Source organism: Imbroritus primus, assembly GCF_964332355.1.
Classification (GTDB): Bacteria; Pseudomonadota; Gammaproteobacteria; order Burkholderiales; family Burkholderiaceae; genus Imbroritus; species Imbroritus primus.
Genome location: NZ_OZ201293.1, coordinates 2895975 through 2951526, shown reverse-complemented (window position 1 = coordinate 2951526; position 55552 = coordinate 2895975). Strand labels below are relative to the sequence as shown.

The following is a 55552-nucleotide window of genomic DNA, read 5'->3' as shown; positions in this document are numbered from 1 at the left end:
GTGGTCGCGTTTGGCCGTGCCGACCTCGAAAAAGTTGATGTGCTGCGTGCGGCCCGGCGTTTTGCTCGAAAAGGCGAGCCGTTTCTGGTTGCACAGGATGTTGATGGCTGTCGATTTGCCGGCATTCGAGCGGCCGGCGAAGGCCACTTCTGGCACCGCGGTGGCGGGGAGGTCGCGCAGATGATTAACAGTGGTAAAGAAGCGGGCCTGATGAAGAAGCGACATGCGGAGCCATGAAAAGTGAGCGTGGCGGGACTGCCCGGAAGCGGTCTGGTCCCGTTGGGGAGGCACCTGCACCCCGGACGGGTAGGCTGGTGGCCTGCGCAGAGGATCAGGCGCGGCCTGGCAGCCTCAAAATGACAAGTTTTTTATTGTACAATACCGCGGTTAACGGATTCCCGTCCCCGCAGGCTGCGCGTGCCTTCCCGCGAACGCCCCGCCCATGTTTCATGCGTTGAGGGGCGGCGGTGCAAGGTTGGGATGTTTCCCCGGCACGCGAGGGAATCCGGTCATGGTCGGGCGAGTGCGCCGGGCGCATCGTTCGCGGTGCGCCTGCACGAGATCCCCATGGCAGCAGAATCCAAAACAATTCAGACAAGGTGTGTGCGAATGAACCGCATTGCGAAACTCCTCGCTGTCGCTGCAATGTCCCTCGCGGCGACTGTCCATGCTGCCGATCCGGCTGCCGCCAAGGCCGATCCGGCCAAGGGCGAAACCCTCTATGGCCAGGGCGCGGCTGATCGCAATGTCCCGGCATGCGCGAGCTGCCACGGCGCCAACGGCAACAGCCCGGCTGGCGCGAACCCGAGCCTGGCCGGCCAGAACGCCGCCTACCTGCATAAGCAACTGGTGAATTTCGCTGCGGGCAAGGATCGCCAGAACGCCATCATGACGCCGTATGCCAAGGCCCTGAGCGATCAGGAAATGCGTGATATCGCAGCCTACCTCGAAAAGCAGAAGCCGAAGCTGAACTCGGCGAAAAATCCGAAGACCGTCGAACTCGGCCAGAAGATTTTCCGTGGCGGCATTGCGGCCAAGGGCGTGCCGGCGTGCGCGGCTTGCCATGGCGCGACTGGCGCGGGCATTCCGAACCAGTATCCGCGCATCGGCGGCCAGTGGGCTGAGTACACGGAAGCACAGCTGGTGGCCTTCCGTAGCGGTGCCCGCCACAACAACGTGCCGATGGCGCAGATTGCCGCCAAGATGTCCGATGCGGAAATCAAGGCAGTGTCGGACTACATCGCGGGCGTGCGTTGATGGCATGACGCCCCGTCCGGGTGGCGCCGGACATCGGTGTGCCTGAACAGGCGCTCCGGCTGCGAAACAAACGCAACCAAACGCCCCGACCAGTATCAAAGAGGGTGGCTACGCGTCCACCCTCTTTTTTTGTTTTAGGTATCCCCATGTCGGTCTCCACTTCGGGCCTGCACCTGAAGACTTCCCACCGCGTCCTGCGGGAACTGGTTGAACTGCTGTCGTCGATGCGTTTCGCCATCGCGTTGCTGACGATCATTTCCATTGCCAGCATCGTCGGCACGGTGCTCAAGCAGAACGAACCGTACAACAACTACGTTAACCAGTTCGGGCCTTTCTGGGCCGAGCTGTTTCATGCGCTGTCGCTGCAGCGGGTCTACAGCGCGTGGTGGTTCCTGCTGATCCTCGCTTTCCTGGTTATCTCCACGTCGCTTTGCCTGCTGCGCAACACGCCCAAGATGGTGCGCGACATGCGTGCCTGGAAAGAGAACATTCGCGAGGGCAGCCTGCGGGCCTTCGGCCATCGCCATGAATTCGACGCGCCCCTGAACCGCACGGCCGCGCTGGAGCGTGTGCAGGCACTGCTGGCCAACCGTGGTTTCCGCATGCGTACCGTGGCGCATCCGAACGGCACGCTGATCGCCGCCAAGGCCGGGGCGACCAACAAGATCGGCTACATCCTGGCGCACAGCGCCATCGTCGTGATCTGTATCGGTGGGCTGCTCGATGGCGACATGCTGATCCGCATGCAGATGTGGCTCGGTGATAAAGAACCGGTGCGCGGCAACGCGGTGATTGCCGAGATCCCCGCCAAGCACCGCTTGTCGACGCAGAATCCAGGATTTCGCGGCAATGCCTTCGTGCCGGAAGGCGGCACGGTGTCGACGGCGATCCTGAATATCGCCGATGGCGCGCTGGTCCAGGACCTGCCGTTCTCCATCACGCTGAAGAAATTCCGCGTCGACTATTACTCCACCGGCATGCCGAAGCTGTTTGCCAGTGATGTGATCATTACCGACCATGCCACCGGCAAGACGCGTGAAGCGACCATCGAAGTGAACAAGCCGCTGATCGTCGACAACATCGCCATCTACCAGTCGAGCTTCGAGGATGGCGGTTCGCGGCTGTCGTTCGCCGGCTATCCGATGCAGGGCGGGACGGCGGCGCCGTTCAAGCTGAGCGGCAGCGTGGGCGGCAATACCGAACTCACGGGGCCGCGCGGCACCCGCTATACCGTGGAGTTCAGCGATTTTCGCCTGATCAACGTCGAAACGGTGACGGATGCATCGGGTCGGCAGGATGCGCGCGGTGTCGCCGTGCGGCCGCTCAACGAACGGATCGGTGACCGCTTTGGCGCGGCAGCGAAGGTGGACCACGACAAGAACCTGCGCAATGTCGGGCCCTCCGTGCAATACAAGCTGCGCGATGCCAACGGCCAGGCGCGCGAGTTCAGCAACTACATGCTGCCGGTTGACATGGACGGCGCGAAGGTCTTCCTGGCGGGCGTCCGCGACAATCCGGCGGACCCATTCCGCTACCTGCGCATTCCGGCCGACGAGCAGGGTTCGGTGGTTGACTGGATGCGCCTGCGCGCCGCGCTGCACCAGCCAGCCTTGCGTCTCAAGGCGGCCCAGCGCTTTGCCGCGATGTCGATGCCCGATGTCGGCCAGGAGGCCGTGCGGGCACAATTGACCGAGAGCGCACGCCGTGCGCTGGACCTGTTTGCCGGCCCGGATACCCCCGGGCCTGATGGCCGTGCGCTCGGCGGCTTTACCAGCGTCGCTGCCTTCCTGGAGCAGTCGGTTCCGCCGGCGGAGCAGCAGAAGGCGGCCGACGTCCTGCTGAAGATCCTGAACGGCACCATGTGGGAATTGTGGGCGCTCGCGCGCGCCGAAGCCGGCGCGCCGGCGCCGGTGCAGAATGAACATAGCGGCACGTTCATGCAACAGGCCATCAATGCCCTGTCCGATGCGTCGATCTACGGCGCGCCGGTATTCCTGCAGCTCACCGAGTTCGAAAAGGTCGAGGCAAGTGTCTTCCAGCTCACGCGTGCGCCCGGCAAGAACATCGTGTATCTTGGGTGCCTGCTGCTGACGCTGGGCGTGTTCGCCATGTTCTATATCCGCGAGCGCCGGCTCTGGGTGTGGGTGAAAGACCGCGATGGCGATGGCTCGACCGTGCTGATGGCGATGTCGACCCCGCGCAAGACGCTGGATTTCGAGGACGAGTTCGCCCGCATGCGAACCGATGTGCAGCACGCGGCCGGGTCCGTGCCCGCGGCTGACGATGTCAAGCAAGACAAGTGAGTTCCCCATGTCATCATCTGAACTGAACCATCCCGGTACGCCGTATCTGCAGGCCTCCTATTTCCGTCGGCTGAACTGGATCGACTGGCTGTATGCCGTGGCGTTGTGCGCGGGCGTGGCCTTTGCGTTCCACCGCTATGCGGACTACATGGACGTGTACGAGAAAGCCATCCTTGTCCTGAGCGCCCCGACCTTTGCCTGGCTGGGCTGGCACTGGAAGCCGGTGCGCTGGGTCATGGCGCTGCTGGCAGTGCTGTCGCTCTACGGGATCCACCTGTACGACGGCCAGTTGGCGCGGGCTGAGCAGGTCTTCTTCCTGAAATACTTCCTGTCGAGCCAGTCGGCCATCCTGTGGATGAGCGCCCTGTTCGGCTTTTCCACGCTGTTCTACTGGATTGGCCTCGCGGCGCGCGCGGAGTCGGGCTACAGCATCGCCAGCAAGTTCTGCTGGGCGGGCGTGGTGCTCGGTTTCACCGGCATGCTGGTGCGCTGGTACGAGTCCTACCTGGTCGGCGTCGATGTCGGGCATATTCCGATCTCGAACCTGTACGAAGTCTTCATTCTGTTTTGCCTGATCACGGCGCTGTTCTACCTGTATTACGAGCAACGCTACGCCACGCGCGCATTGGGACCGTTCGTGATGCTGATCGTCAGCGCCGCCGTGGGCTTTCTGCTGTGGTACATGGTGACCCGCGACGCGCACCAGATCCAGCCGCTGGTACCGGCGCTGCAAAGCTGGTGGATGAAGATCCACGTGCCCGCCAACTTCATCGGCTATGGCACCTTCGCACTCGCCGCGATGGTGGGGTGCGCCTACCTGCTCAAGCAAAAAGGCATCCTGGCGAATCGTCTTCCGTCGCTGGAGCTGCTTGATGATGTGATGTACAAGTCAATCGCGGTCGGCTTTGCATTTTTCACCATCGCCACCATCCTCGGCGCACTCTGGGCAGCCGAAGCCTGGGGCGGTTACTGGAGCTGGGATCCGAAGGAAACCTGGGCCTTGATCGTCTGGCTCAACTACGCTGCCTGGCTGCATATGCGGCTCATGAAGGGGCTGCGCGGGGTGGTTTCCGCATGGTGGGCGGTAGTTGGCCTACTGGTCACGACCTTTGCCTTCCTTGGCGTGAACATGTTCCTGTCCGGCTTGCATAGCTACGGCGAACTGTAAAAAAATGCCCGCTGATGCGGGCATTTTTATTGGCGCCCGCAGTCCAACCGGATACCGGCGCCATGATCGTGGCGCCGCCATCAGAATCAGGAGGATGCGCAGATGATCAGCAAACGTGTGATGGGCCAGCTTGCCGGCGCGGCCGGGGCGCTTGTTCTGGCGGGATGTGCCGGGTGGCCGGGCGGTCCGTCTTCCGATACCACCCGTCCGCGCAGCGACATTCCCGGCGGTGCGGCGGTACGGATCAGCCAGGGTACGCTGGTCGATGCACGCGGCATGACGCTCTATACCTTCGATCGCGACGTGCGCGGCAGCGGTAAGAGCGCCTGCAACGGGCAGTGCGCCGCCAACTGGCCGCCGTTGCCTGCCGCGGCGGGCATTCCGCCGGGCGATTTCAGTATCGTGTCACGTGATGACCGCAGTCTGCAACTGGCCTACAAGGGCAAGCCGCTCTACCGCTGGGCCAAGGACAGCCGTCCGGGCGAGCGTTCCGGCGATGGCGTCAATGGTGCGTGGCGGGTGGCGCGTCCCTGAGCGGGTGTATCGCATCAGGATGCTGCGACTTGCCGGGAGACGATGTGATGTGGATCAAGACAGATGACAAGCCGTGGGGCGACGACATTCCCGCCTCCGAGATTACGCCGCGTGTAGTGTTCGAGCGGCGCCGTAGCTTGCTGGCGATGGCGGCCGCCGGCGCCGCCGGCGCCACGCTGACGCCATGGTTCGCACGCCAGGCGCTCGCGGCCCAGCAGCCGCACGGCGCGAAGCTGGCGGCGCGCGCCAATCCGGCCTACACCACGCTGGAAAAACGCACGCCTTACGAGGACGTGACAACTTACAACAACTTCTACGAGTTCGGCACCGACAAGGGCGATCCAGCGCGGCACGCGAGCACGCTGCAAACAAATCCCTGGACCGTCAGGGTTGAAGGCATGGTACGCCAGCCGCGCACCTATGACCTCGACGCGCTGCTCAAGCTCATGCCGCTCGAGGAACGTGTGTATCGCATGCGCTGCGTTGAGGGCTGGTCGATGGTCATCCCGTGGGTCGGCTATTCGCTGGCCGAGCTGCTGCGGCGCGTTGAACCGCTCGGTTCCGCCAAGTATGTCGAGTTCACAACGCTGGCCGACCGCAAGCAGATGCCGGGCGTATCGAGCCCGGTGCTGGACTGGCCCTATGTCGAGGGTTTGCGTCTGGACGAGGCCATGCATCCACTCACCTTGCTGACCTTCGGCCTGTATGGTGAAGTCCTGCCCAACCAGAATGGCGCGCCGGTACGGATCGTGGTGCCATGGAAATATGGTTTCAAGAGCGCCAAGTCGATCGTCCGCATCCGTCTGGTCGAAAAACAGCCGCTGACGGCGTGGAACCGCGCCGCGCCGCGCGAATATGGCTTCTATTCCAACGTCAATCCGGCTGTCGATCATCCGCGCTGGAGCCAGGCGACCGAGCGCCGCATCGGCGAAGGCAGTCGCGGCGGGTTTGCCGGCCTGTTCGCCCCGAAGCAGAAGACCTTGCCGTTCAACGGTTATGAGCAGCAGGTCGCAAGCCTGTATGCCGGCATGGACCTGAAGAAATTCTATTGATGCGCGCCATGCCTGCTTCATTGTTGGCTCCTGCCTTGTCGCCCGCCGCGCTGCGCCGGCTCAAGGCGCTGGTATGGCTGCTGGCCTTGCTGCCGCTGGCGCGACTGGTGTGGCTGGGGGCGCACGACGGCTTCGGTGCGAACCCGCTCGAGTTCGTCACGCGCTCGACCGGCACATGGGCGCTTGTGCTGCTGTGTGTGACGCTAGCCATCACGCCGCTACGCCACTGGAGCGGCGCGCACTGGCTGGTGCGGTTGCGACGGCTGCTCGGATTGTTTGCCTTTTTCTATGCGTGCCTGCACATGCTGCTGTGGTTCGTGGTCGACCAGGGGCTCGATCCGTCAGCCATGCTTGCCGACGTGATCAAGCGTCCCTTCATCACGGCCGGGTTCACGGCCTTTGCGCTGATGGCGATCCTCGCTGTGACATCGCCGCATGCCGTAGTACGGCGGCTTGGCGGGCGTCGCTGGCAAATGCTCCACCGCCTCGTCTACGTCGTGGCGGTCTTGGCGATCCTGCATTATTGGTGGCACAAGGCCGGCAAGAATGACTTTGGCGAAGTGACGATCTACGCCGCTGTCGTGGCCGTGCTGCTGGGGGCGCGCATGGTGCGCGCGTGGCGGCGGCGCGTGCAGACCGCAAAGCCGGCAGGCAAGACGCAAGATGGTGCTGGTGACAGCACGGGCGGCGAAGCGGTACGAATGATGCCGGCAGACCGGGGGGCATCATCGTCTGATGCATGACGCGGGCGTGTGCTGCTGAAGCGCGTCCCGGAGGGCTCCCTTGAGGTACGCACATACCGGGGACGCGTTCGATGGTGCGGCGGCGGCACAGCCCGCTGCCGCCTGGGGTTCAGAGCGTCAACAATCGCTCGCCGACGAACAGGTCGGCTACGCGTTCGCGTGCCCGCACTTCGTGCATGGTGCTGCCATCCACCATGATCTCGGCGGCGCGCGGCCGGGTATTGTAGTTCGAACTCATGACGAAGCCGTAGGCGCCTGCCGAGAGGATGGCGAGCAGGTCTCCCTCGCGCACGGCAAGCATCCGGTCGCGGCCGAGCCAGTCGCCGGACTCGCACACCGGGCCGACCACATCCCACACCGTGGCAGGCGTATCGCGGCGCTCCACGACCGGCGTGATGCCATGGTAGGCCTCATACATCGCCGGGCGGGCCAGGTCGTTCATGGCGGCATCGACGATGCAGAAATTCTTGGCAGCGCCCGGCTTGAGGAATTCCACGCGCGTCAGCAGCACGCCGGCGTTACCGACCAGTGAACGGCCCGGCTCGAACAGGACCTCGCGATGGCCATGGCCGCGTGCGGCAATATGGTCGAGCAGGGTGGTGGCGAACACCGTGATGTCGGGCGGTGTTTCATCATCGTAGGTAATGCCCAGGCCACCGCCGACGTCGATATGCTGCAGCATGATGCCTTCCGCCTCGAGCGCTTCCACGACCTCGAGGACCTTGTCGATGGCGTCCAGATATGGCGAGACTTCGGTAATCTGCGAGCCGATATGGCAGTCGATGCCGGTGACGTCGAGATGCGGCAGCGAGGCGGCGGTCCGGTAGGTCTCCAGCACATCATCGAAGGCCACGCCAAACTTGTTCCCTTTCAGGCCGGTGGAAATGTACGGGTGGGTCTTGGCATCCACGTCCGGGTTGACGCGCAGCGACACGCGCGCGCGCCTGCCGCAGCCTGCGGCCACGTCGTTCAGGCGGTGCAGCTCGGGAATCGATTCGACGTTGAAGCACATGACATCATGCGTCAATGCCAGGCGCATTTCCTCGGCCGACTTGCCGACCCCGGAAAATACGCACTTGCGCGGATCGCCGCCGGCCGCGATGACGCGTTGCAGCTCGCCACCCGAGACCAGGTCGAAGCCGGCGCCAAGCGAGGCGAACAGTTGCAGTACGGCCAGATTGGAGTTCGCCTTCATGGCGTACTGCACACGGGCACGGCGGCCGGTGCACGCTGCGGCATACGCCTGGTAAGCCGTCGTCAGCGCGGCGCGCGAATAGACATAGGTTGGCGTGCCGAAGCGCGCGGCGATCTCGCTGAGTGGCACCTGTTCGAAATGGAGCGTGCCGTCGCGGCGGGTAATGAATGACATATCAGCGTGTTGGAGGCGTCGGGGTGGCAGGGTCGCCGGGCAGTGACTGCATGCCCGGATCCGGTACGCTCGGCGGCGTCGGCCGGGGCGGTTGCTGCGGCATCGTCAGCGGTCCGCGCACGCCGCAGCCGGCCAGCGTCAATGCTGCCAGCAGAACACACACGGAGGCGCGCATGGTGGCCGGGGCAGCCGATACAATACGGGGACGTGGCAGCATCTTGAGCGATCCTTCGGGCGGTTCGGATGGTGATCCTGACAGTTCAATGAAATCTATCTGGCCGCCTGCCGGCTTCGGCCCCGTCGTACGCGTGTGGGCCCAGTGGCAGGCGGTCTTGGAGTTTAGCATGACCCCTCTCGCCGAAAGCGACTTCCTCCGGCTCGCGCAGGCTGAAATGGACCATCTTGAGGCTGCCGTCGAGGCCGCAGCCGAGGCGGCTGACGTGGACATCGACATTCATCGCAACGGCAATGTGATGGAGTTAGAGTTCGCGGACGGCTCGAAGATCATCGTCAATAGCCAGGCACCGATGCAGGAGCTGTGGGTGGCAGCCCGCGCCGGCGGTTTCCATTTTCGCCGGACGGGCGAGGCGTGGGTCGATACGCGTGACGGCAGCGATTTCTATGCGGCGCTGTCACGCTATGTCAGTCAGCAGGCCGGCGCCGTCCTCGCCCTGAGCGGGCGCTGAGCGCTGCCGCGTACAGGTTGCCGGTTAGCCGGCATGCCATGGGGCAGGCGACCAGCGGTGCCGTGACGCGACGGTGCCTGCCGTTATGCTGCGTCAGCCGCGGAACAGATCGAGGATGCGCTGCTTTTCTTCCTCGGGCGTGGGCTGCGGCATGGCGTCGCCTTCCGGCTTGCCCGGCCAGGGATCGCCGAGGCCGACGGAGCGTACGCCACCGTTCACGTATTCCTCGAAGGTCCAGTCGCCGTTTGCCATGACCACACCTTCCGGCGGCTGACGGTCGATTTCCGGCATGCCCTTGAGCGTGGAGCCCATGTAGCTGATCCAGATCGGCAGCGCCAGGCCGCCGCCGGTTTCGCGTACGCCGAGGCTGCGCGGGGTGTCGTAACCCATCCACGCCACCGCGACGATCTTGGGTGTGTAACCCGCGAACCACGCGTCGACCGCGTCGTTGGTCGTGCCGGTCTTGCCCGCCAGGTCGTTGCGGCCGAGGCGCTGCTTGGCGCTGTTGGCGGTGCCCATGCGCACCACGTCGCGCAGCATGGTATCCATGACGAAGGCATTACGCGGGTCGAGAACCTGGACAGCATTGTCGTTGGCCCGCTGCGGGCGCGTCTCCGAGATCACCTCGCCGCGCTGGTCGACGATGCGCTGGATCAGGTACGGATTGACACGGAAGCCGCCATTGGCGAACACGGAATAGGCGCCGGCCATCTGCAGAGGCGTGACTGCGCCGGAGCCCAGCGCCATCGGCAGGTAGGCCGGGTGCTTCTGTGCCTCGAAGCCGAAGCGCGTGATGAACTCCTGGCCATACTGCGGTCCGATCGCACGCAGGATGCGCACCGACACGAGGTTCTTCGAGCGTGCGAGCGCGCGGCGCATCGTCATTGGGCCTTCGAACTTGCCATCGTAGTTCTTCGGTTCCCAGACCTGCCCGCCGGTGTCGGACGAACCGATGCTAAGCGGCGCGTCGTTGATGACAGTGGACGGCGAGAAGCCTTTTTCCAGGGCAGCCGAATAGATGAATGGCTTGAAGCTCGAACCCGGCTGGCGCCATGCCTGCGTCACGTTGTTGAACTTGCTGCGGTTGAAATCGAATCCGCCGACCATCGCCCGGATCGAGCCGTCATCGGTGTTCAGGGCGACGAAGGCGGCAGACACGCCCGGCAATTGGGTGATCGACCATTCGCCCTTGCTGTCCGGCATCACGCGGATCACCGCGCCAGGGCGGATCTGGACCTTCGGCTGGGCCTTGGCGGACAGGCCGGAGGCGGCGAAGCGCAGGCCGGCGCCGGTCATTTCAATGACTTCGCCTGAGAACAGGGTGGCCCGCACCGCCTTCGGCGAGGCTTCCAGGACCACTGCGCTCTGGATGTTGCCGCTGCTCGGGTGCTCGAGCAGGGCATCGTCGATGGCCTGCTGGCGCTCGTCCGGATTCTTCGGGAACTCCACGAAGGCCTCCGGGCCGCGGTAGGCCTGCTTGCGCTCATAGTCCATCACGCCACGGCGCAGCGCGTCATAGGCTGCATCCTGATCGGCCTTGGTGATGGTGGTGTAGACGGTGAAGCCGCGCGTATAGGTTTCCTCGCGATAGCGTGAGTACATCAACTGGCGCACGATCTCCGCCACGTACTCGGCGTGCGTGTTGAACTCGCCGCCCTCGGCACGGACCTTGAGCGGTTCGTTGATGGCTGTGTCGTATTCAGCGCGCGTGATGTAACCCAACTCGAGCATGCGCAGCAGGATGTATTCCTGGCGGACCTTGGCGCGTTTCGGGTTGACCACCGGGTTGTACGCCGACGGCGCCTTCGGCAGACCGGCGAGCATCGCCGCCTCGGCCAGGGTCACGTCCTTGACGGACTTGCCGAAATACACCCGGGCCGCGCTGGCAAAGCCGTAGGCACGCTGGCCGAGGTAGATCTGGTTCATGTACAGCTCGAGGATCTGGTCCTTGGTCAGGTTCGCCTCGATCTTGTACGCCAAGAGCATCTCGTAGATCTTGCGGGTATAGGTCTTTTCGCTCGACAGGAAGAAGTTGCGCGCGACCTGCATGGTGATGGTCGACGCACCCTGCGACAGTCCACCACGGAGATTGGCCAGACCTGCCCGGATGACGCCGATGAAGTCCACGCCGCCATGCTCGTAGAAGCGGTCATCCTCGATGGCAATAATGGCGCGCTTCATGACCTCGGGAATCTCATCAATCTTGACGAAATTGCGCCGTTCTTCGCCGAATTCGCCGATCAGGATGTTGTCGGCGGTGAAGACGCGTAGCGGAATCTTGGGGCGGTAATCGGTGATGGCGTCGAGCGAAGGCAGGTTGGGCGCCGCGACCAGCAGGGCATAGCCGAGGAGCAGCGCTACGCACACGGCACCGGCTGCGAGCAGCCCGACAAGCCACACGCTCAGCCTGACCCAGAGCGGGCGGCGGGCGGGGCGGGCGGGTTTGGGGGAGGCAGTAGCCATAAAGAGGACCTTGAAAGCGTGGACCGGATTATATCGCCTGCGCCCGAGCGGCTCGGAAATGGGGCGCGACCATCCGGAGTGCAACGGAAATGATGCATTGCATCGCGTCGCACGTCTGTGACGAAAAGTAAGCAGAACGTGGGATTCTGACAACGGTTTCTGCATCCGGTTGCCAAATCGAAAAAACGGGTGTCGTCCGGATTGCCAATGTAGCCGTTATTTGTGAGAATCGACCGGCACATCAATAAGAAACTGGCGAAACGCCGGTACAAGTTCGCAGAAGAACGCAGAGGGGTGGTCATTCGTGCGACGGGGAATATGGTCCGGCTTGCTGCGGCGCGCCATGGTTGGCGTGGATATCGGGTCCGTCAGCGTCAAGGTCGTGGAGCTGTCGGTCGGTAGCGGCGGCGGTTTCCGGCTGGAAAAGTGCGCCAGCGAGCTATTGCCGCGCGGCGCCGTGGCCGAAGGCAATGTCGTCAGCATCGAGCCCGTCGCCCAGGCGATCCGCCAGGCACTTGGCAAGGCCGGCATCCGCGAAAGTCGCGCTGTCCTGGGCTTGCCTGCCACCCTCACCGAAAACCAGACCATCAGCCTGCCCGACAACCTGAGTGACGATGAAATGGTCATGCAGGTCGAAAGCGAAGCCAATCGGCTGTTTCCTCCTTCCCAGAACGTCAATTTCGATTTCGTCGTGATCGGTCCGAGCGAGACCGAGGGCGGCATCGGCGTGAACGTGACCGCTGCCGCCAGCGATCATGTCCAGACACGCGTCACGGCCGCCGAGATGGCGGGCCTGAAGCCGCTGGTCATGGATGTCGAGGAATTCGCCCTGCAGCGTACCGTCACTCACATGCTGGCGCTGCGTACGGATATCGACGAGGCCCAGGCGCGCGACCTGCCGGTGGTGGCCGTCTTCTGCCTCGGCGGCAGCCGCTCCTGGGTAGCTTTCTATCAAGGGTGGAAAGAGCTTTATCGGCAGCCTGTCGGCATCTGGGGAGACCAGCTCACCGAGGCGGTGTCCCAGACCTTCACGCTGGAGTTCCTGCAGGCGGAGGTCAAGAAGCGCAAGAACAGCCTGCCGGACGCGTACCGCGAGCAATTGCTGCGACCCGCCCTTGAGCATGTGGCTGCCGAGGTCGCCAATGCGATCCGCAATTTCATGTCGGTTTCCAGCGTGGGCCGGGTCGACGAGATCATCCTCGGCGGCGGCCATGCCTCGCTGGTCGGCCTGCAGGCCGCGGTGGAGCAGCAGATGCAGCTGCCGACCACGTTGGCCAATCCCTTCGTCAACATGGAAACTGCCGAAAAGGTCAACGCGCGCTATCTGCAGCGTGACCTGCCAGCCTATATCGTCGCCGCGGGCCTGGCACTGCGCGGCCTGCAGCAGGGGGCCGGAGCATGACGAGCAAATCGTTGCCGAGCATCAACCTGCTGCCCTATCACGGCGAGCGCAAGGCACGCCGGCGCCAGCGCGTCATGACCGGGCTGGGCGTGGCCGCCGTCGGTGGCGCCGTGGCTGTCCTGCTCGGCGGTTTCATCATTGACCGCCAGACGGCAGCGGAAACGCAGCTCAACGCCATTCTCACCGTTGAGAACGCCCGGCTCGACCGGGAAATCACCGAAGTGAACTCCCTGCGCAAGGAGATCGACGAGCTGCTGCAGCGCCAGAACGCGGTGGAAAGCCTGCAGATCAAGCGCAACCGGCCGGTGCAACTGCTCGAGGAGCTGGTGCGGCTAGCGCCGGACGGCGTGTTCTTCAAGACGCTGCGCCAGGAGGACGAGAAATTCACCATCGTCGGGGTTGCCCAGTCCAACGAGCGCGTGTCCCAGGTGCTACGCAGTCTCAGCGAGGTACCGTGGCTGGCGAACGCCGAGCTGCTGGAAACCAAGGCCATCACGATGACCAATAACCTCAAGGAGCAGCGACGCCTGTTCGAGTTTTCGCTGCGCTTCAGCTACCGGCCGGCGGATCCGCCCGCGCAGGGCGCATCCGGGGTGCCCGCCGCGCCCGACAAAGCCGGCAAGGGGGCATGACCATGGCACTTTCGCTCAATGTGTCGCTGGAAGATGCGCTCGCGCAATTCCGTGGGCTCAATCTGAACGAGCCTGAAACATGGCCGGACGTGCCGCGTTACACCATCATGGCGCTGGTGGGCGTGCTCGTGGTGGTGCTCGGCTGGCAATTCTACTGGTCCGACAAGTTTGCCGAACGCGATGCGGCGCGGGCCCGCCAGGCCATGCTGCGCCAGGATTTCCAGACCAAGACGGCACAGGTGGCCAACCTGCCGCTGCTGCGCGAACAGAAGAAAGAGGTGGAGCAGCGCGTTGCCCGTCTGGAGCGGCAACTCCCGAGTCGCACGGAGATGGATGCGCTGCTGGCCGATGTGAACCAGGCGGGGATCGCCCGTGGCTTGCAGTTCGAACTGTTCAAGCCGGAGCCCGATGTGCTGCGGCCGTACTACGCGGAAATCCCGGTGCGCGTCAAAGTCATCGGCCAGTATCACGAGATCGCGCAATTCGCTGCTGACGTCGCCGCGCTGTCGCGGATCGTCACCTTGCAGAACCTGCAGCTCACTACTACCAAGGATGGCGCCCTGGTGATGGAGTCCCAGGCCAAGGCATTCCGTGCCCTGGATGCCCAGGAGCAAGAGGCGCAGCGTAAGGCGCCGCACGCCAGGAAAGGAGCGGCAACATGAGCGCGCGGACGCTGACAGCGCTGTGCGTCCTGTGCCTGCTCGCCGCCTGCAGCAGCCGGGAGGACGAGCTGCGCACGTGGATGCAGCAGACCCGCACGGCCCCGGTGCCGCGGCCGGCGGCCTTGCCGGAGGCCAAGCCGTACGAGGCCATCGAATACAAGGCGCAAGCCAGCGTCGAGCCCTTCAGCCAGCGCAAGATTGGCGAACTGAACCGGAGTTTTTCCGAGTCGCCGGACGGCATGCGCCAGCGTGAGCCGCTGGAAGAATATCCGCTGGAGAATTTCCAGCTGCAAGGGGTCATGAGAAAGGGCGGCCAGGCGCATGCCATTGTCGTGGTCGACGGCAAGGCGCACCAGGTGCGGGTGGGGCAGCATATCGGCCAGAATTACGGCCGCATCGTGCGCATTACAGAAAACGAAGTGGCCTTGCGCGAGCTTGTCCAGGAAGGGGCGGGCGAATGGAAGGAGCGCATGAGCACACTGAAAATGCAGGAGAGCCGGTAATGCGGACGAACACGGGTGGGGGAATCCGGCGCTGGGTGGCACGCTTTGCCGTGGCCACCATGCTGCTGGGCAGCGGGGCGATGGCGCTGGCGCAAGGCAACAGCATCCAGAAAGTGACGTCGGCCAATGTGGGTGAATCGACCGTCCTGACCATCGACCTGGCGGAGGCTCCTGCGCAGCCGCCGGTCGATTTCAGCACGCAGTCGCCGGCGCGTATCGCGATCGACTTCTTTGCGACCGGGTTTCCGCAGCAGCGCGCCAATTACCAGTATGGCGGCAAGCTGTTGCGCAGCGCGAACGTGGTGCAGATCGCCGACCGTACGCGCGTGATTCTTGAGCTGATCCGCCCGGCCCGCTACCAGGCGGAGTTGAAAGGCAAGCAGTACATCGTCACTATCGACACCGCGCCGGCAACTACACCGACGTTTACCGCGCCGGTGCCGAGCGCCGCACAGCGCGCCAACCTGAGCCGGCCGTCGCTGCGCAATATCGACTTCCGTCGCGGTACGGATGGTGCGGGCCGCGTGGTGGTCGATCTGGCATCGCGCGACGTGCCGATCAATATCGCCCAGCAGGGCCGCAACATCGTCGTCGATTTTCTCGAGACGGCGTTGCCCGAAAGCCTGCGTCGTCGCTATGACGTGACCGACTTCGGCACGCCGGTCGAGGCGATGCGCGCGAGCGAGAATGGCAATGGCACACGCCTCGTCATCGAGCCGCGCGGCGCGAACTGGGAATACAACTCCTACCAGACCGATACCCAGTTCGTCGTTGAGGTCCGTCCCGTCAAGGAAGACCCGTCCAAGCTGATCAGCGGCCGGGGATACAAGGGCGAGCGCCTGTCGCTGAATTTCCAGAACATCGATATCCGGCAGCTGCTCCAGGTGTTCGCCGATTTCACCAACCTGAACATCATCACCAGCGACAGCGTGCAGGGCAATCTCACCCTGCGTCTCAACGATGTGCCGTGGGACCAGGCGCTGCAGATCGTCATGGACAGCAAGGGCCTGGCCTCGCGCCGCAACGGCAACGTGCTGCTGGTCGCGCCGCGCGCCGAACTGGCGACCAAGGAAAAACTCGAGCTCGAGTCACAGGCGCAGATCGCCGATCTTGAACCGTTGCGGACCCAGGTGTTCCAGCTCAACTACCAGCGCGCCGACGACGTGCGCAAGATGCTGGTGGGCGGCACCGGGCCGGGCGCCACGCGCGTGCTGTCCAAGCGTGGCTCACTGACGGCGGATGTGCGGACCAACCAGTTGTTCGTGTCGGACATCGCCAGCAAGCTGGAAGAGGTGCAGAATCTCTTGCAGCGTGTCGACGTATCGGTTCGCCAGGTGGTTATCGAGGCGCGTATCGTCGAGGCGGATGACCGCTTCAGCCGTAACCTGGGCGTGCGCCTGGGCTTCGCCGACCGGCGCAGCGTGGGTGGCGGCAACACTGCGGCCATCGGCAGCAACTATATTCCGCCGGACAACACTTCTGGCGTGGGTACGCTCAACAATGTGCCGTTCCTGAGCCTGCCGGCCAACGTCATCAATACCGCGCAACCGGCGGCGCTCGCGCTGAGCCTGTTCTCGAGCACGGCCAACCGCTTCCTCAATCTGGAGCTGTCGGCGCTGGAAGCCGATGGCCGTGGCAAGATCATCTCGAGCCCGCGCGTGGTCACCGCCGACAACGTCAAGGCGCTGATCGAACAAGGTACCGAACTGCCCTACCAGGCGGCCACCTCGAGCGGCGCGACTTCGGTACAGTTCCGCAAGGCCAACCTCAAGCTCGAGGTCGTGCCGCAGATCACGCCGGAAGGCAATGTCCTGCTCGACGTCGATGTCAACAAGGACAGCGTGGGCATCCGCACCGACTCGGGTTTTGCCATCGATACCAAGCACGTGAAGACTCAGGTGCTGGTCGAAAACGGCGGGACGGTGGTGATCGGTGGTATCTTCACGCAGAACGAGCGTACCGATGTGGAAAAGGTGCCCCTGCTTGGCGACATCCCCGTCCTCGGCAACCTGTTCAAGCGCACCGGCCGTACCGACGACCGCACTGAACTGCTGATCTTCCTGACGCCACGCGTGATCGCCAGCCAAGCCTCGCGCCAGTAGACGTCGTAGTCTGCGTTGGTAATCAGGGTCGGTAGTTAGCGGCGACCGTCAGTGTCGCCGCCTGGGCGGGACCGGTTCGCCGGCCCGCCCAGTTCACTTTGCGCCACTGCTCGTGTTACGCTCGGGCAATTCCGTTTTTTGCAACCCGGGTGTGATGCCATCGCGCCCCGATGTGGCGTGAGCCGTTTGAATCCGAACAACATCTTCTTCGTCGGCCTGATGGGCGCTGGCAAGACCACGGTCGGAAAGTCCGTCGCCAAGCGTCTCGGTCGTCCGTTCTTCGACTCCGATCACGAAATCGAAGCGCGTTGCGGCGTACGCATTCCGACCATCTTCGAGCTGGAAGGTGAGGATGGTTTCCGGCAGCGCGAGGCGCTCGCTATCGATGAGCTGACGCGTCGCGAAGGCATTGTTCTCGCCACGGGCGGCGGCGCCGTGCTGCGGCCAGAGAATCGCGCTCACCTGCATGAGCGTGGCGTGGTGGTATACCTGCGCGCCAATCCGTATGATCTGTGGCAACGCACGCGCCATGACCGCAATCGCCCGCTGCTGCAAACCGAGAATCCGCGTGCCAAGCTTGAGGCGCTGTATGCGCAGCGCGATCCGCTCTACCGTGAAGTCGCGCATTTCGTGATCGAGACGGGCAAGCCGAGCGTGGCGCAGCTTGTTAATATGGTACTGATGCAACTTGAAATAGGGGGCGCGATTCCGCCGGCGCCCACCGATGCCCGACACGATGATCACCCTGAACGTTGACCTGGGCGACCGCAGCTATCCGATTCATATCGGCAGCGGGTTGCTCGCCGATCCCAGCCTTCTGGCGCCCCATATCCGCGGCACGCAGGCCGTTATCGTCACCAACGAAACCGTTGGGCCGCTCTACGCTGCCCAGGTCGAGGCGGCGATCGGCAGCCTTGGCAAGAAGGTCTCGACCGTTACGCTGCCAGATGGCGAATCCTTCAAGCATTGGGAAACGCTGAACCGTATCTTCGATGCGCTGCTGCGCCAGGGCGCGGACCGCAAGACCACGCTGGTGGCCCTCGGCGGCGGCGTGGTCGGCGACATGACAGGGTTTGCCGCGGCATGCTACATGCGCGGCGTGCCATTCATCCAGATCCCGACGACGCTGCTGTCGCAGGTGGATTCCTCGGTGGGCGGCAAGACCGGCATCAATCATCCGCTCGGCAAGAACATGATCGGCGCGTTCCACCAGCCGCAGGCCGTGATCGCCGATATTGACACGCTCAAGACCCTGCCGCCGCGCGAGCTCGCCGCCGGCATGGCCGAGGTAATCAAGCACGGCGCGATCGCCGATGCGGACTACTTTGCCTGGATCGAACAGAACATCGGCGCCCTCAATGCCTGCGATCCGGAGTTGATGGCGCTGGCGGTCAAGCGCTCGTGCGAGATCAAGGCCAACGTCGTGGCGCAGGACGAGCGCGAGCAGGGCCTGCGCGCCACGCTCAACTTCGGCCATACCTTCGGTCACGCCATCGAGGCCGGCATGGGCTACGGTGAGTGGCTGCACGGCGAGGCCGTGGGCTGCGGCATGGTGATGGCAGCGTCGCTGTCCGAGCGGCTGGGCTTCATTGACGTCGAAACGCGCGCGCGCTTGGCCGCGCTGGTGCGGGCCGCGCAGCTACCGGTCGTCGCGCCGGATCTGGGCGAGGCGCGCTATATCGAACTGATGAAGGTTGACAAGAAGGCCGAGGCCGGCAGCATCAAGTTCATCCTGCTGCGCAAGCTGGGCGAAGCCTTTGTCACGACCGTGCCGGATGCCGACCTGCATGCCACGCTGCAGCGCGCCGTGATCCATCCCCCGGCCGAGCCGGACGTCGCGTAATACTGAACAGGGAGACGGGGCATGACCGATATCGAAAGCCATCTTGCCCCGTACGCGGCGCGTTCCGCGCTGTCGCGTGGCCGGGCACATGCCGAGCCGGGCTCGACTTCGCGCAGCGAGTTCCAGCGCGACCGCGACCGTATCATCCATTGCACTGCCTTCCGGCGGCTCGAGTACAAGACGCAGGTCTTCGTCAACCACGAAGGCGACCTGTTCCGCACGCGCCTTACGCACAGCCTCGAGGTCGCACAGATCGCGCGCTCGATTGCGCGCCATCTCGGCCTCAATGAAGACCTTGTCGAGGCCATCTCGCTGGCGCACGATCTGGGTCACACGCCGTTTGGCCATGCCGGGCAGGATGCGCTGAACACCTGCATGCAGCAGTACGGGGGCTTCGAGCACAACCTCCAGAGCCTGCTGGTGGTCGATGTGCTTGAGGAGCGCTACGGCGGATTCGATGGGCTGAATCTCACCTTCGAGACACGCGAGGGTATTCTCAAGCATTGCTCGCGCGTGAACGCTGCCGCGCTCGGCGAGCTTGGCCGGCGCTTCCTTGAGGGTACGCAACCATCGATGGAGGCTCAGCTCGCCAATCTTGCCGACGAGATTGCCTACAACAACCACGATATCGACGACGGCCTGCGCTCCGGCTTGCTGACCATCGAGCAGATGCAGGACGTGCCGCTCTGGGTCGAGCATCACGCCGAGGCCTTGCGCGCGTTTCCGGGGCTCAATGGCCGCCGGCTCATTAACGAAACCGTGCGACGTATGATCAATGCACTGATCGTTGACCTGATCGCCACCACGCAGGCCAATGTGGCGCGCCTCGCCCCAGCGTCCATCGACGATGTGCGCGCCACCGGGCCGCTGGTGGCATTCAGCGAAGACATGCGCAAGGAAGCCACGGCGCTCAAGCGTTTCCTGTTCCAGAACCTGTATCGCCACTACCAGGTGATGCGCATGTCGTCCAAGGCGGGCCGCATCATCACCGACCTGTTCGAACTGTTCATGGACGATCCGCGCCTGCTCCCGCAGCAGTACCAGGCGGACGGCAAGGACCAGCCCCGCCTGATCGCTCACTACATTGCCGGTATGACCGACCGCTACGCCATCCGCGAGTACCGCCGACTGTTCGAGGTGCGCGAAGGCATCTGACCGGGTGGGCGGTGTCCCGTCGCATTCCGGGTTGTACCGACCGGGCGCAAGCGTGGCCACCTGCCGACTGGTCCAGCCGTGCCGTCTGTGCGCAGCGCTGGTGGGTTTGCGGCCTATGCGCAGGCTTTTCCCGGGTTTTTCGCCCGCTTTTCGCCCGCCTCCACCACATCCCGGGAGTTCCGCCGGATGGCCGGTGGGCTTTCTCGCTACAGAACTCCAATACTGCCAGGCGAAGTGGCTACCGATCCATGGTTGGCAGATTGCAGTGCCGACGGCTCACAGATGGCCCATAAATGGGGACAGATTTGTTACCATGCTGACTTCCGAAGGAGGTTTGCATGGCCAGATTGCCGCGTTTGCAGATGGCGGGGGTGCCGGTGCACGTGTTGTTGCGGGGCAACAATCGGCAGCCAGTGTTTTTTGCCGATGGCGACTATGCGCTGTACCTCGACTGTCTGCGCATGGCGGCACGCGAGCACGACTTTGCCGTGCACGGCTTTGCCTTGCTGCCCAACCATATCCACCTGATCGGCACGCCGCGCCAGGCCGATAGCCTCAGCAAGACGATGCAGGCCGTGGGTCGGCGCTACACGCGGCAGGTCAATCTGCTAACCGGGCGTTCCGGCACCTTGTGGGAAGGGCGCTTTCGCTCGACCTTGTTCGATCCCGCCGAATACCTGCTGCCGCTGCTGTGCTACGTCGATTCGAATCCGGTGCGGGCAGGAATAGTGGCAATGCCGGAGCACTATCGCTGGAGCAGCTTCCGCCATCATGCGGGCCTGGAGTCCATTTCATGGGTGAGTGATCACTCTGATTACTGGGCGCTCGGTAACACGCCATTTGAGCGCCAGCTGCGCTACCGCGAGTACTGCGTGGAAGGGCTGTCGAGTTTGCGGCTGCAGCACCTGCGCACGCATGTGCATAGCGGCTGGCCACTGGGGGATGAGGCTTTTCTCGCGCGTCTCGCGCGTACTGCCGAGCGCCGCGTCAGTCCCTTGGCAAAGGGCCGTCCACCAAGGGCAACGACCGGATCGAATTAATCTGTCCCTATTTATTATGGTGCGCATGATGCACCAGAATGGAATGGTTATCCGACCCCATTTAAAAATTTTGCGCGCGGGAAATCGATCTCGTATAGTGCTTTTCACCCACAGAAATTGTGCGGCGCGCCATTGCGCCCTCTCTTCTGACCCCGCGCCGATGTCGCGTCGTCATGGAAGGCTCCGGTCGCGCCTCACGCAACCGGAAGACCACCGTGGACGCACATTCGCAGCAGACTTTACCCGCCGCCCAAGGCCTGTACGATCCCGCCAACGAGCATGACGCTTGCGGCGTGGGTTTTATTGCCCATATCAAGGGTCATCGCAACCACGAGATCGTCCAGCAGGGCCTGAAGATCCTCGAGAATCTCGACCACCGGGGCGCCGTCGGCGCGGATCCGCTGATGGGCGACGGTGCGGGCATCCTGCTGCAGATCCCCGATCAGCTGTTCCGCGAGGAAATGGCGGCGCAGGGCGTGAAGTTGCCGCCAGCCGGCGAATATGGCGTCGGCATGGTCTTCCTGCCCAAGGAGCACGCTTCCCGACTGGCGTGCGAACAGGAACTGGAGCGCACGGTTCGCCTCGAAGGCCAGATTATGCTGGGCTGGCGCGACGTGCCGGTCGACAAGTCCATGCCGATGTCGCCGACGGTGCGCGAAACCGAGCCGGTGATCCGCCAGATCTTCATCGGCCGCGGCCGCGACATCATGACCACCGATGCGCTCGAGCGGAAGCTGTACGTCATCCGCAAGACCGCCAGCCACGCCATTCAGGCGCTCAAGCTGAAGCACGGCAAGGAATATTTCGTGCCGTCGATGTCGGCGCGCACCATCGTCTACAAGGGTTTGCTGCTGTGCGAGCAGGTCGGCCGCTACTACCGCGACCTCGCCGATCCGCGCACGGTCTCGGCGCTCGCCCTGGTGCATCAGCGCTTCTCGACCAATACTTTCCCGGCCTGGGAACTGGCCCACCCATACCGCCTCGTGGCGCACAACGGCGAAATCAACACCGTCAAGGGCAACGTCAACTGGGTGAACGCACGGACCGGCTCGATTTCTTCGCCGGTGCTCGGTGCGGATCTCGAGAAGCTGTGGCCGCTGATCTACCCTGGCCAGTCCGACACCGCTTCGTTTGACAACTGTCTTGAACTCCTGACGATGGCGGGCTATCCGCTTGCCCACGCTGTGATGATGATGATCCCGGAGGCGTGGGAACAGCACACGCTGATGGATGACAATCGCCGCGCGTTCTACGAGTACCACGCAGCGATGATGGAGCCGTGGGATGGTCCGGCGGCGATTGCCTTTACTGATGGCCGCCAGATCGGTGCGACACTGGACCGCAATGGCCTGCGTCCGGCGCGTTACTACGTCACCGATGACGATTACGTGGTGATGGCGTCGGAAGCCGGCGTGCTGCCGTTCGCCGAGTCGAAGATCGTCAAGAAGTGGCGCCTGCAACCGGGCAAGATGTTCCTGATCGACATGGAGCAGGGCCGCATCATCGACGACAAGGAACTCAAGGACAACCTCGCCAACGCCAAGCCATACAAGAGTTGGGTCGACGCGGTGCGGATCAAGCTCGATGAACTCGAGCCGATGCCCGATGACCTGGCTGCGCAGGACCTGCTCATGCGTACGCCGGCCGCGCGCCTGCTCGACCGGCAGCAAGCTTTCGGTTTTACGCAGGAAGACATCAAGTTCCTGATGGCGCCGATGGCCATTGCCGGCGAGGAAGCCACCGGCTCGATGGGCAACGACTCGCCGCTGGCCGTGCTGTCGAACAAAAACAAGACGCTGTACCACTACTTCAAGCAGCTGTTCGCGCAGGTCACCAACCCGCCGATCGATCCGATCCGCGAGAACATGGTGATGTCGCTCGTGTCCTTCGTTGGACCCAAGCCGAACCTGCTGGACACAAACAACATCAACCCGCCGATGCGGCTCGAAGTGAGCCAGCCCGTGCTCGACTTCAAGGACATCGCCAAGATCCGCAAGATCGAGCACTACACCGGCGGCAAGTTCCGTTCGTACGAGCTGAACATCTGCTATCCGCTCGCCTGGGGCAAGGAAGGTATCGAAGCACGCCTGGCATCTCTGTGCGCCGAAGCGGTGGATGCGGTCAAGTCGGGCTACAACATCCTGATCGTGTCCGATCGCCGCGTGGGTGGCGACCAGGTTGCGATCCCGGCATTGCTGGCCACTTCCGCCGTGCACCAGCACCTGGTCGAAAAGGGCTTGCGTACCAGTACCGGCCTGGTGGTCGAAACCGGCTCGGCCCGCGAAGTGCACCACTTCGCGCTGCTCGCCGGCTATGGCGCGGAAGCCGTGCACCCGTACCTCTCGCTCGAGACGCTGGCGGAAATGTCGAAGTCGCTGCCGGGGGACCTGTCGCCGGAAAAGGCGATCAAGAACTACACCAAGGCCATCGGCAAGGGCCTGCAGAAAGTCATGTCCAAGATGGGCATCTCGACCTATATGTCGTACACCGGCGCGCAGATCTTCGAGGCCATCGGCCTGAGCCGCGAACTGGTCGACAAGTACTTCAAGGGTACTGCTTCGAATGTCGGCGGCATTGGCCTGTTCGAAGTTGCCGAGGAGGCGCTGCGCTTGCACCGCGATGCGTTCGGCAACAATCCGGTGTTGGCCTCGATGCTCGACGCCGGCGGCGAATACGCTTTCCGCATCCGCGGTGAAGACCACATGTGGACGCCGGATTCGATCGCCAAGCTGCAGCATTCGACGCGCGCGAATTCGTACCAGACATACAAGGAATACGCCAACCTGATCAACGACCAGAGCAAGCGCCACATGACGCTGCGCGGCCTGTTCGAATTCAAGCTGGATCCGGCCAAGGCGATTCCGCTCGAGGAAGTCGAGCCGGCCAAGGAAATCGTCAAGCGCTTTGCCACAGGTGCGATGTCGCTCGGCTCGATCTCGACCGAAGCGCACAGCACGCTGGCTATCGCCATGAACCGTATCGGCGGCAAGTCGAACACGGGTGAAGGTGGTGAGGACGAGCGCCGCTACCGCAACGAACTACGCGGCATTCCCATCAAGAAGGGCGATACGGTCGCAGGCATCGTTGGCAATGACGTGATCGTCAGCGACACGGAACTGCAGGATGGCGATTCGTTGCGTTCACGCATCAAGCAGGTGGCCTCGGGACGCTTCGGTGTGACGGCGGAATACCTGGTCTCGGCTGACCAGATCCAGATCAAGATGGCGCAAGGCGCCAAGCCGGGCGAAGGCGGCCAGCTGCCGGGCCACAAGGTGTCCGACTACATCGGCAAGCTGCGCTACTCGGTCCCTGGCGTGGGCCTGATCTCGCCGCCGCCGCACCATGACATTTACTCGATCGAGGATCTGGCGCAGCTGATCCATGACCTGAAGAACGTCAACCCGCGCGCCGACATTTCGGTCAAGCTGGTATCGGAAGTCGGTGTGGGTACGGTCGCTGCCGGTGTGTCGAAGGCCAAGGCCGATCACGTGGTGATTTCCGGTCACGACGGCGGCACCGGTGCGTCACCGTGGTCGTCGATCAAGCATGCCGGCACGCCGTGGGAGCTGGGTCTCGCCGAAACGCAGCAGACATTGATGCTCAACGGCCTGCGCAACCGCATCCGCGTGCAGGCAGATGGTCAGATGAAAACTGGCCGCGACGTGGTGATCGGCGCGCTGCTCGGCGCAGAGGAATTCGGTTTTGCGACCGCGCCGCTGGTGGTGGAAGGCTGCATCATGATGCGCAAGTGCCACCTGAACACCTGCCCGGTCGGCGTGGCGACGCAGGACCCGGTGCTGCGCAAGAAATTCAAGGGTCGCCCGGAACATGTGGTGAACTACTTTTTCTTCGTTGCCGAAGAGGCGCGCGAACTCATGGCGCAGCTCGGCATTCGCACCTTCGATGAACTCGTGGGCCGTGTCGACCTGCTCGACATGAAGGCTGGCGTGGAACATTGGAAGGCGCGTGGCCTCGACTTCTCGCGCATCTTCTACAACGTGCCGGTGGCGGAAGATCTGCCGCGCCTGCAGAGCGATGTGCAGGACCACGGACTGGAAAAGGCGCTTGATCACCAGTTGATCGAGAAGGCCAGGCAGGCGCTCGAGAAAGGCGAGCGGGTGTCGTTCATCCAGCCGGTCAAGAACGTCAACCGTACCGTCGGCGCGATGCTGTCGGGCGAAGTCGCCAAACGCTATGGTCATGAGGGGCTGCCGGACGACACCATCCACATCCAGTTGCAGGGCACGGCTGGCCAGTCGTTCGGTGCGTTCCTCGCGCATGGCGTGACGCTGGATCTGGTTGGCGACGCGAACGACTATGTCGGCAAGGGCCTGTCGGGCGGCCGGGTCATCGTGCGTACGCCGCACGAATTCCGCGGCGAACCGACGCAGAACATCATCGTCGGCAACACCGTGATGTATGGCGCGATTGCCGGCGAAGCGTACTTCAACGGCGTGGCCGGCGAGCGTTTCGCGGTGCGTAACTCGGGCGCCATCGCTGTGGCAGAGGGTACGGGTGATCACGGCTGCGAGTACATGACCGGTGGCACGGTAGTCGTACTTGGCGTGACGGGCCGCAACTTCGCGGCGGGTATGTCGGGCGGTATCGCCTACGTGTACGACGAGGACGGCCTGTTCGCCAAGCGCTGCAATACCGCCATGGTGTCGCTCGAGCCGGTGCTGTCGGCCGCCGAGCAGGAAAAGGCGGAAAGCATGGCCGGCTGGCACAACGTCAAGGGCGAGCCGCATCTCGATGAAGTCCTGCTGAAAGACCTGATCGAGAAGCACTTCCGTTATACCGGTTCGGAGCGTGCCAAGGCACTGCTGGCCGACTGGGCGAGCGCCCGCCGCAAGTTCGTGAAGGTGTTCCCTTCCGAGTACAAGCGCGCACTGGCGGAAATGTACGAGAAGAGCCAGGGACCAGCGAGCGAGGTGCTGGTCGCCTGATTGGGTTTGCCATTCTGCTGCGGTCCAGGTGCCGCAGCAGAATGCAGAAGCAATGCATGACCGGAGCGTCTGCGATATCACGGACCTTCCCCACAAGGAATCAAGATGGGAAAAGCAACAGGGTTTCTGGAATTTCCGCGCCAGAACGAGGGCTATGAAGCGCCTGAAAAGCGTGTGCGCCACTACAAGGAATTCGTGCTGGCGCTGGATGACCAGGCCGCCAAGCTCCAGGGCGCGCGCTGCATGGATTGCGGCATCCCGTTCTGCAACAACGGCTGTCCGGTGAACAACATCATCCCGGACTTCAATGACCTGGTGTATCGCCAGGACTGGAAGAGCGCCATCGAGGTGCTGCATTCCACCAACAACTTCCCCGAGTTCACGGGCCGTATCTGCCCGGCGCCGTGCGAAGCTGCCTGTACGCTCGGTATCAACGACGAGCCGGTGGGTATCAAGTCGATCGAGCACGCGATCATCGACAAGGCCTGGGAAGAGGGTTGGGTCGAGCCGCAGGTGCCGGCGCACAAGACCGGCAAGACGGTGGCCGTGGTCGGCTCCGGACCCGCCGGGATGGCAGCGGCGCAGCAGTTGGCGCGCGTGGGCCATGACGTGACGCTGTTCGAGAAGAACGACCGTATTGGCGGCCTGCTGCGCTACGGCATTCCCGATTTCAAGCTCGAAAAGACCCTGATCGACCGCCGCATGGCGCAGATGCAGGCCGAAGGCGTGACCTTCCGTACCGGCGTGCTGGTGGGCAGCGACAACATGCCGGCGGGCATCGTCAACGATGCGCGTGAAGTGGTTTCCGCACAGTCGCTGCTCGACCAGTTCGATGCCGTGCTGCTGACCGGTGGATCCGAAGTGCCGCGCGATCTCCCGGTGCCAGGCCGCGAACTGAAAGGCGTGCACTATGCGCTCGAATTCCTGATCCCGCAGAACAAGGAAGTGGCCGGCGACGGCAAGAACCCGATCCGCGCAGACGGCAAGCACGTCATCGTGATCGGCGGCGGCGATACGGGCTCGGATTGCGTGGGCACGTCCAATCGTCACGGCGCCGCCTCGGTGACGCAATTCGAGCTGCTGCCGCAGCCGCCCGAATCCGAGAACAAGCCGCTGGTCTGGCCGTACTGGCCGATCAAGCTGCGCACCTCGTCGTCGCACGAAGAAGGTTGCGAGCGTGACTGGTCGGTAGCGACCAAGGCGCTGACGGGCGAAAATGGCAAGGTCACCGGCTTGACGGCAGTTCGCGTCGAGTGGAAGGACGGCCGCATGCAGGAAGTTGCCGGCAGCGAGTTCACGCTGAAGGCCGACCTCGTGCTGCTGGCCATGGGCTTTACCAACCCGGTCGGCTCGGTGCTCGAGGCCTTCGGCGTCGACCGTGATGCCCGCCAGAACGCCAAGGCGGCCACGGAAGGCGAGCAGGCCTATGCCACCAACGTGCCCAAGGTATTCGCTGCCGGGGACATCCGCCGCGGCCAGTCGCTTGTGGTCTGGGCGATCCGCGAAGGCCGCCAGGCCGCGCGTACCGTCGATGCCTACCTGATGGGGCATTCCGAATTGCCGCGCTGAGGCGCCTTGACATGGCATTCCGGTCGGGTTCGCCTGGCCGGTACGCGTCAGCCCACCGGGGACTGGCGCTTCCAACGGGGCCGTCGGCCCCGTCTTTCTTTGCCCAGCCTGGATCCGCTCATGGTTTACATGGGTAATCAGCACGCCATCGTCATGCCTACAATCTCCTGACGATTGCGGCGCGTGGTGGCTTGCGCCCGCAATTGCCTTCGGGAGCGACTTGCCATGTCCGACATGCCTTGCCATGCCGTTTGTCGATTGCGCAGGTTGGCAGGTTGGTCTGTCTTCATCCACCTGCTCGCCGGGCTGTTGCTGGCAGGCGGCCTCATGCAGGGCGCCGGCGCCGAGGCGCTCGCTGTCGCGCCTCTGTTGACTGGCCCTTCGGGATATCCGGCGCGCAGCATCGATCTCGTCATCCCTTTTCCGCCGGGCGGCGCGCAGGATGTCCTGGCGCAACTGCTGGCCGAACGCCTTACTCGGCAGATGGACGTGCCCGTGACGGTGTCCAACCGGCTCGGCGCCAATGGCGCCGTGGCCAGCGAGGCCGTGGCCCGGGCTGCCGCAGATGGCCATGTGCTGTTGCTGCAGCAGGCCAGCCTCGCCCTCCAGCCGGGGCGCGAGCCGCGCGCGCCCGATCCGGCGCGCGACCTCACACCGGTGGGCCGCGTGGCGATCGCGCCCCTGTTCCTGGTGATCGACGCCCGTATTCCCGCGCACACTGTCGCCGAGTGGCTGGCGCTGCTGCGCAGCCGGCCGCAAGCCTATAGCTACGGATACGGGACAGCTGGCAGCCTGGCCTGGCTATATACCGACAGGGCGAGCCGGCAGGGTGACGTGCCGCAATTGGCCGCCAAGGGTGAGGCTGCTGTGGTGCAGGACATGCTGGCGGGCCGCATCAGTGCATGTTTCTGTGCCCTGCCCTCGGTACAGGCCCAGGTCCGCAGCGGTAAGCTGCGGGTGATAGCCGCGACCGGCGAGGCGCGTTCGGCGCTCTTGCCGGCGGTTCCCACCTTTCGCGAATCAGGCTACGACGGCTACACGGCCGAGCAGTGGCTGGGGTTGTTCGCGCCACCTCGCACCCCCCAGGCGATCGTCCAGCGCCTGGCCAGTGAGCTGCGGCGCACACTGACATCGGCCGATGTGCGCGAGCGTCTGGCCGTGGCCGGTCTGGTGCCGCTGGTGGATACGCCGCAGTCGTTCGCGGCGACATTGCACGATGATGCGAGCCGATGGCATCGAACGGCGCGACTGGGCGAAACGCCCGCGCTGGCGGAATGACGGTCGAGCTTTCCAAAAAACGCAAAATATTGTCAATTCCCACCAAGGAATGTGATGTTTCCACGCACTTGGAAACGAACAGAGCTGATCCCTTTTATAATGGCGACTCTCCCGAAATCGGTCCGCGCCCTTGTCAGATACTCCTGTTGTTGCCTTGCGCAACGTCGATTTTGCTTATCAACCCGGTGAAAGAACCATTCTTTCCGGGTTGAACATGCATTTTCCGCGCGGCAAGGTCGTGGCCGTGATGGGCGGGTCAGGCTGTGGCAAGACCACGGTATTGCGGCTGATTGGCGGCCAGGTTCGTCCGCAGCAGGGCGAGGTGCTGTTCAACGGCGACAACATTCCCGCCATGTCTACGCGTGCGCTGTACGAGGCGCGCCGCCAGATGGGCATGCTATTCCAGTTCGGCGCGCTGTTCACCGACATGTCGGTGTTCGACAATGTGGCGTTTCCGCTGCGCGAGCACACCGATCTGCCCGAGGCCATGATCCGCGACCTCGTGCTGCTCAAACTGAACGCGGTGGGGCTGCGCGGCGCACGCGACCTTCAGCCCTCGCAGATCTCCGGTGGCATGGCGCGGCGTGTGGCGCTGGCGCGGGCGATTGCGCTCGATCCGTCCCTGATCATGTACGACGAGCCGTTTGCCGGCCTCGATCCGATCTCGCTGGGGCTCACGGCCAAGCTGATCCGGCAGCTCAACGATGCACTCGGTGCGACGTCGATCATCGTCTCGCACGACGTGCATGAAACCTTTCAGATCGCCGACTACGTTTACTTCATTGCCAATGGCCGCATTGCCGCGGAAGGCGAGCCCCAAGCCCTGCGGGCGTCTTCAGATCCGTTCGTGCGGCAGTTCGTCGACGCCCAGGCCGACGGCCCGGTGCCGTTCCACTATCCCGGCGCGGGACTGGCGAACGATTTCGGCCTGACGCAAGGGGAGCGCACATGATTTCGGCGATTGGCGCCAAGGTCCGCGAGACGATCGTCGACCTTGGCCATGCGACACGGCTGTTCTTCGTCGTGCTGGGCATGAGTCCGGCGGCCCTGCGCCGTTTTCAGCTGATCGTGGACCAGATGTTCTTCGTCGGCAACCGGTCTTTCGTGATCATCGCCGTGTCTGGCCTGTTCGTTGGCTTCGTGCTGGGGTTGCAGGGGTACTACACGCTCAACCGCTATGGGTCGGAGCAGGCGCTCGGCCTGCTGGTGGCCCTGTCGCTGGTGCGCGAGCTCGGCCCCGTGGTGACCGCCTTGCTGTTCGCCGGGCGCGCCGGTACCTCGCTGACGGCGGAAATCGGACTGATGAAGGCCGGTGAGCAGTTGAGCGCCATGGAGATGATGGCGGTGAACCCGCTGCAGCGCGTGCTTGCGCCGCGGTTCTGGGCCGGCGTGCTGGCCATGCCGATCCTCGCCGCGATCTTCAGTGCGGTGGGCGTCATGGGCGGCTATATCGTCGGTGTCCAGCTGATCGGCGTCGATTCAGGCGCGTTCTGGTCGCAGATGCAGGGCGGCGTCGATGTGTTCGACGACGTGCTCAATGGTGTCTTGAAAAGCCTGGTGTTTGGCGTGGCAGTGACGTTCATCGCCGTGTACCAGGGGTATGAGGCGAAACCGACGCCCGAGGGCGTATCGCGTGCCACCACGCGTACCGTGGTGCTCAGTTCGCTGGCCGTGCTCGGCCTCGATTTTTTGCTGACCGCGTTGATGTTCAGCACCTGACGGACAACAATCATGAAGAAGAATGTGCTCGATTTCTGGGTGGGGCTGTTTGTGCTGATCGGCGCGGCGGCTCTGCTGTTTCTGGCGCTCAAGGCGGGCAACATGAGCTCCCTGTCCTTCGAGCCGACTTACCAGGTGCTCGCCCGTTTCGACAACATCGGCGGCCTCAAGCCGCGCGCGCCGGTGAAAAGCGCCGGGGTCGTGGTCGGCCGGATCGCCGAGATCCGTTTTGACGACAAGACCTACCAGGCGACCGTGGTGATGAACATCGAGAAGCGCTACAAGTTTCCCAAGGACTCGTCCGCCAAGATCCTGACTTCCGGCCTGCTTGGCGAGCAGTATGTGGGCCTCGAGGCAGGTGGCGACGAGGCCATGCTGGCCGATGGCAACCGCATCACCATGACGCAGTCGGCCGTGGTGCTCGAGAACCTGATCGGCCAGTTCCTCTATAACAAGGCTGCCGACGCGGGTGGCGAAAAAGCGGCGCCTGCTGCACCGGCTGCGCCCACGCTCACCCCGCCCGGCTTGCCGCCGCAGCCTGCCCTACCATAACAACAAGACCGTTTACTCCAGGATGCTTCCGTGAACCCTGCCGCCTTTTTCCGTCCCCGCGCGCTGGCTGCCGCTGTCATGATCGCTACGCTCTCGGCCTGTGCTACCGGGCCGAATGCCAATCCGCGCGATCCGCTTGAGCCGATGAACCGCGAAATCCACCGCATCAACGAGGATCTCGATACCGGCATCATCAAGCCGGTGGCGCAGCTCTACGCCGATTACGTGCCGTCGCCGGTGCGGACAGCGGTGGGCAATGTCTTTTCGAATTTCAGCGACATGTATTCGGCGGTCAACAATCTGCTGCAGGCCAAGCCCGGCCGTGCGGCGGAAGACACCATGCGTGTCGCGATCAATTCCGTGTTCGGCCTTGGCGGCCTGATCGATATCGCCACGCCGGCGGGCCTGCCCAAGTACAAGGAAGACTTCGGCCAGACGCTCGGCTACTGGGGCCTGCCGTCCGGCCCGTACATGGTGTTGCCGCTGCTCGGACCAAGTACGGTGCGCGATACCGCGGGCATGCTGGTGGACCTGCAGCTGGAGCCGCTCGCCTATATGGACAGCACAGCCCTGCAATACTCGCTGGCGGGGCTGTTCGTGATCGACAAGCGCTCACGCCTGCTTGGCACCACCTCGCTGCTCGAAGCGGCGGCGCTGGACAAATACAGTTTCCTGCGTGATAGCTACCTGCAGCGCCGCGAATACCTGGTGTACGACGGCAATCCGCCGCTTCCGCCGGCACCGTCTGATTCCACAAGCGATCCCGCACCGGCCGCGCCGGCTGGTGGAACGGATGTCCAGTCGAAGTAACTGACCGGATGGTGATGGATGCGCGCAGGCAATGTCTGCCATCGCAAAACGCGCGCATTTCTTTGCAACATTTTGTGAATCTCGCGTGATTTGGCGGAGGTTCGACGAACTTGCGCAGACCTGCGATCGTCCAACGCAATGTCCGGCACTGCGTGACGTGGTCGGGCAAGTGGTCTGCCCTTAACTCTGTAAAGGACTGTTCATGTTGAAGAAGCTTCTTGCTCCCCTGTTGGCATCGCTCCTGACGCTGGTCGCCGTGGGTGCCGCTGCGGCGCCGCAGGATGCCACCACGCCTGATGGCCTGGTCAAGTCCCTCGTGAATGATGTGATGACCTCGGTCAAGGCCGATAAGGATATCCAGGCCGGCAATGTGCCCAAGATCATCGCGCTGGTCGATCAGAAGATCGTGCCCTATGCCAATTTCCAGAAAACCACCCAGCTCGTGATGGGCCGTGCCTGGTCGCAAGCCACGCCGCAGCAGCAGGCGCAGATTACCGATGAGTTCAAGAAACTGCTGGTACGTACCTATGCCGGCGCGATCTCGCAGATTCGCGATCAGACCGTGCAGTACCGCCCGTTCCGCGCTGCGCCCGAGGATACCGATGTGGTCGTGCGGACCCAGGTCATCAACAACGGCGAACCGATCCAGCTCGACTACCGCCTGGAAAAGACCGCCGCCGGCTGGAAGGTCTATGACATCAACGTGCTGGGCGCTTGGCTGATCGAGGCGTATCGCAGCCAGTTCAGCCAGATGATCAGCCAGCAGGGCATCGATGGCCTGCTGAAGTTCCTGCAGGACCGCAACCGCCAGCTGGCTGCTGCCAAGTCCTGATTCCCTGCTGATCCCGGGCCCCGGCCGTGCCGGGGACTCCCTGTTTCGTTCTGGATTGCACCATGCTGACGCTCGCCGCTGCCCTGACCAATCGCAATGCCACAGAAACCCTCCAGGAAGGGCTCGCTCAATTGGCGCATGGTGATTTGTCGGTCGACTGCGGTGCCTTGACGCAGATCGACTCCGCCGCCATTGCCGTGCTGCTGGGCTGGCAGCGAGCGGCGCAGGCGCAGCAACGGCAACTCGTGATCCAGCGGCCGCCGGCGCAACTGCTCAGTCTCGCCTCGGTCTATGGTGTGGCGGAGCTGCTCGGCTTCCAGACCGCCGCGTTGGCCGCTAATGCCGCGACCGCCACCGTCGCACACTGACGCGTATTCGCCCGGTAAGTGGTCTTTTAAGCGGTTTTACGGTCACATTCTGTTGCCAATCCATGCGCCGCCAGGTGCATGGCATTCAGCAGGCCAGGGCCGCCATCCCCTATAATCTCAGGTTGTTCATCTCTTGCCCCCGTCGCATTCTGCTGGCGCATGACCATGTGTCGTGATGCCGGGACGTTTGCCGGCGCGCGGGTCCGCCCGGATTGGCCATGAAAGCCATAGAAATCAGTCACGTCCACAAATCGTACCGTAGCCTGCATGCGCTCAAGGGCGTCAGCCTGTCGGTCGAGCAGGGCGAGTTTTTTGGTCTGCTGGGCCCGAATGGCGCCGGCAAGACGACGCTGATCTCGATCCTCGCCGGACTCAATCGTGCCGACTCGGGGCGCGTCAGCGTGCTCGGGCACGATGTGGTGTCGGACTATCGCATGGCGCGCCGGCTGCTGGGCGTCGTGCCACAGGAGCTCGTGTTCGATCCGTTTTTTACGGTGCGTGAGACCCTGCGTATCCAGTCTGGCTATTTCGGTTTACGCCGGAATGACGACTGGATCGATGAGGTCATGGCGAACCTCGACCTCACCAGCAAGGCCGACGCCAACATGCGCGCCCTGTCGGGGGGCATGAAGCGGCGCGTACTGGTGGCCCAGGCGCTGGTGCACCGGCCGCCGGTGATCCTGCTCGACGAGCCAACTGCCGGGGTCGATGTGGAGTTGCGGCAGACTTTGTGGAAATTCATTTCGCGTCTCAATCGCGAGGGGCATACGATCATCCTGACCACGCACTACCTGGAAGAGGCCGAGTCGCTGTGCGGCCGCATCGCCATGCTGAAGTTTGGCGACGTGGTGGCGCTCGATACCACGCGCAACCTGCTCAAGCAGTTTGCCGGATTGCAACTGGCCCTGTCGCTGTCCGGCGCACCCTTGCCGCCAGCGCTCGAGGCACGCCGTATTCCGGGACGTCCGGCCGAGCAGGGTATTCGCCTGCGGTTGTCCGGCTACGATGAGGTCGAAGGCATTCTGGCCACATGCCGCGAGGCAGGCTGCGTTATCGAGGACCTGGAAGTGCAGAAGGCCGACCTGGAAGACGTGTTCGTGCAGATCATGCGCCGTGAAGGCGCGGTGGCTGATACTGCCATGGAGTCGGTCGCATGAAGCCGGTGGATATGAAGCCCGCGGTAGACATGAAACCCGTCATTCCCGGCGACGCTACCGGCACGGTCGGCAGCCTGGTGGGGTTCCGCACCTTGTTCTACAAGGAAATCCTGCGGTTCTGGAAGGTTGGTTTCCAGACCGTCGCCGCGCCGGTGCTGACAGCGCTGTTGTACCTGCTGATCTTCGGCCATGTGCTGGAAGACCGCGTGAAGGTCTACGACCAGATCACCTACACCGCATTCCTGGTACCCGGCCTGGTGATGATGAGTGTGCTGCAGAACGCCTTCGCCAACAGCTCGTCCTCGCTGATCCAGTCCAAGATCACCGGCAACCTCGTGTTCGTGCTGCTGCCGCCGCTGTCGCACTGGGAGATGTATGGCGCCTATGTATTGGCCGCCACGGTACGCGGCCTGGCGGTGGGCTGCGGCGTGCTGGTGGTGACCGCGTGGTTCGCGCATCTGTCGTTCGCGCATCCCGGCTGGATTCTCGTATTCGCCCTGGTGGGCGCGGGCGTGCTCGGTACACTAGGGCTGATTGCCGGCATCCTGGCCGAGAAATTCGACCAGCTCGCGGCCTTCCAGAATTTCCTGATCATGCCCGCGACCTTCCTGTCTGGCGTGTTCTATTCGATCCACTCGTTGCCGCCGTTCTGGCAAGCTGTGTCGCATGCCAACCCGTTCTTCTACATGATCGACGGGTTCCGCTACGGTTTCTTCGGCGTGTCCGACGTGCCGCCGCTGCGCAGCCTGCTGATCATGCTGGCGGCGTTCGTGACCGTGGCGGCGATCGCGCTGCATATGCTGCGTACCGGATTCAAGCTGCGTCACTGATTCTTCGTCGAGTTCATTCATCATGTTGCCTACTCCTGAAGCCGTGAAAAACTACATTGCCGCCGGCCTGCCGTGCGCGCATCTGTCCGTCGAGGGCGACGGGCAGCACTTCTTCGCCACCATCGTCAGCGAAGCGTTTGTCGGCAAGCGCCTGATCCAGCGCCATCAACTGGTCTACCAGGCGCTCGGGGACCGCATGCGCGAGGAAATCCACGCCCTGTCGATGAAGACGCTGACCCCCGAAGAGTGGGCCGGCCAGGCCGGCTGAACCTGATTGCGCCGCCCGGCTGGCGGCGCCCACCACCACCAAACGAGTCTGTATGGACAAGCTACTGATTGAAGGCAACGGTCCCCTGCATGGCGACATCCAGGTATCCGGCGCCAAGAATGCGGCACTGCCGATCCTCTGTGCGGGATTGCTGACGGCCGAGGATGTCCATCTCAGCAACGTGCCCAACCTGCAGGACGTACGCACCATGCTGCGCCTGCTGCGGCAGATGGGCGTGCGTGCCGAGCAGGAGGGCGAAAGCGTTCTCCTGAACGGCGCCGGCATCAATTCGCCGGAAGCCCCGTACGAGCTGGTGAAGACCATGCGGGCCTCGATCCTGGTATTGGGTCCGTTGCTGGCACGCTTCGGCGAGGCGCGGGTATCGCTGCCTGGCGGCTGCGCCATCGGCGCACGGCCGGTGGACCAGCACATCAAGGGCCTGCAGGCCATGGGTGCGAGCGTGACGATCGAGCACGGCTTCATCAATGCCCGCGCCGAACGGCTGAAGGGTGCGCGCATCATCACCGACATGATCACGGTCACCGGCACCGAAAACCTGCTGATGGCTGCGACGCTGGCCGAGGGCGAGACCGTGCTGGAGAACGCGGCGCGCGAGCCGGAAGTCAGCGACCTCGCCCACCTGCTGGTGAAGATGGGCGCGCACATCGAAGGTATCGGCACCGACCGTCTGGTGATCCAGGGCGTCGAGCGGCTTGGCGGGGCCAGCCACACCGTGGTCGGCGACCGCATCGAGGCCGGCACCTTCCTGTGCGCCGTGGCTGCGGCGGGCGGCGATGTCACACTGCGCGGCATCGACCCGACGATCCTCGATGCCGTGCTCGACAAGCTGCGCGAGGCCGGTGTGCAGATCGAGTCGGGCACCGACTGGATCCGCGTGCGCATGAGCGGGCGGCCACGTGCCGTCAGCTTTCGCACGTCCGAATACCCGGCGTTCCCGACCGACATGCAGGCCCAGTTCATGGCACTCAATGCCGTCGCGGAGGGTGCGGCGACGGTCACCGAGACCATCTTCGAGAATCGTTTTATGCACGTGCAGGAACTCAACCGGCTGGGCGCGAACATTGCCATCGAAGGTAACACCGCCGTGGTGACCGGCGTCCCGGCCCTGTCCGGCGCCATGGTCATGGCGACCGACCTGCGCGCCTCGGCCAGCCTGGTGATTGCTGGCCTCGTGGCCCAGGGCGAAACGCTGATCGACCGCATCTACCATCTCGATCGCGGCTACGACCGCATGGAGCACAAACTGAGCGCCGTGGGCGCCAAGATCCGCCGCATCTCCGCATGAGCGGCGTAGGACTCAATATGAATGCTTCTCCGAATTTACTGACGCTGGCGCTGTCCAAAGGACGGATTTTCACGGAAACGCTGCCGCTGCTCGCCGCGGCTGGCATTAACGTCGCCGAAGATCCCGAAACCTCGCGCAAACTCATCCTGCCGACCTCCGACCCTGGTGTGCGTGTGATCATCGTGCGTGCCTCGGATGTGCCGACTTATGTGCAGTATGGTGCAGCCGACTTCGGCGTGGCCGGCAAGGATGTGCTGATGGAGCATGGCATGAGCGGCCTGTATGCGCCGATCGACCTGAATATCGCCAAGTGCCGCATGTCGGTGGCTGTGCCGCAGGGCTTTGACTATGCCAGTGCCGTGCGCCAGGGCGCGCGGCTGCGCGTGGCGACCAAATACGTTGATACCGCGCGTGAGCACTTTGCCAAGAAAGGGGTGCATGTCGACCTGATCAAACTGTACGGCTCCATGGAACTGGGCCCGCTGGTGGGCCTGGCCGATGCCATCGTCGATCTGGTCAGTAGCGGCAACACCCTGCGTGCCAACAATCTGGTTGAAGTGGAGGAAATCGCCCAGATCTCTTCCCGACTGGTCGTCAATCAGGCTGCCCTGAAGCTGAAGCGCGAGCGGCTTGCGCCGATTCTGGAAGCCTTCGAGCGGGCCTCGGCGACCGCCTGACAGGATTTACCGATATGACTTTCAAGATCCGACAGTTCGATTCCAGCAGCGCCGACTTTGCCGTTGCGCTGCGCAAGGTGCTTGCCTTCGAGGCCAGCGAGGACGAGGCTATCGACCAAGCTGCTGCAGGCATCCTGGCGGATGTGCGCGTGCGCGGGGACAGCGCGGTGCTCGAATACACTGCGCGTTTCGACGCGGTGGAAGCCGAGTCGCTGAGCGCGCTGCAACTGCCCCAGGCCGAACTCGACGCTGCCCTGGAAGGGCTCGAGCCGAAACGGCGCGCGGCGCTGGAAGCGGCGGCGGCCCGCGTGCGCGCCTACCACGAGAAGCAGCGCATCGAATGCGGCAGCCATAGCTGGGACTACACCGAGGCCGATGGCACGGTGCTGGGCCAGAAAGTGACGCCGCTCGACCGCGTGGGCATCTATGTCCCGGGTGGCAAGGCCGCGTATCCGTCCTCGGTGCTGATGAATGCAATTCCGGCGCGTGTCGCAGGCGTGCGCGAGATCATCATGGTGGTGCCGACGCCGCGTGGCGTGCGCAATCCGCTTGTGCTGGCTGCCGCAGCCATCGCCGGGGTCGATCGTGTGTTCACGATCGGCGGGGCACAGGCCGTGGGCGCGCTGGCCTATGGCACCGAAACCATTCCGCAGGTCGACAAGATCGTCGGTCCCGGCAATGCCTATGTCGCCGCGGCCAAGCGCCGGGTGTTCGGTACCGTTGGCATCGACATGATCGCCGGCCCTTCGGAAATCCTCGTGCTGTGCGATGGCACGACCGATCCGGACTGGGTGGCGATGGACCTGTTCTCGCAGGCCGAGCACGATGAGTTGGCGCAGTCGATCCTCCTGAGTCCCGATGCAGCCTTCCTGTCGGCGGTGGAGGCCAGTATCCAGCGCCTGCTGCCAACCATGGCGCGCAAAGAGGTGATCGAGAAGTCTCTCCAGGATCGCGGCGCGCTGATCAAGGTGCGCGACATGGACGAGGCATGCACCATCGCCAATGACATCGCCCCCGAGCACCTCGAGATTTCCGCGCAGAACCCGCGTCACTGGGCCGACAAGATCCGCCACGCCGGCGCAATCTTCCTCGGCCGTTTCACCAGCGAATCGCTGGGCGACTACTGTGCCGGGCCGAACCACGTGCTGCCGACCTCGCGCACCGCGCGTTTTTCGTCGCCGCTGGGCGTCTATGACTTCATCAAGCGCTCGAGCGTCATCGAGGTGAGCGAAGCCGGGGCGCAGATGCTGGGCGAGATTGCAGCGGAACTGGCGTATGGCGAGGGGTTGCAGGCGCATGCGCGCAGCGCCGAGTATCGCTGGAAGGCGAACAACTGAGCTGCGGGGTTGCGGAGGTCCCGGGGTCGGGCAGGTGAAACCGGCTGTTGCGGGGCCAAACGTAGGGGTTTGTACCCGAACGTGGGTACAATGCAGCCGTCAACAATCATTTGTCTGCGCCATGGCGGGCCCCACCATGTCCATGGCGTGACAGCGGATGTCCGAAGGGCATCCTTTTGGGAAAAGTTATGCGAGTCGCCTCGGTCAATCGCGATACGTCGGAAACCAAGATTCACGTATCGCTCAATCTCGACGGCACGGGCCAGCAGAAGCTGGCAACCGGCGTGCCGTTCCTCGACCATATGCTGGATCAAATTGCCCGCCACGGCATGATCGATCTGGAAGTCACCGCGCACGGCGATACGCACATCGACGACCACCACACCGTGGAAGACGTCGGCATTACCCTGGGACAGGCGGTGGCCAAGGCCATCGGCGACCGCAAGGGCATCACCCGCTACGGCCACAGCTATGTGCCGCTCGACGAAGCGCTGTCGCGCGTGGTGATCGACTTCTCGGGCCGTCCCGGCCTGGAGTTCCATGTGCCGTTTACGCGTGCCCGTGTGGGCAACTTCGATGTCGACCTGACCATCGAGTTCTTCCGCGGCTTCGTGAATCACGCGGGTGTCACGCTGCACATCGACAATCTGCGCGGCATCAATGCCCACCACCAGTGCGAGACCGTGTTCAAGGCCTTTGGCCGGGCGCTGCGCATGGCGGTGGAGCGTGATGCGCGTGCGGCCAACGTGATTCCGTCGACCAAGGGCAGCCTCTGATCCTGGAGCAAGCGCTCCTGTTTCGACCCGGGCTGGCAGGATGTCCAGCAGCGTGCTGATGCTTCCATGGAAACGCTCAAGTCCTTCATCTCGCTGCTGGCGCTGATCAACCCGATCGGGGCGATTCCGTTCTTCATCAGTCTGACGCTGAGCCAGAGCGAGGCGGAGAAGCAGCACACGATCAAGATCGCCGCGATATCCGTGGCTATCGTGATTGGCGTCTCGGCGCTGGTGGGGCAGCAGATCATCGCGTTTTTCGGGATTTCGGTCGCGTCGCTGCAGGTGGGCGGGGGCATTATCATGCTGTTGATGGCGGTCAGCATGATCAATGCGCAGACCAGCCGGACGCGCGCTACGCCGGAAGAAGAAGGTGAAGCCGAAGCCAAGGCCAGCATCGCGGTGGTCCCGCTGGCGATTCCGCTGCTGACGGGGCCGGGTTCGATCAGTACCGTGGTGGTCTATGCCGGCAAGGCGGAGCATTGGTACGAATTGCTGTTCCTGTGCGGGATTGGCGCCGTGATCGGCGTCATCGTGTGGGGTGTGTTCCGGGTGGCCGAGCCGATTGCGCGCATGATCGGCCGCACGGGCATTAATATTGGCACGCGCCTGATGGGGCTGATCCTGTCGGCGCTGGCCGTGGAATTTATTGTGGACGGGTTGAAAACCCTGCTGCCGGTTCTCAAATCATGACAACCATTGCGATTGTGGATTATGGAATGGGCAACCTGCGTTCTGTTGCCCAGGCTGTGCGGGCCGCTGCGCCGGAAGCCGACGTGCGGGTCACCGCGGATGCCGCGGACCTGCGGGCGGCCGAGCGGGTGGTGCTGCCGGGCCAGGGCGCGATGCCCGACTGCATGCAGGCCCTGAACGATTCGGGCCTGCGCGAGGCGGTGCTCGAAGCAGCGCGCAGCAAGCCCATGCTTGGTGTGTGCGTGGGCGAACAGATGCTGTTCGACTGGAGCGCCGAGGCGCGCACGCCGGGTGGGCGCACGCCGGGCCTGGGTTTGCTGCCGGGGGGCGTGGTACGGTTCGACCTGGAAAACCGGCTGCAGCCCGACGGCTCGCGCTTCAAGGTGCCGCAGATGGGCTGGAACCGTGTTCGCCAGCGCCGGGCGCATGCGCTATGGGCCGGTATTCCGAACGACAGCTTTTTCTATTTCGTGCACAGTTATTACGTGCAGCCGGAAAATCCGGATGATATTGCTGGAGAAACCGACTATGGCGGCCTGTTTACCTGTGCGGTAGCACGCGATAATATTTTCGCCACACAGTTTCACCCCGAAAAGAGCGCCCGCACGGGCTTGCAGCTGTATCGCAATTTCGTGGACTGGAAGCCCTGATGAACCTGGTGTCCGGCGTGCGGCAGACCCGCACCGGGCAAGATTTGACCCTCTCACTCTTTTTACGACTATGTTGCTCATCCCGGCCATCGACCTGAAGGACGGTCAGTGTGTACGCCTCAAGCAAGGCGACATGGATCAGGCGACCGTCTTCTCCGAAGACCCGGCCGCCATGGCGCGCCACTGGGTGGAGCAAGGCGCGCGGCGCCTGCACCTGGTTGACCTGAATGGTGCGTTCGCAGGCAAGCCGCGCAATGAAGCGGCGATCAAGGCGATCATCGCCGAGGTCGGCGAAGAAATCCCAGTGCAGCTCGGCGGCGGCATTCGCGATCTGAACACCATCGAGCGCCTGCTCGACGGCGGCCTTTCGTACGTCATCATTGGCACTGCGGCCGTGAAAAATCCCGGTTTCCTGAAGGATGCCTGTACGGCGTTCGGCGGGCACATCATCGTCGGCCTCGATGCGCGCGACGGCAAGGTTGCCACGGACGGCTGGAGCAAGCTGACCGGACACGAGGTGATCGACCTGGCCCGCAAGTACGAGGATTACGGCGTGGAGTCGATCATCTATACCGACATCGGCCGCGATGGCATGCTGCAAGGCATCAACATCGACGCCACGGTGAAGCTGGCGCAGTCCATGAGCATTCCTGTCATTGCCAGCGGCGGCCTGTCGAACATGGCTGACATCGATGCACTGTGCGCGGCCGAAAAGGATGGCGTGGAAGGCGTGATCTGCGGCCGGGCCATCTACTCCGGCGATCTGGATTTCTCGGCTGCCCAGGACCGGGCTGACGAGCTGGGCGCAGCCTGAACTGCGCCATCCGGCACGGCAGGGCCGTGCCTCTTAGGAACGACATGTTAGCCAAACGTATCATCCCTTGCCTCGACGTCACGAACGGGCGCGTGGTCAAGGGCGTTAACTTCGTCGAGCTGCGCGACGCTGGCGATCCGGTGGAAATTGCCCGCCGTTACGACGAGCAGGGCGCAGACGAGTTGACCTTCCTCGACATCACGGCGACCAGCGATGGCCGCGACCTGATCCTGGGCATCATTGAGCAGGTGGCAGCACAGGTGTTCATCCCGCTGACGGTTGGTGGCGGCGTGCGCGCGGTGGAGGATGTGCGGCGTCTCCTGAATGCTGGCGCCGACAAGATCAGCATGAACTCCTCTGCCGTGGCCAATCCGGACCTGGTGTCCGAGGCAACCGGCCGCTACGGCTCGCAATGCATCGTGGTGGCGATCGATGCCAAATGCGTATCGGCGGCGGGCGAACCCAAGCGCTGGGAAGTGTTTACGCATGGCGGACGCAAGGCCACTGGTATCGACGTGGTCGAGTGGGCGCGCCAGATGGCTGCACGCGGCGCAGGCGAACTGCTGCTGACCAGCATGGATCGCGATGGCACAAAGAGCGGCTTTGACCTAGAGTTGACGCGTGCCGTCAGCGATGCCGTGCCGGTGCCGGTCATTGCCTCGGGCGGCGTCGGAGGTTTGCAGGATCTGGCGGACGGCATCAAGATTGGTCACGCGGACGCGGTGTTGGCGGCGAGCATTTTCCATTACGGCGAGTACACCGTCGGCGATGCGAAGCGTTTTATGGCGGAGCAGGGTATTCCGGTACGGATGTGATCATGCAAAGAAAATGGCTCAACAAGATCCAGTGGGACGATCACGGTCTGGTGCCAGTGGTCGTGCAGGAAGTCGGCAGCAATGACGTCCTGATGTTTGCCTTCATGAACCGCGAAGCCCTGGTGCGCACCATCGAGACCGGGGAGGCCGTATTCTGGTCGCGTTCCCGCAAGCGCCTGTGGCACAAGGGCGAGGAGTCAGGGCATGTGCAGAAGGTGCATGAAGTCCGGCTCGATTGCGATGAGGATGTCGTGCTGCTGAAAGTCACACAGGTGCACGGCATTGCCTGCCATACCGGGCGGCATTCATGCTTCTTCCAGAAATTCGAGGGTGATGCCGTGACCGGCGACTGGCAAACCGTCGAGCCGGTGATCAAGGATCCCGATACGATCTACCAAGGGAAATCATGAGCACGGACAGTACGCTCGATCGGCTCGCGGCCGTGCTGGAGAGCCGCAAGCCGGAGCATGGTGGCGATCCCGCAAAATCCTACGTAGCGCGCCTGTTCGACAAGGGTGACGACGCGATCCTGAAGAAGATTGGCGAGGAAGCCACGGAAACCGTGATGGCCGCCAAGGATGCGCGCGCTGCCGGTATGACTGAACAGGGTCGCGAAAAGCTGGTCTATGAAGTGGCGGACCTGTGGTTTCACAGCATGGTGCTGCTGGCCCGCTTCGACCTGACGCCTGCGGACGTGGTGCGCGAACTGGCGCGCCGCGAAGGCATGTCCGGGCTTGAAGAGAAGGCCTTGCGCAAAGTGCAGGCCCGCGAGGATGGCCAGGCATAGCCTTCCGGCCGTCGCAGAAAGGATCCGTTCATGACCCAGGACATCTATCCCGTCGCTACGTTATCGCCGGAGAAGCTCGACAGCCTGCGCAAGCTGACGCATATCCTGTACCTGCTCTATGCGATCTTCTGGTTGACGGGCGGGGTGACGGCGCTGGTGGCGATTATCATCAACTACATCAAGCGCGATGAAGTGCAGGGGACGCTGTACGCGTCGCATTTCACCTGGCAGATCCGTTCGTTCTGGTGGAGCGTGGTGTGGGGCGTGGTGGGCAGCCTGCTGCTGGTGGTGCTGGTCGGGTTTGCCGTGCTTGGCGTCCTGTTTATCTGGATGCTGTATCGTATCGTCAAGGGTTGGTTGTACCTGAATGACGGCAAGCCCATGTACGCGAACCGGTGATTTGCGGTTTCGCAACGAAACAGACATGAGTAGCGCTGATAATTGCGTGTTTTGTAGGATCGCTGCCGGACAGATTCCCGCGCAGAAGCTGTACGAGGATGATCTCGTGCTGGCTTTTCATGACATCCGTCCGGCTGCTCCGGTGCATTTCCTGCTGGTACCCAAACGCCATGTGGATTCGCTGGCGTCCTGTACCGCAGCCGATACGCCGCTGCTGGGTCACATGCTGGCACTGGCAGCGCGGCTAGCGGCGGACCAGGGCTGTGCCAACGGCTTCAAGACCGTCATCAACACGGGTGCCGACGGCGGGCAGGAGGTCTATCATTTACATATGCACGTGCTGGGCGGGCCGCGTCCCTGGCAAGGTGCGATTGCGATTGGCGCGACGGTTTGATTGATTGAATGGCGGGGACAGGTCTCGCCGATTACTGGAGCAGAACATGGGTTCGTTTAGCATTTGGCACTGGCTGGTCGTTCTGGTCATCATCATGATGGTGTTCGGGACCAAGAAGCTGCGCAACATGGGGTCCGACCTGGGCAGTGCGGTCAAGGGATTCAAGGACGGCATGAAGGACGGTGGCGCGGACGAGCCAGCCAAGGAACTGCGCGACAAGACGACCATCGACGTCGAAGCCAAGGACAAGACCCATCAGGGCTGAGCCCGGCGCCGACGCAGATGATCGATCTCGGAATCTCCAAGCTGGCCCTCATCGGCGTGGTGGCGCTCGTCGTCATCGGCCCGGAACGCCTGCCGCGCGTGGCGCGTACCGTGGGTGCGCTGGTGGGGCGGGCGCAACGCTATGTCAGTTCGGTGAAGGCCGAAGTCAGCCGTGAAATCGAGATAGAGGAATTGCGCAAGATGCGCAATGAGTTCGAGGATGCCGCCCGCAATGTGGAACAGACCATCCATCAGGGTGTGAGCGAGCACGCAAACGCGGTAAACGAGGCGTTCAGCGGGATCGACAACGATTTCGACAGCGATTCGCCATCCGGTATCCAGCCGACATGGGCCGCCGCGACCAAGCCGCGAAACGGGCGCAATAGCTGGCGTAACAAGCAGGGTGCGATGCCGAAATGGTACAAGCGCCAGCATGGGGTGCGTACCTGGGCCCAATCGGGCGCTGCGCGGGTCAAGCGGCATCGGCCGGCACGGGGCGTTCCGCGCTCATTCTTCGACTAGGGCGCTGTGCCACGACCTTGCCTGCGATGGCTGCCGCCATCGACTGAAATCCACCGCCATTCCGAGACGCCATGAGCGCACCCAGTCCCAACGAGCCGGCCGATGCCGCGCAAGAGACGTTCATTTCGCATCTGGTCGAGTTACGCCAGCGCATTGTGCGCGCCGCTGCGGCCGTGATTATCGTATTCCTGGCGCTGGTCTACTGGGCTCCCGATATCTTCCGGCTGTTCTCCGCGCCGCTGATCAATGCGCTACCAGTCGGAGGCAAGATGATCGTCACGGATGTGACGGGATCGTTCTTCGTGCCGATGAAGGTCACCATGCTGGTGGCATTCCTGATCGCGCTGCCGATGGTGCTCTACCAATTGTGGATGTTCGTTGCGCCCGGCCTGTATCGTCATGAGCGCCGGCTGATTATGCCGCTGGTAGTGAGCAGCTACGTGCTGTTCCTCGTCGGCGTGGCATTTGCCTATTTCCTTGTGTTCCCGACCGTCTTCAAGTTCATGGCGCATTACAACGCGCCGCTCGGGGCCGACATGTCGACCGACATCGACAAGTACCTCAGCTTTGCGATGACGACCTTCCTGGCATTCGGCATCACGTTCGAGGTACCGGTGGTGGTGATCGTATTGGTGCGTTTCGGGCTTGTCAGCGTAGCCAAGCTGCGCGAAATCAGGCCGTACGTCGTGGTCGGCGCATTCATCATCGCTGCGGTGGTGACGCCGCCCGATGTCGTATCCCAGTTGCTGCTCGCCGTACCACTATGCCTGCTGTATGAATTGGGCCTCTGGCTGTCCATCTTCTTCGTGCGGCATACGACAGTGCCGGATGCCGCGGAAGAGGGCGCCGAATAACCCTGGCATTGCGCCCGCTTAGCGTCCGCGCTGGTCGGGACTGACGTCGATGAGCCCGTGTGGCGTTACGGGGTCCGGCAAGGTCAAGGGCATGCCGTCGCGTCGCGCTGCCGCCAGCAGTGCGGCCAGTTCCTCCGCGAGTTGTCCGTCGGGCCCGTGTGCCATCGGCTGTGCCGAGGGAAGTGTCACGAAGTGGTCGAGCCGTGCCTGCTGCTCCACGGTTTCGATAGCAATCAGGCGGGGAGCGTGGGTTGCATGGCGGGCCGAGATGTCCACCACCAGGCAATGTTCCCGCCGGGCATCGTGGGGATCCAGCCAGAGCATTTCCGCCGTATTCAGCCCGAATGCCGCCGCCAGACGGAGGCGGACGCCCAAGTGTTCCGAGATCGCATGTTTCCGGAAAGTGTCCAGATAGTGGAGTAGTGGATGCCACGGGCTGGTCGCTGGCGCATGTCCGATGGCTTTCGGCAGCAACGCCTGGGCCTCGGGGTCGCCTGCCTGTGCCGCGCGCCATAGCCAGTATGCGGCCTCGGTCAATTGATCGAGGCCTGCCCGGCGATTGCGCCATAGTTTCCGTCCCAAGTATGTCTGCGCGCGCGTACAGCCGAGCCGTGTCGCGCGATGTAGGCAATACAAATACTGCGCCTGGTCATGGCAGGCGTAACGGGCATTCCGGTGCAGCATGGCCAGCACGAACCAGGCATCGCCATGATGCTGTTCCGCCGCCTGGCGGAGCCAGGACAGCGCTGGTCCGACCTTGGGCACGCCGAGTGCCCGTGTGAGTTTCACGCGCTGCCCCTCTGCATCGAATTTACCCAGCCACAGCCCGTAATGGAACTGTGCATCCGCTATGCCGGCCTGGGCTGCGCGGTGCAGTGCGTGGACAGCGTCCGCGTCGGGCCCCTGACCATGGAGGGCTTGGAGATAATATTGGAGCAGTGCACGCGCCTCGGATGCGGAGAGCTCGGGCTTGTGCAGCAATGTCAGTATCGTCGTGAAGTCGGCTGGCGCCGCCTGCGGTTGATCGGCCGTTGCGGCCAGCCGCTGATAGTGCGCCGGTTCCTCGCGATAGAGGGGTGGCAGGCGCCCGGCCGCGAATGCGCGTACCAGCAAGGCGGCAGCATCCGCATCTCCCCGGTCTGCGGCTTGGCGCGCCCATGCCGCAGCCTGCGCCAGCGCGCCGGCATGCTCCGGGGCTGGTGACGTATCGAGCAGCCACTGCGCCAGCGTCTGGTTGGCCGTGGTACAGCCTGCTGCCGCGGCAGCCTGGTAGCAGTTCAACAGGAAGGCGGGATCGCCATGGGCTAGCGCTGCCTCCAGCGGAATACGCTTGCCGATGAGCTCGCGGGCCTCCGCATGGCCCTGGCGCGCCGCCCGTTCGAGCCAGATCAGTGCGGCGGAAATGCTCGGTGTAAGGCCGGGGGTACCGCTCAGGTAAAGTCGGGCAAGCTCAACCTGTGCGGCTGCGTCCCCGCGCCGCGCCAGTCCTCGGATCTTGATCAAGTGACGTGTAGCCATGGCGCAGTTATAACGTGTCGCGGCACTCCGGAGGGTCAATGGAAAGTAAAAATAATGAAAAATATATGGAAAATCAGATGGTTAGATTTTTTGCGTGACCTTCCGTCAACGCCGCAAACGGTGTGCGGACCCGTTCGTGGGCTGTTGCCTGAGCACAACAAAAATGCCCGAAAGCCGTCTTTTCTCTGGAAAAAGGTTTCCTGATGAATTGTCGCTGTCCATAATACGGACCAGACGTGAGTCAAAGCGTCGTCCAGAGTATGGACAATTCAAGATTTCCCATCAGTTGACAAGGAAAGTGTCGATATGAAAATGAAACTGTTTGCTGCTGCTGTCGCAGCGCTGGCTGCCGGCGGCGCATACGCCCAGTCGAGCGTGACCCTGTACGGTATCGCTGACGTTGGCGTGGAATATGTGAACAAGCAAGTCGGCTCCGGCGACAGCGTGTTCCGCATGACCTCGGGCAACTACTCGGGCTCGCGTTTCGGCCTGCGTGGCGTTGAAGACCTGGGCGGTGGCCTGAAGGCAATCTTCACCCTGGAAAACGGCTTCAACGTCGATACCGGCGGTCAAGCTGATTCCAGCCGCTTCTTCAACCGTCTGGCTTTCGTTGGTCTGCAAGGTAACTTCGGTGCCGTGACCCTGGGTCGTCAGAACAACCTGATCTATGACTTCGGTATCCAGTTCGACCCGATGGTCGTGGCACCCCGCTACGGTCTGGGCGCAATGGACGGTGACCTGGGTGGTTCGACCGGCCGTGCTGACAACGCCATCAAGTACCGTGGCACGTTCGGCGGCCTGACCGTCGGCGCTCTGTACTCGTTCGGCTGGAACGGCAACAACGGTGTTGGCGGCGAAGTCCCGGGCGAAGCCAAGGTTGGTCGTGAGTATGACCTCGGCCTGACCTATGCAAACGGCCCGTTCGCTGTTGGCGCTGTGTACAACGAAAAGCGTGGCAGCTCGATCGCTACGGCTGACGACAAGACCCGCAAGGCAGCTCTGGCTGGCTCGTTCGCCTTTGGCCCGGCCAAGGCATTCCTGGGCTACCGTTACGCCAAGGCAACCGTTGCTAGCGTGTCGAACCGTTCTGATCTGTACTGGGGCGGCCTGACCTACAACGTCACCCCGGCATTCGCCCTGACCGGCGCTGCCTACTACACGCAGACCAAGGCTTCGGACAACGATCCGTGGATGTTTGTTCTGTCGGGTGACTACGCTCTGTCGAAGCGCACCGATGCTTACCTGAACGTTGCTTACGCTCGTAACAAGGGCAACAACACGTTCGGCGTTGGCGGCTTCGGTACGGCTGAAGCTGGTTCGAACCAAACCGGCGCTGTCGTCGGTATCCGTCACCGCTTCTAAGCACGACGCCAGACTGGCAGTTACAGTCTGATCAAAGCCGGCATCGCAAGATGCCGGCTTTTTTTATGCGCGTTTGAAACGGATCGATGTCTGGTATCTGCTGTTGCTGGCTGTGCGATGAGATGTCTCGCGGGACTTCCGGTGGTCGCGGCTCGCTCGTCTGGTCATCGGGTAAGTGGGGGGGCGTTCTCGCCCGGTCGCGAGGGGGGCTATAGCGATGCACGTGCTCCACGGAAGGGCTCGGTAGGATGAGCGCGGCTGCCTGCAGCAGAGCGACGTTCCCGCCCCGCTATCTGCCTGACCGGTGCGGTGGCCGGCCGGGAGTGATGAGGGGTAGGGGGCAGACAGGATAGCGGTCTTTGGGTAACAGTTCGGCTCTCAACATCTCTCTCCTCATCGTGTAGCCACAGAGCCAAGCCGCAGCCACAAAAAAGCCGATGCTGATGCATCGGCTTTTTTGCGTGCGCTGACAGCGGTATCGCTGGCGGTTATCGCTTACTGCGCGTTATCGCCCGGGCGCATCATAGGCTGCCGTGCTGGCGGAGGCCGCTTGCCGATCCGGATGGTCAGGGATTGCTCTTTGCCGCGCCGCAGCACCGTAACGGCGGTGTCGACACCGGGCTTGAGCTGTGCAATGGCGTTGAGCAGGGCGGTTGTGTCCGCGATCTCCACGCTGTTTACCCGGGTCAGGACATCGCCTGGGCGGACGCCAGCGCGGTCCGCCGGCCCGCCTTGTACGACCGCGGCAATCAGTGCGCCCGACCGTGCCTGCAAACCGAACGATTCCGCGATCTCCGGCGTGACGTCCTGCGGTTCCACGCCGATCCAGCCACGTGTCACGGCGCCCGTCGAAATAATGGATTCCATGACCTGCTTGGCTGTGGATACGGGAATGGCGAAGCCGATGCCCAGCGAACCGCCGGAGCGCGAGTAGATCGCAGTATTGATGCCTAGCAGGTTGCCTTGTGCGTCGACCAGCGCCCCACCCGAGTTGCCGGGGTTGATGGCCGCATCGGTCTGGATAAAGTTTTCGAAGGTGTTGATGCCAAGATGGCTGCGGCCGAGTGCGGAGACAATGCCCATGGTCACGGTCTGGCCGACGCCAAACGGGTTGCCGATCGCCAGTACTACGTCACCGACCTTGATGTTCTCCAGGCGCCCGAGCGTGATGGCCGGCAGGTTGGGCAGGGCGACCTTGAGGACCGCCAGGTCCGTCTCCGGATCCGAGCCGACCACCTTGGCGTTGGCCTTGCGGCCGTCAGTCAGGGCCACTTCGATCTCGTCGGCGCCGTCGACCACGTGATGGTTCGTTAGAATATACCCTTCAGGGCTGACGATCACGCCCGATCCCAGGCTGGCCGTCGGCTCCTGCCGTTCCGGCATGCGGTCGCCGAAGAAGAACTGGAACCACGGGTCTTCGGCTTGTGGATTGGGACGGTTCGGTGCTTTCTTACTGGTGAAGATGTTTACCACGGCCGGCATGGCCAACTGTGCGGCTTCGCTATAGGAGCGCTCGGCGGAAGGCGGCGTGGTGCTCGGCACCACTTCCTTGAGTGCCACGATCGGTGAGCCTGACTGAACGGCAACGCGGCCGCGCTGCAGCCATTCCGGTTTCAGTGTGGCGACCACGAACAGCACTGCCAGAACCACCGTGACAGCCTGTGCAAAAAAAAGCCAAAAGCGGCGCAACATATAGGAATTTGGGCGGAAATGGATCGAAAAGAGATTGAATTGTACTTGAACGGACTGCTGGAGGTAGACCGTTTTCGCGACTATTGCCCAAATGGCCTGCAGGTCGAGGGGCGCCAGCATGTTGCACATCTCGTTACTGGTGTCACGGCCAGCCTGGCCCTGCTGGAGGCTGCGGTCGACGCGCAGGCCGATGCGGTGCTGGTGCACCACGGTTATTTCTGGAAAAACGAAGACGCGCGGATCGTCGGGCAGAAGCAGAGGCGACTGCAGACCCTGCTATGCCATGACCTTAACCTCTTTGCATATCATTTGCCGCTCGATGCGCATCCCGAATTCGGCAACAACGCCAGCCTGGGCCAAAGGCTAGGCCTGACGGCGGATGGCCGTTTTGGTGAGGGTGAACTGGGATGGACCGGGCGTCTGCCCGTGGATATGAAGTTGCCCGAGCTGGCGGCGCATGTGCAGGCCATCCTGCAGCGGGTGCCGCTGGTGATCGAGGGGGATGGCCGCACGGTGCGCCGTATCGGCTGGTGCACGGGCGGCGCCCAAGGCTACTTCGAGGCTGCGGTCGCCGCCGGGGTCGATGTGTTCGTCAGCGGCGAGATCTCCGAGCAGACAACCCATCTGGCGCGGGAAAGCGGTGTCGCCTACATCGCCGCCGGACACCATGCGACCGAGCGCTATGGTGTGCAGGCGCTCGGCGGACATCTGGCCCAGCGTTTCGGGCTCCGGCATACCTTCATCGATATTCCTAATCCCGTGTAAGGGCGAAGCCCGGGAGCCCGGCGCGGGGACCGGCGGCGATGACCGCGTGGATCAGCGGTTGCGCAGGCTGTCGCGGATTTCGCGAAGCAGGACTACGTCTTCGGCTGGCTCGGCCGGTGCGGCCTCCGGCTCGGGCTTGTTGAGACGGTTAATCTGGCGCACCACCATGAAAATGATGAATGCCAGGATGATGAAATTCACCAGGATGGTGATGAAGTTGCCGTAGGCCAGCACCGGGATCCCGGCTTTCTTGACGGCATCCAGCGTGCGCGGCACGCCTTCCGGCAGGCTGCCCAGGACCACGAACAGGTTGGAGAAGTCGAGCTTGCCGATGGCGCCCGATACGAGCGGCATGATGATGTCCTCGACCAGGGAGGTGACAATCTTGCCGAACGCCGCGCCGATGATCACGCCGATGGCGAGATCGACGACATTGCCGCGCATTGCGAAGGCCTTGAATTCTTGCATCATGCTCATGGTGGCTCCCATATGACCGGTTTTGAGTGCACCGCAGCATGCGCCGCGATGTGGTGGTGCGTACATACTATATTGCTCTCCGGCGGTTCCGCTACCCCGAAAACCTTTAATGACGGGCTCTGGTCAGGTATAATTTAGGGTTGACGCAAAATCTAATTGACTTTCCTGGGGTTTGGAATGAGTGACCAGCAAAACGTGGATAAAGGTCGCCGCAATCTGCTGATTGCGACGAGCGTGGCTGGCGGTATCGGTGGCGCGGCAGTAGCGGTACCGTTCGTCGCCACGTTTGCACCGTCCGAAAAAGCACGTGCGGCAGGCGCGCCGGTAGAGGCAGACATCAGCGCATTGAAGCCGGGCGAGATGATGACCGTGGAATGGCGCGGCAAACCGGTGTGGATCCTGCGCCGGACCGACGAGATGCTTGCGTCGCTCGCCAAGACCGAGAGTGAAGTTGCCGATCCGAAGTCGGATATTCCTTATTCCATGGATACCCCCGACTACTGCAAGAACCCGGCGCGTTCGCGCGAAGAGCACAAGGACTTGCTGGTCGTGGTGGGCATCTGCTCGCACCTCGGCTGCTCGCCGTCCGGCCCCTTTGGCTCCAACGTCAACCCGCAGCTGGGCGCCGATCCGGGCTTTGTCTGCCCGTGCCACGGTTCGACCTTCGACCTCGCGGGCCGCGTGTTCAAGAACAAGCCTGCGCCGCAGAATCTTGACGTTCCGCCGTACATGTTCCTGTCCGATTCGCGCATCGTGATCGGCAAAGACGAGAAGGGAGAAGCCTGATCATGGCCGCTGACAAACAAGTCGAAACAAAAGGCGTGGTCGGCTGGATCGATCAGCGCTTTCCGCTGACCTCCACCTGGAAAGCCCACCTGTCCGAATACTACGCACCGAAGAACTTCAACTTCTGGTACTTCTTTGGCTCGCTGGCCCTGCTGGTGCTGGTGATCCAGATCGTCACCGGTATTTTCCTGGTGATGAACTACAAGCCGGACGCGACGCTCAACGCTGCCGGCATCCCGGTCGCGTTCGCCAGCGTCGAGTTCATCATGCGCGAAGTGCCCTGGGGCTGGCTGGTGCGCTACATGCACTCGACCGGCGCCTCCGCGTTCTTCGTGGTCGTGTACCTGCACATGTTCCGCGGCCTGATCTACGGCTCGTACCGCAAGCCGCGCGAGCTGGTGTGGATCTTCGGTTGCCTGATCTTCCTGTGCCTGATGGCTGAAGCGTTCATGGGCTACCTGCTGCCCTGGGGCCAGATGTCGTACTGGGGCGCGCAGGTGATCGTGAACCTGTTCTCCGCCATCCCGCTGATCGGCCCGGACCTGGCCCTCTTCATCCGCGGCGACTACGTCGTGGGTGACGCCACCCTGAACCGCTTCTTCGCCTTCCACGTCATTGCCGTGCCGCTGGTGCTGCTCGGTCTGGTCGTGGCGCACATCATCGCGCTGCACGAAGTGGGGTCGAACAATCCCGACGGCGTCGAGATCAAGGCCAAGAAGGACGCCAACGGCATCCCGCTCGACGGCATCCCGTTCCACCCCTACTACTCCGTGCATGACCTGATCGGCGTGGGCGTGTTCCTGTTCATCTTCAGCGCGGTCATCTTCTTCGCGCCGGAAATGGGCGGCTACTTCCTCGAGTACAACAACTTCATCCCGGCTGACCCGCTCAAGACCCCGCCGCACATTGCGCCGGTCTGGTACTTCACGCCGTTCTACTCGATGCTGCGCGCCATTACCTCGAACTTCCTGCCGGTGCTGTGGGTGTTTGCCGCCGTACTGCTCGGCTTGCTGTTCATCCGCAGCAAGAGCGCCAAGGTCAAGGGCATTGCCGTAGCCGTGGCGGTCATCCTGGCCCTGGGCTTCTACTTCATCGACGCCAAGTTCTGGGGCGTAGTGGTGATGGGCGGTGCCGTGGTCATCCTGGTGTTCCTGCCGTGGCTCGACCAGTCGCCGGTCAAGTCGATCCGTTACCGTCCGGGTTTCCACAAGACTCTGATCGGCATCTTCGTGGTCGCCTTCCTCATCCTCGGCTACCTCGGTATTCAACCGCCGACCCCGCTGTATGAAAAGGTGTCGCAGTTCTGCACGCTGCTCTACTTCGCGTTCTTCCTGGCCATGCCGATCTGGAGCCAGATCGGAACCTTCAAGCAGGTGCCGGATCGCGTGACGTTCACACCGCACTGAGCCACGCCGAGGATTAAGGACAAAAGATGAAAAAGCTGATTTCCATGATCGCCCTGGCGGGAGCGCTGATCGGTGCGCCTGCCATTGCAGCAGAGAGCGGCCATCCGCTGGATGCCGCTCCCAAGATGACCAGCGACCTGAGCACCCTGCAGCGCGGTGCCAAGCTGTTCGTCAACAACTGCCTGAACTGTCACAGCGCCAGCATGGTGCGCTACAACCGACTGAAGGACATCGGCCTGACCGAGGACCAGATCCGTGAGAACCTGCTGTTCTCCGCGGACAAGGTTGGCGAGACGATGAACATCGCCATGACGGCCAAGGAAGCCAAGGCCTGGTTCGGCGTACAGCCGCCCGATCTGTCGGTGATCGCCCGCGCTCGCGGCGGTGACTGGCTGTACACGTATCTGCGCAGCTTCTACAAGGACGATACGCGCGATACCGGCTGGAACAACCTGATCTTCCCGAACGTTGGCATGCCGCACGTCATGTGGGAAGCCCAGGGGATCCGCAAGGCCAAGTTCGAAGAGCGGGCCGATGCGCATGATGCCAGCAAGACCGTGCATACCTTCGTCGGCTATGAGCAGGTTACGCCGGGCACCATGAAGCCGATCGAATTCGATCAGGCCATGGGTGACCTCGTGCATTTCCTGCAGTGGATGGGTGAACCGGCAGAGCACCAGCGCAAGCGCCTCGGCGTCTGGGTGCTGATGTTCCTGGGCCTGTTCTCGATCCTTGCCTGGCGCCTGAACGCCTCGTACTGGAAAGACATCAAGTAAGTTGGCGTCACGCCCAGGGCTAGCGCACGGAATCGTCGTGTTCCCGCGCTAGCCCTTTTGCTTTTTTCGCCGGAAGCCGCCGATTTGCTTTTCGGGTGCCGCTTCTGCCAGAATTCAACCGGGACAATCCGTCCCCCCTCCAAGGAACCGAATCATGATGGTGTTGTACTCGGGCACCACCTGCCCGTTCTCGCAACGTTGCCGCCTTGTCCTGTTCGAAAAGGGCATGGACTTCGAAATCCGCGATGTCGACCTGTTCAACAAGCCGGAAGACATCTCCGTCATGAACCCGTACGGCCAGGTTCCGATCCTTGTCGAGCGCGACCTGATCCTGTACGAGTCGAACATCATCAACGAGTACATCGACGAGCGTTTCCCGCATCCGCAGCTGATGCCTGCCGATCCGGTGCAGCGCGCACGGGCGCGCCTGTTCCTCTTCAATTTCGAGAAGGAACTGTTCAGCCACGTCTACGTGCTCGAAAACGAAAAGGGTAAGGCCGCCGAGAAGGGTCACGAAAAGGCGCGCGCCGCCATTCGCGACCGTCTTACCCAGCTGGCGCCGATCTTCGTCAAGAACAAGTACATGCTGGGCGAAGAATTCTCGATGCTCGACGTGGCCATCGCTCCGCTGCTGTGGCGCCTTGACCACTATGGCATTGAGCTGTCGAAGAACGCCGCGCCGCTGTTGAAGTACGCCGAGCGTATCTTTAGCCGCCCGGCCTATATCGAAGCGCTGACCCCGTCGGAAAAGGTCATGCGTCGTTGATCCGGAGATGGCGGACCTTCCCGGAGGTCCGCTCTTCGTTGCTTGCAGACACCATGTCGGAAACCTCTACCAAGCCCTACCTGCTGCGCGCCATCTACGAATGGTGTACGGACAACGGTTTCACGCCGTACCTGGCCGTGTTCGTCGACAGCCAGACCAGCGTGCCACGCGAGTTCGTCAAGAACAGCGAGATCGTGCTCAATGTCAGCTTCGAGGCCACGACCCAACTCGAGATGGGCAACGATTGGGTGACCTTCCAGGCTCGCTTCGGCGGCGTACCGCGCAAGATCGAAGTGCCGGTGGCCAACATCCTCGCCATCTATGCGCGTGAAAACGGCCAAGGCATGGCATTCCCGGTAGATCGCGACGGGTCCGCCACGACTCCGGCCACCCCTGCGCAGGAAACCCCCGCACCCAAGCTCTCCGCGGTGGATGCCGAGGCGCGAGGCGAAGGGGACGATGGCGACGACGAACCG

The 55552-nt window shown here is 63.1% G+C and carries 57 protein-coding genes (2 of these 57 only partly in view); 50 read left to right on the top strand and 7 right to left on the bottom strand.

Features of this window, described 5'->3' with window-relative positions; translation table 11 throughout:
- On the bottom strand, positions 1 to 225 hold the beginning of the coding sequence (gene yihA / locus ACQ3C8_RS13570; protein ID WP_428853089.1) for a ribosome biogenesis GTP-binding protein YihA/YsxC. It extends 480 nt beyond the left edge of the window; the window shows 225 of its 705 coding nt (coding positions 1–225); the start codon lies at positions 223 to 225; its stop codon lies off the left edge, out of view.
- A gap of 384 nt (positions 226 to 609) precedes the next feature.
- Here yihA and ACQ3C8_RS13565 point away from each other — a divergent pair, with 384 nt between their 5' ends.
- The 6 genes from ACQ3C8_RS13565 (at position 610) to msrQ (ending at position 7057) form a co-directional block, all read left to right on the top strand.
- Positions 610 to 1257: a c-type cytochrome gene (locus ACQ3C8_RS13565; protein ID WP_009523878.1), complete on the top strand. Its 648-nt coding sequence runs from the start codon at positions 610 to 612 to the stop codon at positions 1255 to 1257.
- Between the two features lie 146 nt (positions 1258 to 1403).
- Positions 1404 to 3560, top strand: a complete 2157-nt coding sequence (locus ACQ3C8_RS13560; RefSeq protein WP_428853088.1) for a cytochrome c biogenesis protein ResB — start codon at positions 1404 to 1406, stop codon at positions 3558 to 3560.
- A gap of 7 nt (positions 3561 to 3567) precedes the next feature.
- Positions 3568 to 4728 (top strand): c-type cytochrome biogenesis protein CcsB, encoded by a 1161-nt coding sequence (gene ccsB / locus ACQ3C8_RS13555; protein ID WP_428851850.1) that lies wholly within the window; start codon positions 3568 to 3570, stop codon positions 4726 to 4728.
- A gap of 102 nt (positions 4729 to 4830) precedes the next feature.
- Positions 4831 to 5262, top strand: coding sequence for a COG4315 family predicted lipoprotein (locus tag ACQ3C8_RS13550; RefSeq protein WP_428851849.1), 432 nt, complete (start codon positions 4831 to 4833; stop codon positions 5260 to 5262).
- A gap of 47 nt (positions 5263 to 5309) precedes the next feature.
- On the top strand, positions 5310 to 6314 hold the full coding sequence (gene msrP / locus ACQ3C8_RS13545; protein WP_428851848.1) for a protein-methionine-sulfoxide reductase catalytic subunit MsrP: 1005 nt from the start codon (positions 5310 to 5312) through the stop codon (positions 6312 to 6314).
- Positions 6314 to 7057: a protein-methionine-sulfoxide reductase heme-binding subunit MsrQ gene (gene msrQ / locus ACQ3C8_RS13540; protein WP_428851847.1), complete on the top strand. Its 744-nt coding sequence runs from the start codon at positions 6314 to 6316 to the stop codon at positions 7055 to 7057. Before msrP ends, msrQ begins: the two co-directional genes overlap by 1 nt.
- A gap of 109 nt (positions 7058 to 7166) precedes the next feature.
- Here the strand turns inward: msrQ and lysA are convergent, their stop codons facing one another.
- Positions 7167 to 8426: a diaminopimelate decarboxylase gene (gene lysA / locus ACQ3C8_RS13535; RefSeq protein ID WP_428851846.1), complete on the bottom strand. Its 1260-nt coding sequence runs from the start codon at positions 8424 to 8426 to the stop codon at positions 7167 to 7169.
- Position 8427: 1 nt separating this feature from the next.
- A complete protein-coding gene (gene lptM / locus ACQ3C8_RS13530) occupies positions 8428 to 8643 on the bottom strand; it encodes an LPS translocon maturation chaperone LptM (RefSeq protein WP_428851845.1) in 216 nt (71 codons plus the stop codon).
- Positions 8644 to 8770: 127 nt separating this feature from the next.
- Between lptM and cyaY the strand changes: the two genes are divergently transcribed.
- The gene (cyaY, locus tag ACQ3C8_RS13525) at positions 8771 to 9112 is read left to right on the top strand and encodes an iron donor protein CyaY (RefSeq protein ID WP_428851844.1); all 342 of its coding nucleotides are present in this window, start codon (positions 8771 to 8773) and stop codon (positions 9110 to 9112) included.
- Positions 9113 to 9205: 93 nt separating this feature from the next.
- Here the strand turns inward: cyaY and ACQ3C8_RS13520 are convergent, their stop codons facing one another.
- On the bottom strand, positions 9206 to 11575 hold the full coding sequence (locus tag ACQ3C8_RS13520; RefSeq protein WP_138750410.1) for a penicillin-binding protein 1A: 2370 nt from the start codon (positions 11573 to 11575) through the stop codon (positions 9206 to 9208).
- Positions 11576 to 11918: 343 nt separating this feature from the next.
- On the opposite strand from ACQ3C8_RS13520, the gene pilM reads away from it, so the two are divergent.
- From pilM to tatC, 36 genes are all read left to right on the top strand, one after another.
- Positions 11919 to 12977, top strand: coding sequence for a type IV pilus assembly protein PilM (pilM, locus tag ACQ3C8_RS13515; protein WP_428853087.1), 1059 nt, complete (start codon positions 11919 to 11921; stop codon positions 12975 to 12977).
- On the top strand, positions 12974 to 13609 hold the full coding sequence (locus tag ACQ3C8_RS13510; RefSeq protein WP_009523958.1) for a PilN domain-containing protein: 636 nt from the start codon (positions 12974 to 12976) through the stop codon (positions 13607 to 13609). Before pilM ends, ACQ3C8_RS13510 begins: the two co-directional genes overlap by 4 nt.
- A 2-nt stretch (positions 13610 to 13611) precedes the next feature.
- A complete protein-coding gene (locus tag ACQ3C8_RS13505) occupies positions 13612 to 14271 on the top strand; it encodes a type 4a pilus biogenesis protein PilO (RefSeq protein ID WP_428853086.1) in 660 nt (219 codons plus the stop codon).
- Complete coding sequence (locus tag ACQ3C8_RS13500) at positions 14268 to 14774, top strand: pilus assembly protein PilP (protein ID WP_428851843.1); 507 nt, start codon at positions 14268 to 14270, stop codon at positions 14772 to 14774. Before ACQ3C8_RS13505 ends, ACQ3C8_RS13500 begins: the two co-directional genes overlap by 4 nt.
- Positions 14774 to 16876: a type IV pilus secretin PilQ gene (pilQ, locus tag ACQ3C8_RS13495; protein ID WP_428851842.1), complete on the top strand. Its 2103-nt coding sequence runs from the start codon at positions 14774 to 14776 to the stop codon at positions 16874 to 16876. The genes ACQ3C8_RS13500 and pilQ overlap by 1 nt, the downstream gene beginning before the upstream one ends.
- A 186-nt stretch (positions 16877 to 17062) precedes the next feature.
- Entirely contained in the window at positions 17063 to 17632 is a 570-nt protein-coding gene (locus tag ACQ3C8_RS13490; RefSeq protein WP_083840484.1) for a shikimate kinase, read from the top strand.
- Entirely contained in the window at positions 17613 to 18719 is a 1107-nt protein-coding gene (gene aroB / locus ACQ3C8_RS13485) for a 3-dehydroquinate synthase (protein WP_428853085.1), read from the top strand. The genes ACQ3C8_RS13490 and aroB overlap by 20 nt, the downstream gene beginning before the upstream one ends.
- A gap of 21 nt (positions 18720 to 18740) precedes the next feature.
- Positions 18741 to 19874: a deoxyguanosinetriphosphate triphosphohydrolase gene (locus tag ACQ3C8_RS13480; RefSeq protein WP_428851841.1), complete on the top strand. Its 1134-nt coding sequence runs from the start codon at positions 18741 to 18743 to the stop codon at positions 19872 to 19874.
- A gap of 338 nt (positions 19875 to 20212) precedes the next feature.
- A complete protein-coding gene (locus ACQ3C8_RS13475) occupies positions 20213 to 20914 on the top strand; it encodes a transposase (protein ID WP_428851840.1) in 702 nt (233 codons plus the stop codon).
- Positions 20915 to 21087: 173 nt separating this feature from the next.
- Complete coding sequence (locus ACQ3C8_RS13470; RefSeq protein ID WP_428851839.1) at positions 21088 to 25860, top strand: glutamate synthase-related protein; 4773 nt, start codon at positions 21088 to 21090, stop codon at positions 25858 to 25860.
- Between the two features lie 105 nt (positions 25861 to 25965).
- Entirely contained in the window at positions 25966 to 27429 is a 1464-nt protein-coding gene (locus ACQ3C8_RS13465) for a glutamate synthase subunit beta (RefSeq protein WP_428851838.1), read from the top strand.
- A gap of 267 nt (positions 27430 to 27696) precedes the next feature.
- Positions 27697 to 28707, top strand: a complete 1011-nt coding sequence (locus ACQ3C8_RS13460) for a tripartite tricarboxylate transporter substrate binding protein (RefSeq protein ID WP_428851837.1) — start codon at positions 27697 to 27699, stop codon at positions 28705 to 28707.
- A 130-nt stretch (positions 28708 to 28837) separates the two neighbouring features.
- Positions 28838 to 29659, top strand: coding sequence for an ABC transporter ATP-binding protein (locus ACQ3C8_RS13455; protein ID WP_037030942.1), 822 nt, complete (start codon positions 28838 to 28840; stop codon positions 29657 to 29659).
- Positions 29656 to 30426, top strand: coding sequence for a lipid asymmetry maintenance ABC transporter permease subunit MlaE (mlaE, locus tag ACQ3C8_RS13450; RefSeq protein WP_009523970.1), 771 nt, complete (start codon positions 29656 to 29658; stop codon positions 30424 to 30426). Before ACQ3C8_RS13455 ends, mlaE begins: the two co-directional genes overlap by 4 nt.
- A gap of 12 nt (positions 30427 to 30438) precedes the next feature.
- Positions 30439 to 30978, top strand: a complete 540-nt coding sequence (gene mlaD, locus ACQ3C8_RS13445) for an outer membrane lipid asymmetry maintenance protein MlaD (RefSeq protein WP_009523971.1) — start codon at positions 30439 to 30441, stop codon at positions 30976 to 30978.
- A gap of 30 nt (positions 30979 to 31008) precedes the next feature.
- Positions 31009 to 31788, top strand: coding sequence for an MlaA family lipoprotein (locus tag ACQ3C8_RS13440; RefSeq protein WP_428851836.1), 780 nt, complete (start codon positions 31009 to 31011; stop codon positions 31786 to 31788).
- Between the two features lie 202 nt (positions 31789 to 31990).
- On the top strand, positions 31991 to 32620 hold the full coding sequence (locus ACQ3C8_RS13435) for an MlaC/ttg2D family ABC transporter substrate-binding protein (RefSeq protein WP_009523973.1): 630 nt from the start codon (positions 31991 to 31993) through the stop codon (positions 32618 to 32620).
- A 62-nt stretch (positions 32621 to 32682) separates the two neighbouring features.
- Positions 32683 to 32988 carry an STAS domain-containing protein gene (locus ACQ3C8_RS13430; protein WP_009523974.1) on the top strand — a complete coding sequence of 102 codons (306 nt, stop codon included), beginning with the start codon at positions 32683 to 32685 and terminating at the stop codon, positions 32986 to 32988.
- 218 nt (positions 32989 to 33206) lie between these two features.
- Positions 33207 to 34145: an ABC transporter ATP-binding protein gene (locus ACQ3C8_RS13425; RefSeq protein WP_428851835.1), complete on the top strand. Its 939-nt coding sequence runs from the start codon at positions 33207 to 33209 to the stop codon at positions 34143 to 34145.
- 29 nt (positions 34146 to 34174) lie between these two features.
- Complete coding sequence (locus ACQ3C8_RS13420) at positions 34175 to 34975, top strand: ABC transporter permease (protein ID WP_428853084.1); 801 nt, start codon at positions 34175 to 34177, stop codon at positions 34973 to 34975.
- A gap of 22 nt (positions 34976 to 34997) precedes the next feature.
- A complete protein-coding gene (locus ACQ3C8_RS13415; RefSeq protein WP_428851834.1) occupies positions 34998 to 35243 on the top strand; it encodes a BolA family protein in 246 nt (81 codons plus the stop codon).
- 52 nt (positions 35244 to 35295) lie between these two features.
- A complete protein-coding gene (gene murA / locus ACQ3C8_RS13410) occupies positions 35296 to 36549 on the top strand; it encodes a UDP-N-acetylglucosamine 1-carboxyvinyltransferase (RefSeq protein ID WP_428851833.1) in 1254 nt (417 codons plus the stop codon).
- Positions 36550 to 36566: 17 nt separating this feature from the next.
- Positions 36567 to 37226: an ATP phosphoribosyltransferase gene (gene hisG / locus ACQ3C8_RS13405; protein ID WP_009523979.1), complete on the top strand. Its 660-nt coding sequence runs from the start codon at positions 36567 to 36569 to the stop codon at positions 37224 to 37226.
- Between the two features lie 14 nt (positions 37227 to 37240).
- A complete protein-coding gene (gene hisD / locus ACQ3C8_RS13400; RefSeq protein WP_428851832.1) occupies positions 37241 to 38563 on the top strand; it encodes a histidinol dehydrogenase in 1323 nt (440 codons plus the stop codon).
- 188 nt (positions 38564 to 38751) lie between these two features.
- The gene (gene hisB, locus ACQ3C8_RS13395) at positions 38752 to 39339 is read left to right on the top strand and encodes an imidazoleglycerol-phosphate dehydratase HisB (RefSeq protein ID WP_009523981.1); all 588 of its coding nucleotides are present in this window, start codon (positions 38752 to 38754) and stop codon (positions 39337 to 39339) included.
- 66 nt (positions 39340 to 39405) lie between these two features.
- A complete protein-coding gene (locus ACQ3C8_RS13390) occupies positions 39406 to 40029 on the top strand; it encodes a MarC family protein (protein WP_009523982.1) in 624 nt (207 codons plus the stop codon).
- Positions 40026 to 40679, top strand: a complete 654-nt coding sequence (hisH, locus tag ACQ3C8_RS13385; RefSeq protein ID WP_428851831.1) for an imidazole glycerol phosphate synthase subunit HisH — start codon at positions 40026 to 40028, stop codon at positions 40677 to 40679. The genes ACQ3C8_RS13390 and hisH overlap by 4 nt, the downstream gene beginning before the upstream one ends.
- A gap of 70 nt (positions 40680 to 40749) precedes the next feature.
- Complete coding sequence (gene hisA, locus ACQ3C8_RS13380; protein ID WP_009523984.1) at positions 40750 to 41493, top strand: 1-(5-phosphoribosyl)-5-[(5-phosphoribosylamino)methylideneamino]imidazole-4-carboxamide isomerase; 744 nt, start codon at positions 40750 to 40752, stop codon at positions 41491 to 41493.
- A gap of 44 nt (positions 41494 to 41537) precedes the next feature.
- Positions 41538 to 42308, top strand: a complete 771-nt coding sequence (gene hisF / locus ACQ3C8_RS13375; RefSeq protein WP_009523985.1) for an imidazole glycerol phosphate synthase subunit HisF — start codon at positions 41538 to 41540, stop codon at positions 42306 to 42308.
- 2 nt (positions 42309 to 42310) lie between these two features.
- The gene (gene hisI, locus ACQ3C8_RS13370) at positions 42311 to 42718 is read left to right on the top strand and encodes a phosphoribosyl-AMP cyclohydrolase (RefSeq protein ID WP_009523986.1); all 408 of its coding nucleotides are present in this window, start codon (positions 42311 to 42313) and stop codon (positions 42716 to 42718) included.
- Positions 42715 to 43095, top strand: coding sequence for a phosphoribosyl-ATP diphosphatase (locus tag ACQ3C8_RS13365; protein ID WP_428851830.1), 381 nt, complete (start codon positions 42715 to 42717; stop codon positions 43093 to 43095). The genes hisI and ACQ3C8_RS13365 overlap by 4 nt, the downstream gene beginning before the upstream one ends.
- Before the next feature lie 30 nt (positions 43096 to 43125).
- Complete coding sequence (locus ACQ3C8_RS13360) at positions 43126 to 43494, top strand: DUF4870 family protein (protein ID WP_009523988.1); 369 nt, start codon at positions 43126 to 43128, stop codon at positions 43492 to 43494.
- A 25-nt stretch (positions 43495 to 43519) separates the two neighbouring features.
- Entirely contained in the window at positions 43520 to 43888 is a 369-nt protein-coding gene (locus ACQ3C8_RS13355; RefSeq protein ID WP_009523989.1) for a histidine triad nucleotide-binding protein, read from the top strand.
- Positions 43889 to 43934: 46 nt separating this feature from the next.
- Entirely contained in the window at positions 43935 to 44153 is a 219-nt protein-coding gene (gene tatA / locus ACQ3C8_RS13350) for a Sec-independent protein translocase subunit TatA (RefSeq protein ID WP_009523990.1), read from the top strand.
- Positions 44154 to 44170: 17 nt separating this feature from the next.
- The gene (gene tatB / locus ACQ3C8_RS13345; protein WP_009523991.1) at positions 44171 to 44674 is read left to right on the top strand and encodes a Sec-independent protein translocase protein TatB; all 504 of its coding nucleotides are present in this window, start codon (positions 44171 to 44173) and stop codon (positions 44672 to 44674) included.
- Positions 44675 to 44745: 71 nt separating this feature from the next.
- The gene (tatC, locus tag ACQ3C8_RS13340; RefSeq protein ID WP_009523992.1) at positions 44746 to 45528 is read left to right on the top strand and encodes a twin-arginine translocase subunit TatC; all 783 of its coding nucleotides are present in this window, start codon (positions 44746 to 44748) and stop codon (positions 45526 to 45528) included.
- 18 nt (positions 45529 to 45546) lie between these two features.
- Here the strand turns inward: tatC and ACQ3C8_RS13335 are convergent, their stop codons facing one another.
- Positions 45547 to 47046, bottom strand: a complete 1500-nt coding sequence (locus ACQ3C8_RS13335) for a tetratricopeptide repeat protein (RefSeq protein ID WP_009523993.1) — start codon at positions 47044 to 47046, stop codon at positions 45547 to 45549.
- Between the two features lie 306 nt (positions 47047 to 47352).
- Between ACQ3C8_RS13335 and ACQ3C8_RS13330 the strand changes: the two genes are divergently transcribed.
- Positions 47353 to 48408 (top strand): porin, encoded by a 1056-nt coding sequence (locus ACQ3C8_RS13330; RefSeq protein WP_009523994.1) that lies wholly within the window; start codon positions 47353 to 47355, stop codon positions 48406 to 48408.
- A 495-nt stretch (positions 48409 to 48903) separates the two neighbouring features.
- On the opposite strand, the gene ACQ3C8_RS13325 is transcribed toward ACQ3C8_RS13330, so the two are convergent.
- Entirely contained in the window at positions 48904 to 50100 is a 1197-nt protein-coding gene (locus tag ACQ3C8_RS13325) for a Do family serine endopeptidase (RefSeq protein WP_009523995.1), read from the bottom strand.
- Between the two features lie 18 nt (positions 50101 to 50118).
- Here ACQ3C8_RS13325 and ACQ3C8_RS13320 point away from each other — a divergent pair, with 18 nt between their 5' ends.
- A complete protein-coding gene (locus ACQ3C8_RS13320; RefSeq protein ID WP_009523996.1) occupies positions 50119 to 50865 on the top strand; it encodes a Nif3-like dinuclear metal center hexameric protein in 747 nt (248 codons plus the stop codon).
- 51 nt (positions 50866 to 50916) lie between these two features.
- On the opposite strand, the gene mscL is transcribed toward ACQ3C8_RS13320, so the two are convergent.
- Positions 50917 to 51342 carry a large conductance mechanosensitive channel protein MscL gene (gene mscL / locus ACQ3C8_RS13315; protein WP_009523997.1) on the bottom strand — a complete coding sequence of 142 codons (426 nt, stop codon included), beginning with the start codon at positions 51340 to 51342 and terminating at the stop codon, positions 50917 to 50919.
- A gap of 177 nt (positions 51343 to 51519) precedes the next feature.
- On the opposite strand from mscL, the gene petA reads away from it, so the two are divergent.
- From petA to ACQ3C8_RS13290, 5 genes are all read left to right on the top strand, one after another.
- Entirely contained in the window at positions 51520 to 52128 is a 609-nt protein-coding gene (gene petA, locus ACQ3C8_RS13310) for a ubiquinol-cytochrome c reductase iron-sulfur subunit (RefSeq protein ID WP_009523998.1), read from the top strand.
- 2 nt (positions 52129 to 52130) lie between these two features.
- Positions 52131 to 53534, top strand: a complete 1404-nt coding sequence (locus ACQ3C8_RS13305) for a cytochrome b (protein WP_009523999.1) — start codon at positions 52131 to 52133, stop codon at positions 53532 to 53534.
- Between the two features lie 26 nt (positions 53535 to 53560).
- Positions 53561 to 54310: a cytochrome c1 gene (locus tag ACQ3C8_RS13300; RefSeq protein WP_009524000.1), complete on the top strand. Its 750-nt coding sequence runs from the start codon at positions 53561 to 53563 to the stop codon at positions 54308 to 54310.
- A 154-nt stretch (positions 54311 to 54464) separates the two neighbouring features.
- Positions 54465 to 55076 (top strand): glutathione S-transferase N-terminal domain-containing protein, encoded by a 612-nt coding sequence (locus ACQ3C8_RS13295; RefSeq protein ID WP_009524001.1) that lies wholly within the window; start codon positions 54465 to 54467, stop codon positions 55074 to 55076.
- Between the two features lie 53 nt (positions 55077 to 55129).
- On the top strand, positions 55130 to 55552 hold the 5' portion of the coding sequence (locus ACQ3C8_RS13290; RefSeq protein ID WP_428851829.1) for a ClpXP protease specificity-enhancing factor. Its footprint extends 57 nt past the window's final position; 423 of the gene's 480 nt are visible here — the first part of the coding sequence; the start codon lies at positions 55130 to 55132; the stop codon falls past the right edge of the window.

What these genes read in the sequence shown, in the direction of transcription:
- ACQ3C8_RS13565 (WP_009523878.1), top strand. Translation starts at nt 610, where the DNA reads ATGAACCGCATTGCGAAACTCCTCGCTGTCGCTGCAATGTCCCTCGCG.
- ACQ3C8_RS13560 (WP_428853088.1), top strand. Translation starts at nt 1,404, where the DNA reads ATGTCGGTCTCCACTTCGGGCCTGCACCTGAAGACTTCCCACCGCGTC.
- ccsB (WP_428851850.1), top strand. Translation starts at nt 3,568, where the DNA reads ATGTCATCATCTGAACTGAACCATCCCGGTACGCCGTATCTGCAGGCC.
- ACQ3C8_RS13550 (WP_428851849.1), top strand. Translation starts at nt 4,831, where the DNA reads ATGATCAGCAAACGTGTGATGGGCCAGCTTGCCGGCGCGGCCGGGGCG.
- msrP (WP_428851848.1), top strand. Translation starts at nt 5,310, where the DNA reads ATGTGGATCAAGACAGATGACAAGCCGTGGGGCGACGACATTCCCGCC.
- msrQ (WP_428851847.1), top strand. Translation starts at nt 6,314, where the DNA reads ATGCGCGCCATGCCTGCTTCATTGTTGGCTCCTGCCTTGTCGCCCGCC.
- lysA (WP_428851846.1), bottom strand. Translation starts at nt 8,426, where the DNA reads ATGTCATTCATTACCCGCCGCGACGGCACGCTCCATTTCGAACAGGTG.
- lptM (WP_428851845.1), bottom strand. Translation starts at nt 8,643, where the DNA reads ATGCTGCCACGTCCCCGTATTGTATCGGCTGCCCCGGCCACCATGCGC.
- cyaY (WP_428851844.1), top strand. Translation starts at nt 8,771, where the DNA reads ATGACCCCTCTCGCCGAAAGCGACTTCCTCCGGCTCGCGCAGGCTGAA.
- ACQ3C8_RS13520 (WP_138750410.1), bottom strand. Translation starts at nt 11,575, where the DNA reads ATGGCTACTGCCTCCCCCAAACCCGCCCGCCCCGCCCGCCGCCCGCTC.
- pilM (WP_428853087.1), top strand. Translation starts at nt 11,919, where the DNA reads ATGGTTGGCGTGGATATCGGGTCCGTCAGCGTCAAGGTCGTGGAGCTG.
- ACQ3C8_RS13510 (WP_009523958.1), top strand. Translation starts at nt 12,974, where the DNA reads ATGACGAGCAAATCGTTGCCGAGCATCAACCTGCTGCCCTATCACGGC.
- ACQ3C8_RS13505 (WP_428853086.1), top strand. Translation starts at nt 13,612, where the DNA reads ATGGCACTTTCGCTCAATGTGTCGCTGGAAGATGCGCTCGCGCAATTC.
- ACQ3C8_RS13500 (WP_428851843.1), top strand. Translation starts at nt 14,268, where the DNA reads ATGAGCGCGCGGACGCTGACAGCGCTGTGCGTCCTGTGCCTGCTCGCC.
- pilQ (WP_428851842.1), top strand. Translation starts at nt 14,774, where the DNA reads ATGCGGACGAACACGGGTGGGGGAATCCGGCGCTGGGTGGCACGCTTT.
- aroB (WP_428853085.1), top strand. Translation starts at nt 17,613, where the DNA reads ATGATCACCCTGAACGTTGACCTGGGCGACCGCAGCTATCCGATTCAT.
- ACQ3C8_RS13480 (WP_428851841.1), top strand. Translation starts at nt 18,741, where the DNA reads ATGACCGATATCGAAAGCCATCTTGCCCCGTACGCGGCGCGTTCCGCG.
- ACQ3C8_RS13475 (WP_428851840.1), top strand. Translation starts at nt 20,213, where the DNA reads ATGGCCAGATTGCCGCGTTTGCAGATGGCGGGGGTGCCGGTGCACGTG.
- ACQ3C8_RS13470 (WP_428851839.1), top strand. Translation starts at nt 21,088, where the DNA reads ATGGAAGGCTCCGGTCGCGCCTCACGCAACCGGAAGACCACCGTGGAC.
- ACQ3C8_RS13465 (WP_428851838.1), top strand. Translation starts at nt 25,966, where the DNA reads ATGGGAAAAGCAACAGGGTTTCTGGAATTTCCGCGCCAGAACGAGGGC.
- mlaE (WP_009523970.1), top strand. Translation starts at nt 29,656, where the DNA reads ATGATTTCGGCGATTGGCGCCAAGGTCCGCGAGACGATCGTCGACCTT.
- mlaD (WP_009523971.1), top strand. Translation starts at nt 30,439, where the DNA reads ATGAAGAAGAATGTGCTCGATTTCTGGGTGGGGCTGTTTGTGCTGATC.
- ACQ3C8_RS13435 (WP_009523973.1), top strand. Translation starts at nt 31,991, where the DNA reads ATGTTGAAGAAGCTTCTTGCTCCCCTGTTGGCATCGCTCCTGACGCTG.
- ACQ3C8_RS13430 (WP_009523974.1), top strand. Translation starts at nt 32,683, where the DNA reads ATGCTGACGCTCGCCGCTGCCCTGACCAATCGCAATGCCACAGAAACC.
- ACQ3C8_RS13425 (WP_428851835.1), top strand. Translation starts at nt 33,207, where the DNA reads ATGAAAGCCATAGAAATCAGTCACGTCCACAAATCGTACCGTAGCCTG.
- ACQ3C8_RS13420 (WP_428853084.1), top strand. Translation starts at nt 34,175, where the DNA reads ATGAAACCCGTCATTCCCGGCGACGCTACCGGCACGGTCGGCAGCCTG.
- ACQ3C8_RS13415 (WP_428851834.1), top strand. Translation starts at nt 34,998, where the DNA reads ATGTTGCCTACTCCTGAAGCCGTGAAAAACTACATTGCCGCCGGCCTG.
- murA (WP_428851833.1), top strand. Translation starts at nt 35,296, where the DNA reads ATGGACAAGCTACTGATTGAAGGCAACGGTCCCCTGCATGGCGACATC.
- hisG (WP_009523979.1), top strand. Translation starts at nt 36,567, where the DNA reads ATGAATGCTTCTCCGAATTTACTGACGCTGGCGCTGTCCAAAGGACGG.
- hisD (WP_428851832.1), top strand. Translation starts at nt 37,241, where the DNA reads ATGACTTTCAAGATCCGACAGTTCGATTCCAGCAGCGCCGACTTTGCC.
- hisB (WP_009523981.1), top strand. Translation starts at nt 38,752, where the DNA reads ATGCGAGTCGCCTCGGTCAATCGCGATACGTCGGAAACCAAGATTCAC.
- ACQ3C8_RS13390 (WP_009523982.1), top strand. Translation starts at nt 39,406, where the DNA reads ATGGAAACGCTCAAGTCCTTCATCTCGCTGCTGGCGCTGATCAACCCG.
- hisH (WP_428851831.1), top strand. Translation starts at nt 40,026, where the DNA reads ATGACAACCATTGCGATTGTGGATTATGGAATGGGCAACCTGCGTTCT.
- hisA (WP_009523984.1), top strand. Translation starts at nt 40,750, where the DNA reads ATGTTGCTCATCCCGGCCATCGACCTGAAGGACGGTCAGTGTGTACGC.
- hisF (WP_009523985.1), top strand. Translation starts at nt 41,538, where the DNA reads ATGTTAGCCAAACGTATCATCCCTTGCCTCGACGTCACGAACGGGCGC.
- hisI (WP_009523986.1), top strand. Translation starts at nt 42,311, where the DNA reads ATGCAAAGAAAATGGCTCAACAAGATCCAGTGGGACGATCACGGTCTG.
- ACQ3C8_RS13365 (WP_428851830.1), top strand. Translation starts at nt 42,715, where the DNA reads ATGAGCACGGACAGTACGCTCGATCGGCTCGCGGCCGTGCTGGAGAGC.
- ACQ3C8_RS13360 (WP_009523988.1), top strand. Translation starts at nt 43,126, where the DNA reads ATGACCCAGGACATCTATCCCGTCGCTACGTTATCGCCGGAGAAGCTC.
- ACQ3C8_RS13355 (WP_009523989.1), top strand. Translation starts at nt 43,520, where the DNA reads ATGAGTAGCGCTGATAATTGCGTGTTTTGTAGGATCGCTGCCGGACAG.
- tatA (WP_009523990.1), top strand. Translation starts at nt 43,935, where the DNA reads ATGGGTTCGTTTAGCATTTGGCACTGGCTGGTCGTTCTGGTCATCATC.
- tatB (WP_009523991.1), top strand. Translation starts at nt 44,171, where the DNA reads ATGATCGATCTCGGAATCTCCAAGCTGGCCCTCATCGGCGTGGTGGCG.
- tatC (WP_009523992.1), top strand. Translation starts at nt 44,746, where the DNA reads ATGAGCGCACCCAGTCCCAACGAGCCGGCCGATGCCGCGCAAGAGACG.
- ACQ3C8_RS13335 (WP_009523993.1), bottom strand. Translation starts at nt 47,046, where the DNA reads ATGGCTACACGTCACTTGATCAAGATCCGAGGACTGGCGCGGCGCGGG.
- ACQ3C8_RS13330 (WP_009523994.1), top strand. Translation starts at nt 47,353, where the DNA reads ATGAAAATGAAACTGTTTGCTGCTGCTGTCGCAGCGCTGGCTGCCGGC.
- ACQ3C8_RS13325 (WP_009523995.1), bottom strand. Translation starts at nt 50,100, where the DNA reads ATGTTGCGCCGCTTTTGGCTTTTTTTTGCACAGGCTGTCACGGTGGTT.
- ACQ3C8_RS13320 (WP_009523996.1), top strand. Translation starts at nt 50,119, where the DNA reads ATGGATCGAAAAGAGATTGAATTGTACTTGAACGGACTGCTGGAGGTA.
- mscL (WP_009523997.1), bottom strand. Translation starts at nt 51,342, where the DNA reads ATGAGCATGATGCAAGAATTCAAGGCCTTCGCAATGCGCGGCAATGTC.
- petA (WP_009523998.1), top strand. Translation starts at nt 51,520, where the DNA reads ATGAGTGACCAGCAAAACGTGGATAAAGGTCGCCGCAATCTGCTGATT.
- ACQ3C8_RS13305 (WP_009523999.1), top strand. Translation starts at nt 52,131, where the DNA reads ATGGCCGCTGACAAACAAGTCGAAACAAAAGGCGTGGTCGGCTGGATC.
- ACQ3C8_RS13300 (WP_009524000.1), top strand. Translation starts at nt 53,561, where the DNA reads ATGAAAAAGCTGATTTCCATGATCGCCCTGGCGGGAGCGCTGATCGGT.
- ACQ3C8_RS13295 (WP_009524001.1), top strand. Translation starts at nt 54,465, where the DNA reads ATGATGGTGTTGTACTCGGGCACCACCTGCCCGTTCTCGCAACGTTGC.